Genomic DNA, 55943 nt, shown 5'->3' on the forward strand with positions numbered 1-55943 from the left:
GCGACTGTCTCGCAAATTCAGTCTGGCACCCACCGGGTGCCAAGGTGAGGAGGAGTCCATCCCATTGCTATCGGCCAGAAGCGGACATTCATTATTCAATCAGAAGGCCACGGAAGCGTAGGTTGCCGCAAACGCGATCAGGAAGCCTATCCCTGCAACGACAGCAGGAATGTAGCTGCCTCCAAGCCAGCCGCTCCGAAGAAGCAGGAGGGATGTGAGACATCCAAGCTGCACGGCAACTGGCGCGGACACCGGTTTCACGGTGGCTATTGCAAAGAGTGGGCAGAGCACGCCCAGGCCAAGGAACACAAGCTTGAACTTTTGCGAAAGCGTGAGATCGCGGAAGCTCTTCCTGATCGGCTGCGACATGGTTTCCCTGCCTGTGTCGACGGGTTAGCCCGCAAGGGATCGACGAACGACCGCTTTGGGTCGAAAGCGGACATTAACACCCGTCCTGGCCTCTGCCCTGCCCCAATGTCCGCTATGCTGATTTCCGCCTCGGCGCTCCTGCTGGAGGATTGCTTCAAGAGCGTTTCGATCAAGGCGGCGCGATTGGCAACGCCATATCCGCACCGCAAGAAGGACATACCGAATCTATCCGGAACTGTGCGAGATCGTGTGGAAAGTCGGCCTTGCACTTCACACAGCGAAACGTACTTATGTGGTCCCTGGCACCAGCGGGGACATACCTGATCCCCAGCTCATCGAACTCGACTATCCACCGGCCGTGAGCATGGTCGAACTGTGCGGTTCCGTGGCCTTCGAGGTCTTCGTCTTCATCGGACTCATCGAACGCGACCAGTGGCATGCCCTCACGCAGTATCAGACCCGAATTAGCCAAGTCGCGAATAGAGCCGAAAGTGTCGAGGGCGACACCGGTTCGATCTCGGTTCTTGACGCCGCGGACCAGTCCATTGAAGTCCGCGTAAATCCTTGGCACATGCATCGCAGCAAGACCTCCGTGATGTCCGATCAAGAATATGGCCGCTGGTGGCAGGCAGCAAAAAGGGCTCCTTTCGGAGCCCTCTTTTTCCTGCATTGCCCTCAGCTCAACCGCACTTGCTGTACCCGCAGTTCAAGCACGTCGCGCAGCCATCCATGATGACGACCGCCTTGGTGTTGCACTTGTGGCACATCGTCGCGCTGGGCGGGAAGCTGGCGCCCTCGCCGGTCACTTCGACGTCCTCGCTGCGCGGGGTGTCGCTGATGCGCGGTTCGGGGAACAGTTCGCCGTGGCTTACGTCAGAGTTTTTTTTTGACAGCTGGTTGTACGCAGCGCGCTTCTCGGCGATCAGGGCGCGCTGGGCGTCGCTCATCTCCGGGTCGTGCATCAGGCCGATCGACTTGAGGTGGTCCTCGACGATGCTGCCCAGCTCGGCCACCAGCGACGGCATGTAGACGCCACCGGCCTTGAAGTAGCCGCCCTTCGGGTCGAACACGGCCTTCATCTCGTCGACCAGGAAAGTCACGTCGCCGCCCTTGCGGAACACGGCCGACATGATGCGCGTCAGCGCGACGATCCACTGGAAGTGGTCCATGTTCTTCGAGTTGATGAAGATCTCGAAGGGACGGCGCAGCTCGTGCTCGGTGCCGGCGTTGAGGACGATGTCGTTGATCGTCACGTACAGCGCATGCTCGAACAGCGGCGATTTGATTTTGTAGGTGGAGCCGATCAGGATTTCGGGGCGCTCGATGCGCTCGTGCATCTGGATGACGTCGGCCGTCGGCAGCGACTCGATCGCGGCGACTGGCGCGGGACGCGCAGCCTCGTTCGCCTTGTCTTCCGGGGTGACGACGCTGTAGCCCTTGATTTTCTTGTCGATCTTGACGGCCATGAACCCGCTCCTGGTGCGGTAACGCTGATCTAGTTATGTGTGACGCTTAAGGCGGTCGCCGCGCCGCTGGGACGCGGCGACCAATCGGGGCACTTACTTCCTGGCAGCTTTCTTCGCAACCTTCTTGGCGGGTCGCTTGGCTGCCTTTTTCGCCGCCTTCTTGGCAACGGCCTTCTTGGCCGGTGCCTTCTTCACAGCTTTTTTGGCGGCTGATTTCTTCGCGACCTTCTTCGTCGCAGTCTTCTTCGCGGCCTTCTTGGCGGCCTTCTTGGAGGTCTTCTTCACGGCCTTCCTGGCAACCTTCTTCGTTGCCTTCTTCGCCGTCTTCTTCGCCGCAGCCTTCTTCACCGCCTTCTTCGCGGTCTTCTTGGTGGCGGCCTTCTTCGTGGCCTTCTTGGCCGTCTTCTTGCCGGCCTTCGCCCTCAGCGTCGAAGCTTCCTTCTTGGCCTTGGCGCTGGCAGCGGCGAGCTTCTTCTTGGCGGTGCCTACCGCCTTTTTGGCGGCCTTGCGTGCCTTCTTGGCGGTGGTCTTGACCGACGCCACCGCTTCCTCGGCACGGTGCATCACCGCGCTGGAAATGTTCGATGCAGTTTCTTTCACGTTATCGGCGGCCTGCGACAGGCTTGCCGTCACTCCGTTGCCATTGCTCATGTGCCCTCCTGACGGGCGTCAAAACTGGTTGGCCTGGTGCGGTAATCGGGGTGTTGCAAGGCGATGCTATACCTGCTGCAGCTGCACGGCACGATGAATGCGTCGCGCATATGGGCCGCGTACATGAACGCGGAACCGGCCCGGTTTCCGCGTGGAGGCGTCGACGCCGCCCCTGCCTGTTGCCGCTGCTACTTCCGCTACTGTCGACTCGAAGTGCGAGGGGAACCTGCTTCCCCCGGGTGCCATGTTTCCTTGACGCCTGAAAGCAGGCCCCTCGCAGCGCTCGATGCCAGCGCTTAGAACTTGCCGTAATACCCTTCCTTCAAGGCATCGAACAGGTTGGCGGCGGTGTGCATCTCGCCGTCATACTCGATCTGTTCGTTGCCCTTGACCTCCAGCACGCTGCCGTCTTCCAGCTCGAAACGGTAGGTCGTGTTCTCCAGGTCGGCTTCCTTGACCAGCACGCCCTGGAAGGCGGCCGGGTTGAAGCGGAACGTGGTGCAGCCCTTCAAGCCCTGCTGGTGGGCGTAACGGTAGATGTCCTTGAACTGCTCGTACGGGTAGTCGGTCGGGACGTTGGCGGTCTTGGAGATCGAGCTGTCCACCCACTTCTGCGCCGCGGCCTGCACGTCGACGTGCTCCTTGGGGGAGATGTCGTCGGCGGAGATGAAGTACTCCGGCAGCCTGGCGTGCTCCTCATCGGAGAACGGCATGGCCTTGGCGTTGACCAGCTCGCGGTAGGCCAGCAGCTCGTAGGAGTAGACGTCGACCTTTTCCTTCGACTTCTTGCCTTCGCGGATCACGTTGCGGCTGTAGTGGTGCGCGAACGACGGCTCGATGCCGTTGGAGGCGTTGTTGGCCAGGCTCAGCGAGATCGTGCCGGTGGGCGCGATCGAGCTGTGGTGGGTGAAGCGCGCGCCGGTCTCGGCCAGCTCGTCCACCAGCTCCGGCGCCACCGAGGCGACGCGCTGCATGTAGCGGCTGTAGCGGGCGTGCAGCACGCGGCCGGGGATGTCCTGGCCGATCTTCCAGCCGTCCTTCACCATCTCCGGACGCTTGCGCAGCATCTCGGCATCGACGGCGAACAACTCGTCCATGATCGGCGCGGCGCCCTTTTCCTTCGCCAGCGCCAGGCCCATTTCCCAGCCGGCCACGGCCATCTCGCGGGAGATGCGCTCGGTGAACTCGCACGACTCCTTGCTGCCGTACTTCATGCGCAGCATGGTCACGGTGCTGCCCAGGCCGAGGAAGCCCATGCCGTGGCGGCGCTTGCGCATGATCTCGTTGCGCTGCTGCTCCAGCGGCAGGCCGTTGACCTCGACCACGTTGTCGAGCATGCGGGTGAACACGCGCACGACTTCCTTGTATTCCTCCCAGTCGAAGGAGGCCTGGTCGGTGAACGGGTCGCGCACGAACTTGGTCAGGTTGACCGAGCCCAGCAGGCAGGCGCCGTAGGCCGGCAGCGGCTGCTCGCCGCAGGGGTTGGTCGCGCGGATGTTCTCGCACCACCAGTTGTTGTTCATCTCGTTGACGCGGTCGATGAGGATGAAACCCGGCTCGGCGTAGTCATACGTCGAAACCATGATCATGTCCCACAGGTGGCGGGCACGGATGTGGCCGTAGATCTTGCAGGCCACCAGGCCGTCGTCGCGGACGATGTAGTTGCGATGGGTCGGCCACTCGCGCCACACGACCTGGGTCGCGTCGTCGAGGTTGATGTCGCCCTTTTCCTTCATGTTGACCGGGAACACCAGCGGCCAGTCGGCGTCGGTGTCGACGGCCTCCATGAAGCCATCGGTGATCAGCAGCGACAGGTTGAACTGGCGCAGGCGGCCGTCTTCGCGCTTGGCGCGGATGAAGTCCTTCACGTCCGGATGGGAGACGTCGAACGTGCCCATCTGCGCGCCGCGACGGCCACCGGCCGAGGACACGGTGAAGCACATCTTGTCGTAGATATCCATGAAGGACATCGGGCCGGAGGTGTAGGCGCCGGCGCCCGCGACGAACGCGCCGCGCGGACGCAGCGTCGAGAACTCATAGCCGATGCCGCAGCCGGCCTTGAGGGTCAGGCCCGCTTCGTGGACCTTCTCCAGGATGCCGTCCATCGAATCCTCGATGGTGCCCGAGACGGTGCAGTTGATGGTCGAGGTGGCCGGCTTGTGCTCCAGGGCACCGGCGTTGGAGGTGATGCGGCCGGCGGGAATGGCCCCGCGGCGCAGCGCCCACACGAAACGCTCGTTCCAGTACTGCTGCTTCTCGGCGTTGGGCTCGGCTTCGGCCAGGGCCTTGGCAACGCGCTGGTAGGTGGCGTCGATGTCGGAATCGACGGCCTTCCCCGTCTTGGTCTTCAGCCGGTACTTCTTGTCCCAGATGTCCTGGGAAGCGGGCTGCATGGGGATGTCCCTATCAAGGTCCCCCCTGTCAGCCGCGGCCGCCTTGACCGCCTCGAGGCGCACTGTGCTCATGCCTGTCCTTTCTCCTCGTTCTGGCAACGGATCGGGACCGCTGCCGGTGGATTCTTATATTGGTTGCCGCTCTGCCACTGGCACCTGAAAAGCCGCCGACGGCGATGCCCGCGACCGGTCTTGCACGTCCGCGAAGCATTGGTTTTGGTTCGAATCAGGGCTCATCTTGCTCCCGTTTCGCGCCATCCCCCGAGGACGCTCACAGTACTGCAACTCTAAGCCGGAAAACCCTGACTTTGGGCTCCCGTCGCCTGCAAACCACTACATGTAGTGGCTCAGGCGAGGGTTCAAGCTAAACCCGGTCCTGGATTTAGTCAACGCTTTTTTGATCGCAGTCTCAATTCGTGACGACGGTCGGCAGCGCACTGCGGCAGGTGCACTTGCACAGCCCGCCGCGTGCGCGATCGCCGCTGCAGGGGGCTGCACGGACCGCGCCAATTGCGGACACTGGCCCGGAAACTTCATGGCCTATTTAGTGGTCTTGCCAGACACTGGCGCCGTTCAGCTGCACTTGCGGCGGACGCCACCCTCCCTCCAGCCAGAACGACGCGATGCGCCCGCTGCCGACCCTGCTTACCCTGTCCCTGGCCGCCGCCTTCGGCGGTTTTGCCGCCACCGCGATCCGCGACGGCCTGGAAGCGCCTGCCCAGGCCGCTCCCGCCGCCGCCGCGACCGTTCCGGCGATCGCCGCGCTGCCGACCGTGGTCAGCGGCCAGCCGCTGCCGTCGCTGGCGCCGATGCTGGCCAAGGTCACCCCGGCCGTGGTCAGCGTCCACACCAAGCAGCGGGTGAAGGTCAGCCCGTTCGGTGGCGATCCGATGTTCCGGCGCATGTTCCCGGAGCTGACCCAGGAGCGGATCAACGAGTCGCTCGGCTCGGGCGTGATCGTCGACGCCCAGCGCGGCTACGTGCTGACCAACCACCACGTGATCGAAGGTGCCGACGAAGTCTCGGTGACGCTTGCCGACGGCCGCACGCTCAAGGCCGAGTTCCTGGGGTCCGATCCCGATACCGACGTGGCGCTGATGCGCATCACCGCGCCGAACCTGGTCGCGCTGCCGCTGGCCAATTCCGATGCGTTGCGCGTGGGCGATTTCGTGGTCGCGGTCGGCAACCCGTTCGGCATCGGCCAGACGGTGACCTCGGGCATCGTCTCGGCCGTGGGCCGCACCGGTCTGCGCGGCCTGGGCTTCCAGAACTTCATCCAGACCGACGCCTCGATCAATCCCGGCAACTCCGGCGGCGCACTGGTCAACCTCAATGGCGAACTGGTCGGCATCAACACCGCCAGCTTCAATCCGCGCGGCTCGATGGCCGGCAACATCGGCCTGGGCTTCGCCATTCCCACCAGCCTGGCGCGCAACATCATGGGCCAGCTGATCGCCAACAACGGCGTGGTCATCCGCGGCACGCTCGGACTGGAATCGCAGCTGGTCGATGCGCGACTGGCGCAGGGCCTTGGCCTGGACGAAGCGCGCGGCGCGCTGGTGACGCAGGTCTACTCCGGCGGCGGTGCCGCCGCGGCCGGAATCAAGCCCGGCGACGTGATCATCGCCGCCAATGGCGAACGCATCGACGACCCGGATGCACTGCGCAACTTCGAAGGCCTGCAGGCGGTGGGCAGCCGCGTTGCGCTCGACGTGCGTCGTGACGGCAAGGTGATCCAGCTGAACACTTCGTTGCGCGAACAACCCAAGTCGTCGCAGGGCGCGGAGATCGATCCGCGCCTCGCCGGTGCGGTGTTCGCCGAGCTGCCCGAGCGCCTGCGCCAGTCGGGTTATTCGGGCGTGCTGGTCGAATCGGTCGCGCGCGGCAGCCGCGCCGCGCAGAACGGCCTGCAGAAGGACGACATCATCACCGCCGCTACGTCCGGCACGTTCGAGGATCTTTCAGGTTTCCGCGCCAGCTTCACGCAGGCTCCTGCACAGTTGATCCTGCGCGTCGTACGCGGCGGCGGCCGGCAGGGCAACTTGCCGATGCAGTGACGTTGGGTCACCCTGATCCGAGGTCATGTTGGGCAGGATCGACCTGCACCCTTACGGAGGAGCACCTGATGAATTCCACACCCAGCGATGGCATGAAGGCACACCTCGGCGAAGCCGGCGGCCATCTGAAGCAGGCAGCGAGCGATGCTGGCGAAGCACTGCGCGGCGCGGCTACCGCGGCCGGCGATGAGCTGCGTGTCGGCAAGGCGAACGTGAAAGCCGATCTGGCCGACACCGCGCTGTCGGGAATCGCGGCTGCCGAACAGGCAGGCGGCGTTGCCCGCGAGCAGGTGGATGCACTGATGGACAAGGGACGCGACCTGATCGACAGCGCCGCCGAACTGATCCGCGAGCGTCCGCTGGCGTCCTTCGGCGTGGCGTTCGCCGCCGGCTGGATCATCGCCAAGCTCGCCCGCAGCGGCGACAAGTAAGCACACGTGAGCCAGGCCGGGGACGAGCGCGAGCCTGACGGCTCCGAGCCTATTGGCCCCGAGCCCAATGGCTCCGCGCCCGACGGACCGCGGATCGAGATACCGGGTTCGCCACCGGACCTGGGCGAGACGCTGGGTGCACTGGGCGCCACCGCGCGCGCCAGCCTCGGCGCCGCGGGCGAATCGGCGAAAGCACTGCGCAGCCTCGTCGCCGCCGACCTGTCACTGGCCCGCAGCGCACTCGGTCGCGCCCTCGCCTTCACCGGCATGGCGATCGTGTTCGGTGCCTCGGCGTGGTTGTTCCTGATGGGCAGCCTGGTGGCGTTGCTGACCAGCCTGGGTTTGTCGTGGTTGCTGGCGATGCTCATCGCCGCAGTGCTCAGCCTGGCCGTCACCGGCTACGCCTGCTGGCGCGCGATGCATTACTTCGACCACACCCGCCTGCAGGCGACGCGCCGGCAGTTGGCGCGACTGGGCATCGGCGAGCTGTCCGACCTCATGCCCAGCCCGGGTTCGACCGAGTCGGCGCGCGAGGTGCACAAGCGCCACGCACAAACGCCGTCGGGCGAACCGAAAAAAGACCGGCAAGGCATCGATGTCGCACCGCCATGACTTCATCGCTCACGACCATGCGCCCACGGGATCGCCATGCGCTTTGAACAGCTGATCCAGAAGGTGGACCAGGCCGAGGACGTGCTCGAGGAGAGCGAGCGTCGCGTCGCCACGCAATTGGGCGGGCTGCGCGATTCCTGGCGCGAGGCCTGGACGCCGGGACGGATCGTCATCGCCGGCCTCGTCGCCGGATTCGTCGTCGGCCGCGCCGAACCGCTGCGCACCATCGGCAAGAGTGGCGGACTGATGCAGCTGGTCACGATGGTGTCGGGCCTGTTCGCCGGCGGCAGTGCCCAGGTCGCGGCCGAGGGCGCCGAGCAGGCCGCGGCCAGTGCCGAGCAGGCGGTGGCCGCACCCACGGAAACGGCTTTGGCCAGCGCGGCCCGTGATGACGAAACAGCGACGCTGGCGCGCGCCGAGGCAACTGTGCAAGCTGCACGCGGCGTCGTCGTCGATCCGGTCGAACCTTGAGCATCCCAGAACCCGAGACACCCTCCGAGACGGGACTGCCCGAGAACGGAGAAGTTGCGCCCGGCCCACCGCAGCCGCGACCACGGTCGTCCAGCGCGGCGGTCGTGCTGGCCACGCTCGCGGTCGGCTACACGCTATGGGCGGCACAGGAACTGATCCTGCCGGTCCTGCTGGCGATGTTCTTCGCACTGGTCGGTAATCCGATCATCCGCGGCCTGCAGAGGCTCTTCATCCCGCGCTTCCTTGGCGCGGTGCTGGTGCTGGTGGGCGGCCTTGCGGCAGCGGGCGCACTGGGCAACCAGCTGATCGAACCGGCCGGCGAATGGGTGCGGCAGGTGCCGCGCGAGATGAAGTCGATCGCGCCCAAGCTGCGCGACCTGACCAAGCCGATGCTCGATGCAAACAAGGCCGCGCAGAACATCGCCCGCGCCGCCGGCGGCGAGAGCACCGGCAAGCCGGTGCAGGTGATCCGCACCGAACTCAACGAACCCTACAAGGCGCTGACCGCAACGCCGCGACGCGTGGCCTCGGTGCTGGCGGTGGTGCTGCTGACGTTCTTCTTCATGGTTTATGGCGACAGCCTGCAGCGCAACGCAATCGCGCTGCTGCCCACGCGCCAGCAGAAGAAGCTCACGGTCGACATCCTGCATTCGATCGAGCGCGAGATCTCGCGCTACGTGCTGACCATCACCCTGATCAACATCGCCGTGGGCCTGGCTCTGGCCGGCGCGCTGTATTGGCTCGGCGTGCCACTGCAGGAAGCGCTGCTGTGGGGCACGATGGCGGCGATCCTCAACTTCGCGCCGTACGTGGGCCCGCTGATCGGCATCGTGATCATGCTGCTGATGGGCTTCGTCGCCTTCGACAACCTGCTGCCGTCGCTGTTGCCGGCGGGCATCTACCTGGTGCTGCACACCATCGAAGGGCAGATCGTCACCCCGATCATCCTGGGCCGGCGCATGCGCCTGTCGCCGCTGGTGCTGATCCTGGCGCTGATGGTGTTCGGCTGGCTGTGGGGAATCATCGGCCTGCTGCTGGCGGTGCCGCTGCTGGTGTGCGTGAAGCTGGTGCTGGACCGGATCGAGGGGATGGGGGGCTGGGCGCGGCTGCTGGAGTGACGGCCGTCGTCCAATTCCTCACCGTCATCCCACCCGTACCGTCATCCCACCCGTACCGTCATCCCACCCGTACCGTCATCCCGGCGAACGCCGGGATCCAGGCCCGTAACCCCATGGGGCAATGCCCGGCCCTTCACCTGAAGCCCTGAGCCTCCGAACTGGATCCCGGCGTTCGCCGGGATGACGGTGAGTCGTGGAGGACGGAACGGGTTGATTGGCCGTACGGCGGAGCGGCAGCAGCAAGGATCACGGGCGATAACAGGCTAAAATATCGCCATGCATTTCCCCGTCCGCGCCATCACCCTCGACCTCGATGACACCCTGTGGCCGTTCGCGCCGATCGGGGCGCGGGTCGAGCAGGTGCTGCACGAGTGGCTGCTGCAGCATTGCCCCGGCACCGCGCAGCGCTTCCCGATCGCCGCCATGCGCGAGTTGCGCGAGCGCGTGTTCATCGAGCGTCCCGACCTCGCCCACGACTTCAGCCAGCTGCGCAAGCTGAGCCTGGTGCGCGCGATGGAACTCAGCGGCGACGATCCGATACACGCCGACGCCGCGTTCGAAACGTTCTACGCCGAGCGCAACCGCGTCGAGTTCTACCCCGATTCGCTTGCCGCGCTTGAACGCCTGGCCGCACGCGTGCCGCTGGCGGCGATCAGCAACGGCAATGCCGACCTCGCACGCGTCGGTGTGTCTGCGCATTTCGTCTTCCAGCTGGGCGCGCGCGAACACGGCACGGCCAAGCCTGCGGCGAGCATTTTCCACGCCGCATGCCGCCAGCTGGATCTGGCGCCGGGCGAGGTGCTCCATGTCGGCGACGACATCGAGATGGACGTCGTCGGCGCCCATCGCGCCGGCCTGCGCAGCTGCTGGATCAATCGCGAAGGCGCACGCTGGCCGCACGCCGACCTCCACCCCGACCTCGAATTCACCACACTGTCCGCGCTGGCCGACTGGCTGGACATGGCACAACAACCGGAACTCCTTACCGCATGAGCATCCCGCACGGTTTCGCCGACGCGAGCATCGCCAGCCTGCCGCTGCACGTCGTCAGCCGCGACACGATCGGCCAGTGGCGCGCGACTCAGGAGGCTTCGGTACTGGCCTGGCTCGATGCGCAGGCATTCGACGGTTCGCCGTGGACGGCGATCACCCTGCCCGCCGCCAACGGTGGCATTGCCGCCGCGGTGATCGGTGTTGCCGACCCGCTCGACCCCTACTCGTACGGCCACGCGCCTTACGCGCTGCCGCTGCGGGCCTGGTCGCTGGCGACCGACCTCGCACCCGAGGCACGCTCGGCCCTGCACCTGGGCTGGGGCCTGGGCAGCTACCGCTTCAACCGCTACAAGCAGCCGCTGCGCCAGCCGGCGCAGTTGCAGACCGGCGGCGACGACGAAGCCTTCGCCCAGCTCGCCGCCTGCATCCGCGTGCGCGACCTGGTCAACACGCCGACCGAGGACATGGGCCCGGACCAGCTCGAGCAGGTAGCCTGCGAACTGGCCGAGCGCTTCGGCGCGCAGATCGAAGTCATCAGCGGCGACGACCTGCTTACCCGCAATTTCCCGGCGATCCATGCGGTCGGCCGTGCCAGCCACCGCGCACCGCGACTGATCTCGCTGCGCTGGGGTGATGAAAGCCACCCGCACGTGGCCATCGTCGGCAAGGGCGTGTGCTTCGACACCGGCGGCCTCGACCTCAAGCCGGCCGACGGCATGCGCAACATGAAGAAGGACATGGGCGGTGCCGCCCATGCCATCGCCCTTGCCGAGCTGGTGATGACGCGCAAGCTGCCGCTGCGCATGACCCTGCTGGTGCCGGCGGTCGAGAATGCAGTCGGCCCCAATGCGTTCCGCCCGGGCGAAGTGCTCGCCACGCGCCAGGGCATGTCGGTGGAGATCGACAACACCGATGCCGAGGGCCGCGTGATCCTGTGCGATGCCCTCACCTATGCCGGCGAAATGAAGCCGGCGCTGCTGCTCGACTTCGCCACGCTTACCGGCGCGGCACGCATCGCATTGGGCCCGGACCTTCCGGCGCTTTACAGCAACGACGAAGACGTCGCGCGACTGTGGCTGGAGTCCGGCATCGAGCAGCGCGATCCGTTGTGGCGCATGCCGCTGTGGCGGCCGTACCTGCGCTACCTGACCAGCACCGTCGCCGACATCGCCAACGGTGGCCCGTCGAAGATGGCCGGCAGCATCACCGCAGCGATTTACCTGGAGCGCTTCGTCCCGGCCGCGCAGAAGTGGGCGCACCTGGACGTCTACAGCTGGAATGACAGCGACCGTCCGGGCCGTCCGGCCGGCGGTGAAGCGCAAGGTCTGCGCGGCGCCTATGGGCTGCTCAGGAAGCTGTCCTCGACGTAGTGGTAGCGATATCCCGGCCCGGGCTCCGTGCCGGCTCCAGCACAAACTGACTTCCGGCAGGTTGGCGCAATCGGTCCCGTGACGGCACACTAGGCGCCGTCTTGCGTCTGGTGTGCATATGACTGCCTCGTCCGACCTGCTCAAGGAATTGCGCATAGACCGTAGCGCGCCACCGCCGCCGGCTTCACGCCGCGGCCTGTGGATCGCGCTCGCCGTCGCTGCGGGTGTACTCGTTTTGTTGCTTGCCGCATGGGCCGTGTTCGGTCGCGATCGCGCGATCGAGGTCCAGACCGCGACCGTCACTGCCATCGGCAACGGCGGCAATGCATCCGTGCTCGATGCCACCGGTTATGTCGTCGCCCGCCGCATGGCGACGGTGTCGGCGAAGATCACCGGCAAGGTACGCGAGGTGATGATCGAGGAAGGCCAGAAGGTCGAGGAAGGCCAGGTCATGGCCACGCTCGATCCGATTGACGCCGATGCCGAACGCACGCTCGCCAACGCCCAGGTCGGCGCCTCGCGCAGCCAGGTCGAGAGCGTGCGTGCACGCGTGGCCGAGGCCGACGCCAACGCCCGTCGCCTGTCGACGCTGGTCAACCAGCAGCTGGTGTCGAAGGCGCAGTACGACGAGGCCATCGCCGCGCGCGATTCGCTGCGCGCCGAGCTGACCACCGCCGAACGCAACGCCAAGGTCGCAGGCGATCGCCTGCACATCGCCGACCTGGGCGTGGACAACACCATCGTGCGTGCGCCGTTCGCCGGCGTGGTCACGGCCAAGGCCGCGCAGCCGGGCGAGATCGTTTCGCCGCTGGCGACCGGCGGCTTCACCCGCACCGGCATCGGCACCATCGTCGACATGGATTCGCTGGAGATCGAGGTCGAGGTCGGCGAGGCCTTCATCGGCCGCGTGCAGCCGAAGATGCCGGTCGAGGCGACGCTCAATGCCTACCAGGACTGGAAGATCCCGGCCGAGGTGATCGCGATCATCCCCGCCGCCGACCGCGGCAAGGCCACCGTCAAGGTGCGCGTCGCGCTCAAGGTCAAGGACCCGCGCATCGTTCCCGACATGGGCGTGCGCGTGAGCTTCCTGGAAGCCGGCAAGCCCGATGCGCCAAAGCAGAAGCCAGGCGTGCTCGTGCCGGCCGCGGCCATCGCCTCGCGCGACGGCAAGCAGCTGGCGTTCGTGGTTGCAGACGAAAAGGCCGTGCAGCGCGAGGTCACTGTCGGCCGCAGCCTCGGCGAGGACCGCGAAGTGACCCAGGGACTCTCAGGCGGTGAGACGGTCGTTCTCGATCCTCCCGCCGACCTTGCCGATGGCGACAAGGTCAAGGTCGCCGCCGCAGGTGGTGAAGCCGAGAGCGACTCGGCGAGCGAATAAGCGCCAGGCAGTCCAACGCAGGAAATCAACGCAGTTCCTCCTTCTACCGTTTCGAGGACGTCGCAATGTCTACGCTGGTTTCGATCCGCAATCTCAGGAAGACCTATCAACGCGGTCCGGAAAAGGTGGAGGTGCTGCACGGCATCGACCTGGACATCCCCAAGGGTGACTTCGTCGCACTGATGGGCCCGTCCGGTTCCGGCAAGACCACCCTGCTCAACCTCATCGGCGGCCTCGACTCGCCCAGCGGCGGCGAGATCCAGGTGGAAGGCCAGCGCATCGACACGCTGAGCGGCGGCCAGCTGTCGCAATGGCGCAGCCACAACGTCGGCTTCGTGTTCCAGTTCTACAACCTGATGCCGACGCTCAACGCGCAGAAGAACGTCGAGCTGCCGCTTCTGCTGACCAAGCTGTCGTCGGCGCAGCGCAAGCGCAACGCCGAGATCGCCCTGCAGCTGGTCGGCCTGGCCGACCGCGGCAAGCACCGCCCGAACGAGCTGTCCGGTGGCCAGCAGCAGCGCGTCGCGATCGCCCGCGCGATCGTGTCCGACCCTACCCTGCTGATCTGCGACGAACCGACCGGCGACCTCGATCGCCAGTCCGCCGAGGAGATCCTGGCGCTGCTGCAGTCGCTCAATCGCGACCACGGCAAGACCATCATCATGGTCACGCACGATCCCAAGGCCGCCGATCACGCCCAGCGCACGATCCACCTCGACAAGGGCACCCTGGTCGAGCGTGAGCTGGCATTGGAGCACTGACACCCAATCGGGAGGCATCATGAAATACCTGCACCTGATCTGGGCCGCGCTGTTCCGCAGCAAGACCCGCACGTTCCTGACGTTGTTGTCGGTGATCACCGCATTCCTGCTGTTCGGGATGCTCGACTCGGTGCGCGTGGCCTTCAACTCCAGCGCCAACGTCGCCGGCTACGACCGCCTGATCGTCACCTCCAAGCTGTCGATCACCCAGTCGCTGCCGTACCGCCTGCAGACGCAGATCGAACAGGTTCCCGGCGTGGCCAAGGCCTCGTACGCGACCTGGTTCGGTGGCATCTACCAGGACCCGAAGAACTTCTTCCCCAACTTCTCCGTTGGCCCGGGCTACATCGAGCTGTACCCGGAGTACATCATCCCGCCCGACCAGCTGAAGGCGTTCTACGCCACGCGCAACGGCGCCATCGTCGGCGAGGCGCTGGCCAAGCTGCACGGCTGGAAGATCGGCGACACCATCCCGCTGCAGGCGACGATCTTCCCGACCAAGGGCAGCAACAACTGGGAGTTCAAGCTGGTCGGCATCTTCAAGCTCGCCGACAACAGCCGCAAGGGTGAAGAAAAGCAGCTGATGTTCAACTGGAAGTACTTCGACGAGGCCAACGACTTCAGCAAGGGCCAGGTGCACTGGTACGTGGTCGACCTGGCCAACGCCAACCAGTCCACGCAGGTCGCGCGTGCGATCGATGCGCTGTCGGACAACTCCGACCACGAAACCAAGACCCAGACCGAGCAGGCGTTCAACCAGGCCTTGTTCAAGCAGATCGGCGACATCGGACTGATCGTCACCTCGATCATGGGCGCGGTGTTCTTCACCCTCGTGCTGCTGACCGGCAACACCATGGCGCAGGCGGTGCGTGAGCGCATCCCGGAACTGGCGGTGCTCAAGACGATCGGTTTCTCCAACCGCAGCGTGCTGTGGCTGGTGCTGGCCGAGGCGACGCTGCTGGTGGTGCTCGGCGGCCTGATCGGCCTGGGCATCGCGGCGATCGTGATGCCGGCGGTGAGCGCGGCCAGCATGGGGCTGATCCAGCTGCCGCACATGCCCAGCGCTACCTGGCTGCTCGGTATCGGCCTGATGCTGGCGATCGGCATTGGCGTCGGCCTGCTGCCGGCCCTGCGCGCGATGCGCCTCAACATTGTCGACGCCCTCGCGGGCCGATAAGGGAGACCACACATGAGCCGCATGAAGAAATGGCTGGGCAATCTGGGTGTGGTGCTGGCACTGATCGCAGGCCTGGTGGCCTGGACGATGCTGCCCTGGTACGGCGTGCTGGCGGTGCTGGTGGCGCTGGTGCTGTGGCTGCTGCTGACGCGCACCGGTCGACTGGCGCTGGAGGCGGCGAAGATCGGCATTGCCAGCCTGCCGCAGCGCTGGGGTCCGTCGGCGGTGATCGTGGTCGGCATCGCCGGCGTGGTCGGCGTGCTGGTGGCGATGCTGGCGATGGGCGCCGGCTTCGAGGCCACGCTCAAGCAGACCGGCAACGACCAGACCGCGATCATCCTGCGCGGTGGTTCGCAGGCCGAGACCAACTCGGTGATCACCCGCGACCAGGTGCCGCTGATCAGCTCGCTGGCCGGCATCGCCAAGGGACCCGATGGTCGCCCGGCGCTGTCGCCGGAACTGTCGCAAGTGGTGAACATGGTGACCAAGGCCGACCACACCGATGCCAACGCGCAGCTGCGTGGTGTCGGCGAGGCGGCATGGACGCTGCGGCCGCAGGTGAAGATCATCGAAGGCCGCAAGTTCAACCCCGGCATGCGTGAGCTGGTCGTCGGCCAGGGCGCGAAGAAGCAGTACGTCAACCTCGACGTCGGCAAGCAGCTTGAGCTCGCCAACCAGGTGTGGACGGTGGTCGGCGTGTTCGCCTCCGGCGACTCGCACGATTCGGAACTGTGGGCCGATGCCGACACGCTCGGCGCGACCTATCGCCGCAACGCGTTCCAGTCGGTGACCGCCAAGCTCGACGGCAAGGATGGCTTCAAGAAGCTCAAGGCCGCCATGGCCGCCGATCCGCGCCTGAAGCTCGACGTCGACACCACGCGCCACTACTACGCCAAGCAGTCCGAAGGCCTGAGCAAGTTCCTCAAGATCCTCGGCACGATCATCGGCGGCATCATGGCGGTGGGCGCGGTGTTCGGCGCGTTGAACACCATGTACGCGGCGGTGGCCGGTCGTGCGCGCGAGATCGCGACGATGCGGGCGATTGGCTTCCGCGGCCTGCCGGTGGTGGTGGCGGTGATGCTGGAGACGATGCTGCTGGCGCTGCTGGGCGGCCTGGTCGGCGGCGCGATCGCGTGGCTGATCTTCAACGGCTACAGCGTGTCCACACTGGGCAACAACTTCAGCCAGGTGATGTTCCAGTTCAAGGTTTCGCCCGAGCTACTGTGGAACGGCCTGAAGTGGGCGCTCGGCATCGGCCTGGTCGGCGGCCTGTTCCCGGCACTGCGCGCGGCGCGGTTGCCGGTGACCGAGGCGTTGCGCGCGGCGTAAGGCGGCAATGCACCGAGACGAAAAAGGCAGGGGCGCTTCGGCGCCCCTGTTCTCTTTGGGGCTTGCTTCTGCGGAAGGGCGTCCGGGACCGAGCTCACCGAGCAGACGTGCGAATGAGCGAGGCACGGACCCCGTCCAGGGCCGGCATAGTGCGAGTCCGACCGTTGCAAATGCATCACGCGGTCTCTGCGCTCTCGCCAACAGCCCACGTCAATAAAACAGCAGAAGCTTCCGGAAGGAGGGGGTGGGGTGTATTTCGCGAACAGTAAACGGAGCGAAGCGGAGGTTCGCGGAATACACCCCACCCCCTCCCTACACTAGCCACCGCAAAAAAGAGAACGGGCCGGATAGCGCGGCCCGTGTGATTCCCTCGCTGTGTCAGGCGGCAGCCGCCGCCAAGGTCGCACGTCTCGCCCGCAGCATTCCATCGATCGCGAAGATCGCCAGCGCCACCCAGATGAAGATGAAGCCGGTGGCGCGATCGCGGTCGAATGCTTCACCGAAGACCAGCACGCCGAGCAGGAACTGGATGGTCGGGGCGATGTACTGCATGAGGCCGACCACCGACAGCGGCACGCGCCGCACCGCGAAGGCGAAACCTATCAATGGCAGCGCGGTCAGCACGCCGCAGAAGACCAGCAGCGCATCCACGCCCAGGCCCCAGCCGCTGGCGAAGTGGCCGGTGCCGTGCGTCTCGCTCCACAGCAGCACCAGCAGCGCCGGCACGAACAGGTACACGCTCTCCACGCCCAGTCCGTTGACCGAATCCACCGCGACCAGCTTGCGGATCAGCCCGTACAACGCGAATGACAGTGCCAGGCCAATGGCGATCCACGGCGGCTGGCCGTACTGCCAGGTCAGCCACGCCACGCCGGTCGCCGCCAGCGCCACCGACAGCCATTGCACGCGGTTGAGCCGCTCGTGCAGGAACACCACGCCGAACAGCACGCTGACCAGCGGGTTGATGAAGTAGCCCAGGCTGCTCTCGACCACGTGGCCGGCATTGACCGCCCACACGTACAGGCCCCAGTTGAACGCGATCAGCGTGCCGCTGAGCGCCAGCATCCACGCTGCGCGCGGCCGCGCCAGGGTCGCGCGCAACCAGCCGCGGCCCTGCTTCCAGACCAGCCACGCCGCCACCAGCAGCGCGCTCCAGACGATGCGATGCATGACGATCTGCAGCGACGGCACCACCTTGAGCAGATGCCAGTACAGCGGCATCAGGCCCCAGAGGACGAATGACGCAGCAGCGACCCAGAGGCCGCCGCGCACGGAAGCGTGGTCGCTCATGCCGCCGGCTCGGTCGGAGCCGCCACGGCCGGTTGCACTTGCTTGCCAGCGCGCGCCTTTGCCAGCGTGATGATCACCACGCCGACCAGGATCACCGCCATCGCGCCCAGGTCATGCGCGGTGAAGTGCTCGCCGCCGATCAGCGCGCCGAACAGCACCGCGATCGGCGGATTGACGTAGGCATAGCTGGTCGCCAACGCCGGCCGCACGTGGTGCAGCAGCCAGATGTAGGCGGTGAAGCCGAAGATCGAACCCGCGACGACCAGGTATAGCAGCGCAGTGGTCGCGCTGGCGCTGGGCATCGCGGTCATGCGTTCGCCATGCAGCACCGCGGCGATCAGCATCCACACGCTGCCGGTGAGCATCTGCCCGGCGGCCGACATGAACGGTTGCGGCAGGTCCTGGTCGCGGCTCCAGATCGAACCCCAGGCCCACGCGATCGGCGCGATCACCAGGCACACCAGGCCGAGCGTCGACGACGACAGCTCTCCGCCGGCATTGAGCCAGAGCACGCCGAGGAAGCCGATGATCAGGCCGACCCATTCGATCTTCGAGGGATGGCGACCGCGCAGCATCGCGAACACGCCCGCGAACAGCGGCATCGATGCCACTGCGATGGCTGCCAGGCCGGAGCCGACTTCGGTCTCGGCCAGGTTCACCAGGCCGTTGGACAGCAGCACCATCCAGATCGACAGCACCCACAGCGTGCGCCACTGCTTGCCGGTCGGCTTGGGCACGCCGCGCCAGCGCAGCACGGCGAACATGATCGCGCCGGCCAGGAACATGCGCCCGGCGCCGAGCAGGAACGGCGGGTAGCTTTCCAGCGCAAAACGAATTGCGAGGTAAGTCGAGCCCCAGAGGATGTAGACCGAGGCCAGGGCAAAGGCGACGGCCAGCCCGCCGGGAGCGGCGCGGTCGGCGGTGGGTGCAGCGGTGCTCATGCGGATTCCACGTGGGGTGGGGAATGGGGCGTGCTTGACGTGCTGCGGGGTCAATGTTCTGGCGGCCGACCCGGCCGACGCCGCCGGCACCGCGCGGGCGGCGCTCCGGGTCGTCATCGACGGCCGGGACGCCGCACCACCGGTGCTGGAAACGTTCGGATAGCTGGAATCGTAACGGCAGCGGCCGCCATCGGATTGATATATCGTGCGCAGAAACGCAAAAATTTTGCGAGGCACCGATGCTGGACGAATTCGACCATCGCCTGCTGGAGCTGCTGCAGCGCGATGCCTCGGTGACGCTGACCGCGCTTGGCGAAGCGGTGGGGCTGTCGGCCAGCGCCGTGCAGCGGCGGCTCACCCGCTATCGCAAGAGCGGCCTGCTGCGGCAGATCGCGGTGCTCGACCCCAGGCAGCTCGGGACGACGCTGGCGACCGTGCTGGTCGCGATGGAGCGCGAGTCGGCAAAGCTGCACGCCGCGTTCCATGCCCGCATGCGCGCCGCACCGGAAGTGCAGCAGTGCTACACGCTGGCGGGCGAATGGGACTACCTGGTGATCCTGTCGACCACGGGCGTGGCGCATTGCCGCGAGGTGGCGGACCGCTTGTTCATGGACGAGGGCAACATCAAGCGCTACGAGACGCGGATGGTGTTCGACGTGGTGAAGTCTGGGCTGCATGTGCCGACGCGGGCGCCGGTACGACGGCGCAAGTAGATCAAGAGCGTCCCCTCTTCCGGCCCTTCGGGCCACCTTCTCCCACAAGGGGAGAAGGGTCCCCTCTCCCCTTGTGGGAGAGGGACAGGCCGCGCATGCGGCCAGGGAGAGGGGGCGCAGCTACGCGGCCTTCTCGCGCGCCAGCACCTTCTGCTTCATCGGCAAGCCCCAGCGATAGCCGCCCAGCGATCCATCGCCGCGAATCACGCGATGGCACGGCACCACGATCGCCAGGTGATTGCCGGCGCAGGCACTGGCAACCGCGCGCGTGGCACTGGGTTGTCCGATCGCAAGCGCGACCTCTGCATAGCTGCGAGTCTCGCCGCGCGGGATCTTCATCAGCGCGTCCCACACCTTCTTCTGGAACGCGGTGCCGATCAGGTCGACCGGCACCTGCGCCTGCTTGCCGGCCAACGCGTCGGCGACCGAGTGCAGCCGCGGCGCGAGGAACTCGTCGCGGCCGGCATCGACGCGCTCGAGCTGCGCCTGCGGAAACTCCTCGTGCAGGCGGGCTTCCAGGGCGCCGGCATCCTCGCCCAGTTCGATCATGCACACGCCGCGTTCGGTGGTCGCCACCAGGGCCTGCCCGAGCGCTGTCGCGGCGATGCTCCAGCGGATCTGCTCGCCGGCGCCGCCTGCGCGGTAGCGAGCGGGTGTCATGCCCAGCTTCGCGGCACCACCTTCGTACACGCGCGACGGTGAGCCGTAGCCTGCGTCGTACAGAGCGGCACTGACGTCGTTGCCTTCGCGCAGTGCCACCTTGAGCGTGCCGAGCTTGCGCTGCGCCAGGTATTCGGCCGGACTGAGGCCGAAGCGCGCGCCGAACTGGCGCTGCAGGTGCGAGGCGCTCAGGCCGACGGTGGCAGCCAGGTCGGTCAGCGTCGGTTCGCCGGCGTCGAGCAGTTGCCGGGCGTGGTCGAGCTTGTCGCGGAGTTGGCGGGCTGTGTTCATGGGCCAAAGCGTAACGGGCGCCTTGAGGCGCCCGCTATCCGATTCTTGCAGGCTGCGCGGCTTCGCCGCGCCCCTCTTCCGGCCCTCCGGGCCACCCTCTCCCACGAGGGGAGAAGGAAACCCTCTCCCCTTGTGGGAGAGGGACAGGCCGCGAATGCGGCCAGGAAGAGGGGACGGACGTCAGTCCGCCCAGTGCCCCGCCGTCGTCGCCGTCGGCAGCACCAGCGCGGAGAGCTGGCGGTCGTTGTTGAGCAGGTGCACCGCGTCGGCCAGGATCGCCGCCGATTCACGCAGCAGCGGGTCCGGACGGTTCTCGGCAAGCTTCTCGCGCTCGGCATCCTTGGCGATGTCGCGCTCGTTCGCCGACAGGCCGTCGTCGTTGTAATCGTCGGCCAGCGGATCCAGGTCCAGGCCCAGCGCCTTGCGCTCTTCCTGGCGCTGCTTGCGCTTGTTGTCGTCGCGGTCACGCTCGCTGCGGCGCTCGGCCTCGTTGAGGCTCACCCACTTCTTGGCGCGCTCCTCGCGGAACTCGTTGACGTCGTCGGACCACCACTGGAACTCCTTGTCCTTGGCGATGCGCGAGCCATGCAGCGTTTCAAGCTTGGGCAGGAGCGGCGCGAAGTTGCCGTACGCGGTGTGCGGCACCGCCGAGATGCGGGTCCACGGCAGCGCGTTGTCGTAGGTGCTTTCGCCGTACTCGCTGGCGTCGACCGACACCGGGAACGAGATGTCCGGCACCACGCCCTTGTTCTGCGTCGAACCGCCGCTGACGCGGAAGAACTGGGCGATGGTCAGCTTGACCTGGCCAAAGCGCGCTTCTTCATTGGCCGGCCAGCGGTCAAGGTCGACCAGGTTCTGCACCGTGCCCTTGCCGAAGCTGGTTTCACCGATGACCAGGCCACGACCGTAGTCCTGGATCGCGCCGGCGAAGATCTCCGACGCCGAGGCCGAGCCACGGTTGATCAGTACCGCGAGCGGACCTTCCCAGGCAATGCCGCTGTCGCTGTCGCCTTCGACGCTGACGCGGCCGCCGGACTCGCGCACCTGCACGACCGGGCCACGGTCGATGAACAGTCCGGTCAGTTCGATGGCTTCGTTGAGCGAGCCGCCACCGTTGTTGCGCAGGTCGAGCACGACGCCTTCGACCTTCTCCTCGCGCAGCTTGGTCAGCAGCTTGGCGACGTCACGCGTGGCCGAAGCGTAGTCGGCGCTGTTCTTGCGACGGCCTTCGAAGTCCTGGTAGAAGCCCGGCAGCTCGATCACGCCGATACGCTGCTGCGGCGCGCCGTTGACGGCGGGAATGGTGATGACCTTGGACTTGGCGGCCTGGTCTTCCAGGCGCACCTTGTCGCGCACCAGCACGATGCGCTGCGGCTGGCTGTCGAGGGTGGATTCGGCCGGGATGACATCCAGGCGCACCTTGGTGCCCTTGGCGCCGCGGATCTTGGCGACGACATCGTCGATGCGCCAGCCGATCACGTCCTCCATCGCCCCGCTTTCGCCCTGGCCGACGCCGACGACGCGGTCACCGGGCTTGAGCTTGTTGGACTTGCCGGCCGGACCGCCGGGCACGATCTCGCGGATCGCGACCACGTCGTCCTGCTTCTGCAGCACCGCGCCGATGCCTTCAAGCGAGAGCGACATCGACACGTTGAAGTTGTCGGCGGTCTTCGGGGTGAAGTAGTCGGTGTGCGGATCGACCGAATTGGCGTAGCTGTTGAGGAAGGTCTGGAAGACGTCCTCACCCTTGAGCTCGGCGATCGACTTGCCCATGTTGGCGTAGCGCTTGTCGAGCGTCTTGCGGATGTCGTCGGGCTTCTTGCCGGCCAGCTTCAGGCGCAGGTAGTCATTGCGCACCGACTGCTTCCACAACGTGTCGAGCGCGGCGGCATCGGTGGCCCACGGTGCGTCCTCGCGGTCGTACTCGTAGCGGTCGTTGCCGGTGAAGTCGAACATGTCCTGCTTGAGCAGGTTGCGCGCGTAAGTCACGCGCTGGTCGACGCGCTGCTTGTAGGTGGCGAAGATCGCGTAGGCCGGATCGAGGTCGCCACTCTTGATGGCGTCGTCGAACTTCAGCTTGTAGACGTCGAACCTTGCGACGTCCTGCGCGGTCAGGAACTGCTTGCCGCCGTCGAGCGACTCCAGGTAGCGCTTGTAGATGTCGGCCGACAGCGTGTCGTCAAGCGCCACCGGGCGATAGGCGTAGCGGCTGTCGGACAGCAGGCCGTACACAAGCTTGGCGGCGGTGGTCTGGTCGGCGGTCGGCGCGCGCGGCAGCGGCGACGGTTCCATCGACTTGATCAGGCTCGGCTTCTCGTGCTGCGGCAATTCGACCTGGGTGGTCTTCTTGTCGACGCCATCGGAGGACTGCGCGAGCAATGCCAGCGGTGTGGTCAGCAGGAAAGCGAATAACGTGGTCTTGGCATTCATCGCGGGACTCGCGGCCGCTGGCGGCCTGATCTTTGGTGCGGGGGGTGTCGGACGCAGGACAGCATATGAACCGACAGCATGGACCGGTGTTCGACAGCCCCACAGTGCCGAAAGTTGCAGCGGCTGTCACCCCACCGCGGGTGGGAAAAACCGTGCCATGGCATGCACAAACGCCCGTTCATCCAGAAACGTTCAGCTGGGCGACGGGTGGCGTTACACGGGCGTTGGGCAAGCCGGCACCCACCCACGCTGCAGGTTTGCCGGTCAAAGACAGGTGACGCCGACGAGGCGGCGCGGGGGCTCGATCGGATTGCTCAGTTGGCCGCGACGACGCCGGCTTCGATCGCCGAACGGTCGGCGTGATAGGACGAGCGCACCAGCGGGCCGGAGGCGACGTGGGTGAAACCCAGCGCCATGCCGAAGACCTCGAGTTCCTTGAACTCTTCCGGCGTCCAGTAGCGCAGCACCGGGTGGTGGTGGGCACTGGGCTGCAGGTACTGGCCGATGGTGATCATGTCGACGTCATGCGCGCGCAGGTCGCGTAGGGTGGCCTGCACCTGCTCCATGGTCTCGCCCAGGCCGAGCATGATGCCGCTCTTGGTGGCCACGTTCGGGTGCTGCGCCTTGAACTTCTGCAGCAACGTCAGCGACCACTGGTAGTCGGCACCGGGGCGGACGTTGCGGTACAGGTCCGGCACGGTCTCGACGTTGTGGTTGAACACGTCCGGCGGATTGGTGGCCAGGATCTCCAGCGCGCGCTCCATGCGGCCCTTGCCGCGGAAGTCGGGCGTGAGGACCTCGATGCGGGTCTTGGGGCTGTGGTCGCGGATGGCCGCGATGCAGTCGACGAAGTGCTGGGCACCGCCGTCGCGCAGGTCGTCGCGGTCGACACTGGTGACCACCACGTACTTCAGTCCCATGTCGGCGACGGTGGTGGCCAGGCTCAGCGGCTCGCCGGCATCGGGCGGCTTGGGCCGGCCGTGGGCGACGTCGCAGAAGCTGCAGCGGCGGGTGCAGACCTCGCCGAGGATCATGAAGGTCGCGGTGCCGTGGCTGAAGCACTCGTGGATGTTCGGGCAGCTGGCTTCCTCGCACACCGTGACCAGGCGGTTCTCGCGCAGCTTGGCCTTGAGCTGCTGCACCGAGTTGCCCGACGGGATGCGCACGCGGATCCACGACGGCTTGCGCAGCACCGGCGCATCGGCGAACTGCACCGGCGAGCGCGCGATCTTGTCGCCCGCCACCTGCTTCACTCCCGGTTGCAGGGTCTCGGGCACGGCAGTGCCGCCGACCATGGCGAGCGGGATGGACTTGGCAGTGGAGTCGGTCATGGGGGCGGGCAAATCACGGTGATGGAGCGGCGGGCTCGACCTGCAGGCCGAACTGGCGGGCGACGTGGCCGATGAGCACCGGCTTGACTGCGTCCAGCCCCGAAGGGCCGCCCAAGTCTAGCATCGAGGTCACTTTCAGCCCCTGGTAGCCGCACGGGTTGATGCGCGCGAAGGGTTCCAAGTCCATGGCGATGTTGAAGGCCAGGCCGTGGAAGGTGCAGCCGCGGCGCACGCGGATGCCGAGCGCGCCGATCTTGGCCCCGTTCACGTACACCCCCGGGGCGCCTTCGCGGCGCTCGGCGTGGATGTTCCAGTCGGCCAGGGTGTCGATCATCGCCTGCTCGATGCGGTGGACGTATTCCTTGACGCCGACCTTGAGCCGCTTCAGGTCCAGCAGCGGGTACAGGACGATCTGGCCGGGGCCGTGGTAGGTCACCTGGCCGCCGCGATCGACGTGCAGCACCGGGATGTCGCCGGCAAACAGCACGTGCTCGTCCTTGCCGGCCTGGCCGAGGGTGAACACCGGATCGTGCTCGACCAGCCACAACTCGTCGGGCGTGTCGGCGGTGCGCTCGTCGGTGAAGGCCTGCATGGCCCGCCAGACGGGCTCATAGGCACGCCGCCCCAGATCCCTCAAAACAGCCGAAGACATAGCCCCCTCCCCTTCAAGGGGAGGGCCGGGGAGGGGATGGGTTCCAGCCGCCGGAACGTCCACGTCGCTCAGAGCGTCCACTTCACTTCCGGATGCTCCCGCAGCACCGCATGCGCCAGGTCGTACTGCTCGCGACTCTCGGCACGGAAGCTGATGCGCACCGACACGAAGCGGCCGTTGCTGGAGTGCTTCCAGCTGACCGATTCGTTGACGACTTCGATGCCGGCGTCCAGCAGCAACGTCGGCAGCACCGTCTCCAGGTCCTTCTCGGCCGCGCCCATGGCGCTGAGCTCGAAGGTGCCGGGGAACTGGAAGCCGTGGTCGGGGTTGTCGGATTTGATTTCCATGGGGGCGATTATGGGTCCGGGGATCGGCGAACCCAAGTCTGAGCGTGCAACGCTGCGGTCCTTGACCACGGTACGGAGGCCTTCCGCCCCTCCCCGTCATCCCCGCGAAGGCGGGGATCCAGGGACGTTGGTTTTGGCGCTGGGGGCAGGAGCAAATGGATCCCGGCATTCGCCGGGATGACGTTGGCATGGCGGATGGGGCGAGGGCCTGGATCCCGGCGTTCGCCGCGATGACGGTGATCAAGGCGAGTCGAAAACGAAGAAGCCGGCTTTCGCCGGCTTCTCATGCTGTGGTCAGGCCGTTTGAATCCGGCGTCGGATCACTCCGACTCCCACCACATCCACAACTCGTCCCACAGGCGCTTGAAGAAGCCGCCCTGCTCGACGGCGTTGATCGCCACCAGCGGACGCTGCGAGATCACCTTGCCGTCCAGCATCACCTTCACGGTGCCAATCTTCTGGCCCTTGGCGATCGGTGCGACCAGGGTCTTGGGCACGTCCATCATCGGCTTGAGCTGGTTGTACTTGCCGCGCGGCACGGTCACCAGCAGCGGCTCGGCGACGCCGAGCTGGACTTCGTCGGCGGCGCCCTTCCACACCTTCTGCTTGGCGATCTGCTTGCCGACGTCGTAGAGCTTGTGCGTTTCGAAGAAGCGGAAGCCCCAGTTCAACAGCGCCTGCGAATCGACGGCACGCTGGTTCTCGCTGCTCGAACCCATCACCACCGAGATCAGGCGCTGGTCGCCACGCATGGCCGAGGCCATCAGGCAGTAGCCGGCGCCGGAATGGTGGCCGGTCTTGATGCCGTCGACCGAGGGATCACGCCACAACAGCAGGTTGCGGTTGGGCTGGGTGATCGGGCCGACCGTGAATTCCTTGATCTTGTTGTACGAGTACGCGACCGGGTAATCGTGGATCAGGGCGCGGCCGAGCAGGGCCAGGTCGTGCGCGGTCGAGTAATGGCCTTCGGCCGACAGGCCGTGCGGATTGACGAAGTGCGAGCCCTTCATGCCGATGCGCGCGGCGTACTGGTTCATCAGCGCGGCGAAGGCGTCGGTAGAGCCGGCAACGTGTTCGGCCAGGGCGATCGCGGCATCGTTGCCGGACTGCACCACCATGCCCTTTTCCATCTGCACCAGCGGCGCGGTCTTGTTGACCTCGAAGCCGGAGTAGCTGCCGTCGGTGCCGGCGCCGCCGGTGCGCCAGGCGTTTTCGCTCATCATCACCTGGTCGGTGTCCTTGACCTTGCCGGCGGCGAGTTCGGCGGCAATGACATAGCTGGTCATGACCTTGGTGATGCTGGCCGGCTCGACGCGCTGGTCGTAGTTCTCGCCGGCCAGGATGTTGCCGCTGGCGGCGTCCATCAGCACCCACGCGCTGGCGGTGATCTGAGGCGGCGGCGGCACCGGCAGCGAATCACTGGCGGCCGGCAGCGCGGGCGCGGCAGGCTGCGGCGTCGGCGCCTGGGCGATGGCGAGGCCGGTCACCAGCGTGGTGACCGCGGCCAGTGCGGCGGCTCTGGCAAGAGCGGGTACTTTCATTGTCTCAACTGCTCCGGAGGCCGGCGACGTGCCGGCCAGTGTCTGAGGGGTGGAATTCTAGTTCGCGCACGCTTCAGTCGCGGACGCGCTGGGGCTGGCCGAAGCCAAGACCGGCGATGCGGGCCGCAAGTTCCGGTGCCTGCGCGGCCTGGAGCGGGCCCACGCGCAGGCGCCAGATGGTCTGGCCATTGGCGCTGGCGTCGCTGATCTGTGCGGTGTCGATGCCGGCCTGGCGCAGCGTCGTCAGCGCGCGGTCGGCATTGGCACGGGCGGTGAAACTGGCGACCTGCAGGACCACGCCGTCGCCATTGGCGGCAGGCGTCGGTGCGGCAGGCTGCGGGGCGGCCTCGCCACGGGCGGCGGCAAAGGCGCCGGCCAGCGTGGTCGGCTTGCCGGTGGCGATGCGCACGCCCGGCGGCAGCGCGCCCGGCGGAAGCACGCCGGCGCTGGCATTGGCGACGGGCATGGCGGCAATCAGGCGGTCGATCGGCGTGGGCTTCGCGTCCGCGGCCGGCCGGGACGGCGCGGGGGCGGGTGTCGATGCGAGCACGGGCCGGTCGTCGTCACCCGGCTGCAGTGCGCGGACTTCGACGCGGCCGGTGCCGCGCGCCGTGATGCCCAGCTTGACCGCAGCGGCGTAACTCAGGTCGATGACCCGCCCTTCGTGGAACGGGCCGCGGTCGTTGACCCGCACCACCACCGACTTGCCGTTGTCGAGGTTGGTGACGCGGGCGAAGCTCGGCAGCGGCAGCGTCTTGTGCGCGGCGGTGAAGGCGTACATGTCGTACACCTCCATGTTGGAGGTGCGACGGCCGTGGAATTTCTGGCCGTAGTAGGACGCTGTGCCCTTCTCGACGTAGCCCTTGGTGCTATTGAGCACTTTGTACTGCTTGCCCAGCACCGTATACGTCGCACGGTTGCCGACCGCCGAGCGCGGCTCGCTGGTCACTTCCGGCTCGGGTATCGCATCGACATCGGGCACGTGGTCAGGCGTGCTGTCGGACACGCCCGGCTTGTACAGGCCGCCGGCCGTGTAGTTGCCACGCGTGCGCGGATCTTCCTGCGCCGGCGCGTACGGCGACTTCTTCTTGCCCTTTCCGTCAGGCAGCTTGCTGTGCTGAACGCCGCCCTTGTCGGGGATGCCCGCGGGCTGGGAAACGGACTTCTTCGGCGCGCTGGCACAGGCAACCAGGCCCAACGCCAGCATGGCGCCGAGCGTTGAACGGACAAGGCTGCGATGCATGGCCGTGGACCTCATGGCGAGGGCGGGACGACGACAGCGGCAGTGGTGGCGACGGATTCGTTGGCGCGGCCGGCGATGAGCTCGCTCAGCTGGTACACCGCCATCGCGTAATGCTTGGAGATGTTGTAGCGGGTGATTGCGTAGTAGTTGCGGAAGCCGAACCAGTACTCCGGCCCGTCCACACCGTCGAGCCTGACGACCGTGGCGGTCTGGCCCGGCGGCACCGGCGTCATCGGACGAAAACCGCGCACGGCCAGGTCGTCCATCGAATAGACCGGATCGAGGTTCTCCGGCTCGATGGGCTTGGCATCGACGGCGGCATTGGCGCGCACCGTGACCGGCCCGCCGCGCACCCAGCCGCCCTTCTTGGCGAAGTAGTTGGCGATCGAGGCGAAGACGTCGTCGAGGTCGTTGAACAGGTCGCGCTTGCCGTCACCGTTGCCGTCGACGGCAAACTCGCGATAGCTCGACGGCATGAACTGCCCCCACCCCATCGCGCCGGCATAGCTGCCCTTGAGCGCGGTGATATCGAAGCCGGTTTCCTTGCCAAGCGCGAACAGCTGGCCCAGTTCGCCGCGGAAGAAGGCCTCGCGCCGATTCTCGCGGTCGGCCTTGGCCGGATCGCCGGTGCGGGGATAGGCAAAGGCCAGCGTGTAAAGCGCATCGAGCACCGGATAGCTGCCGGTGTTCCTGCCGAAGTTGGTTTCCACGCCAATGATCGACACGATCACTTCCGCCGGCACGCCGTACTGCGCCTGGGCGCGTTCGAGTTCAGCGCGGTGCTCGGCGAGGAAGGCACGGCCGCCGTCGATGCGCGACTGGACGATGAAGATCGGCCGGTAGTCGCGCCACGGCTTGGCTTCGGCCGGCCTGGACATCGCGGCGATGATGCTGTCGCGGATCTCGGCGCGGTCCAGGACCGACTCGATGTAGGCCGGGTCGATGCCGTACTGGGCGGCGGTGTCGCGCACGAAGGCGGCACGCGCCTCCGGCAGGGCCTTGCGCTCGTGCGGCTCGGGCAACGCCGGCGTACCCGGGACCGAAGTGGCCGGGGCAGCGGGTTTGGCGGGAGTTTGTTGGGGAGCTGGCGCCGAAGCTTGGGTGGCGCAGCCGGCCAACGCGAACAGGAGCGCGCTGATCACGGCGCTACGGAGAGTGTGGCGTCGGGTCATCGCCGCGAGGGTAGCACGCACTTAAGAAGGTCAAAACCGTGTGTTCAGGGGTCACTGAACCGGGAGTCAGGTTCAGGCCCCTGAATGGGAAAGAGGGCTCAGCGCGCGTACACCGGCCGATGCGCCCGCACCGCCATCACCACCCCCAGCCCCGCCAGCAGCGACACCGCCGATGTGCCGCCATAGCTCAGCAGCGGCATCGGCACGCCCACCACCGGCAACAGGCCCGAGATCATGCCGCCGTTGACGATCACGTAGACGCAGAACGCCAGGCCAAGGGCGCCGGCGATCAGGCGCGAGTAGCCATCGCGGGCCTCGGCGGCGATCCACAGGCAGCGGCCGATCACGAACAGGTACAAGGCCAGCACGGTGGCCACGCCGACCCAGCCGAACTCCTCGCTGAGCACGGCGAAGATGAAGTCGGTGGTGTGCTCGGGCAGGTAGTTCAGGTGCGACTGCGAGCCCTGCCCCCAGCCCTTGCCGGTGAGGCCGCCGGCACCGATGGCGATCTTCGACTGGATGATGTTCCAGCCGGTGCCCAGCGGGTCGGACTCGGGATTGAGGAAGGTCAGGATGCGGTTCTGCTGGTACGGCCGCAGCAACCAGAACCACGCCACCGGTGCGATCGCCGCGACCGCGCCGAAGGCCATGCCGAACCACCACCACGGCAGCCCGGCCAGGTACAGCGCAAACGCGCCACTGACGGCGACCAGCATCGCCGTGCCGAAGTCCGGCTGCATCAGGATCAGGCCGGTCGGCACCGCGATCAGCACGCCGGCGATCAGCACGGTGCGGAACCGCGGCGGCAGCGACTGCCGGTCGAGGTACCAGGCCACCATCATCGGCAGGCTCAGCTTGAGCAGCTCCGCCGGTTGCACGTAGACCACGCCCAGGTTGATCCAGTGGCGTCCGTGCTTGCCGGTGCCGATCAGCAGCACCAGCATCAGCGGTATCAGCGACAGCCCGAAGACCATCGGCGTCCAGTTGCGCAGCTGGTTCGGCGGAATGCGCGACAGCACCCACATCATGCCCAGGCCGGCGACGAAGAAAGCGCCCTGGCGGACGACCAGGCCGATGGCGTGGTCGGCGGCGCTGTAGAGCACGGCCAGGCCGATCACCATCAGGGCGAGGATGGCGCCGAGCAACGGCAGGTCGAGCGTGCGCATGAAGCGCACGAGCAGGTCGAACAAGAGGCGCAGGATCTGTCTCATCGGATCGGACCTGCGTCCCTCTTGGCGGTTGCCGGGGTGGAAGTTGGCGGCACCGGGACGGGCACTGCGGCGGGCACCGCGCCCTGGGGCGCTGCCGCCGTGGGCATTACTGCCACGGGCACGGCCGCCGTCGCGCCGATGGTGTCGGCCGGCAGTTCCGCGACCGGTTGCGGCGGACGCAGGTGCTTGGGATCGGTCGGCACCGGCTCGGGCATCTTGCCCAGCAGCCAGGCATCGAAGATCTTGCGCGCGATCGGCGCGGCCGTGCTGCCGCCGAAGCCGCCGTGCTCGACCGAGATCGCCACGACAATGGTCGGGTTGTCAGCCGGCGCGTAGCCGACGAACAGCGCCTGGTGGCGCAGGTGGTACGGCAACGAATGCGGATCGAAGCTGATGTTGCCCTTGCGGCTTATCTTCTGCGCCGTGCCGGTCTTGCCGGCCATCAGGTAAGGCGCGCCCACGGCCATCGCGCGGCCGGTGCCGCCGGGGCCCATCGTTGCCATCATTCCTTCCTGCACCGCGCGCAGGTTGCTGGCGTTGTCGGTGATGCGCGCAGGCTTGGGCTGCTGCAGCGGCGCCCACGGCGCCAGGTAGCCGTCGCGGCGGTCGGCGACGATGTGCGGGCGGACCAGGTCGCCGCCATTGGCGATGGCCGCGGTGCCGCGCGCGAGCTGCAGCACCGTGGCGATCCAGTAGCCCTGGCCGATGCCGGCGTTGACGGTCTCGCCGGCGTACCACGGCTCCTTGCTGCGCTTGCGCTTCCATTCCGGCGACGGCACCACGCCCGACTTCTCGCCGAGCAGGTCGATGCCGGTCGGTTCGCCGAATCCATACTTGCGCATGTACTGGTCGAAGCGCTCGATGCCCATGTCGTAGGCGAGCTTGTAGTAGTAGAAGTTCACCGACGCGGCGATCGACTTGCGCAGGTCGGTCCAGCCGGCGCCGCCGTGGGCATCGCGCCATCCTCGGCGCTGGCCGGGGATATAGAACGTGCCGGTCGAGAACACCTTGTCCTCGGGGCGGCGCAGGCCACTGTCGAGGCCGGCCAGTGCGATCAGCGGCTTCACCGTCGAACCCGGCGGGCCGCCGCCGAGCACGTTGCGGTTGAACATCGGCCGCGACGGGTTGTCCATCAGCGCGCGGTAGTCGACGTTGGAGATGCCGTTGACGAACAGGTTGGGGTCGTAGCCCGGCAGGCTGACCATGCCCAGCACCGCGCCGGTGCGCGGATCGAGCGCAACGGCCGAACCGTCCATGTCGCCGAAGGCGGTGACCATCGCCTGCTGCAGGTCCAGGTCGATGCTCAGGCGCAGGTCCGCGCCGGGCGTCGCTGGCACGTGGCCAACCTGGCGCATCGGCCGGCCGTCGACGTTGGTCTCGATCTGCTCGTAGCCGACCTTGCCGCGCAACGCTTCTTCGTAATAGCGCTCCAGCCCGGTCTTGCCGATGTGGGTCAGCGCCGCGCCGCCCTCGCCAAGGGCCTTGAGGTCGTCGGCGTCGATGCGCGCGACGTAGCCGATCACGTGCGAGAACAGGTCGCCGTACATGTAACGGCGATTGAGGTAGGACACCAGGTCGATGCCGGGATAACGCCAGCGGTCGACGGCGAAGCGCGCGGCCTCTTCCTCGCTGACGCGCAGCTTCAGCGTGATCGGCTTGAAGCCGCGGGTGGCACGGCGCTCGTCCTCGAAGCGGGCGATGTCCTCGGGCGTCAGCGCGATGACCTTGGCCAGCTCTGGCATCCAGGTTTCGGTCTTGCCAGCTTCGAACGGCGTCACTTCGATGCGGTACGCCGGCACGTTGTCGGCCAGCACGCGGCCCTTGCGGTCGAGGATCAGCCCGCGGCCGGGCACCACCGGCCGCAGCTTGATGCGGTTGGCTTCCGAGCGCGTCGCATAGTCGGCGTGCTGCCACACCTGCAGGCGGAAGTACCACAGCCCCAGGCCGGCCAGCGCCAGCAACACGCAGGTGAAGGCGATGGCGGAGCGCAGACGGAACTGGTTGGCTTCGGCTGCGGCGTTCTTGAGGACGCGACGACGCGGACCCATCGTCAACGCCCCCGCCAGCGGCCCAGTCGCAGCGAGTCCAGGCCCACGAACAACAGCGGCCACAGCAGCATGCCGGCCAGCGGCGCCAGCCAGGACGAGGCCGGCATCGTCGGCTCGCCGACCGCGATGTGGATCGCGGCGGTGACGATGCGGTCGTTGAGCAGCAGGCCGCCGATGGCGAGGGCCTGCTGCGACATCGGGAAGAAGCGCAGGCGCGCACGGAAGCGCTGCAGGATGTAGGCCATGACCACCAGCCGCAGCGCCTGTTCGCCGAACAGGCCGCCGTAGACCAGGTCACCGGCCAGGCCGATGAGGAAGGCCACGCCCAGGCCGATGTGGTCGGGATCCTCGATCACCCAGTAGGCCAGCACCAGCGCCAGCCAGTAGGGACGCAGCGGCTGCAGGGTAGGCGGCAGCGGCAGCAGGCCCAGGATCAGTGCCACGACCAGGCTCAGCGGCAATACCCATTGCGGACGGACGCGGGTCATCGGCGCGGCTCCGTCGGTGCGGCGGGTTGCGCGGGCGGCTTGGTGGCAGCCGGCGCCTGCGCGTTGGGCTTGGCTGGCGTCGATGCCGGCGCTTGCGTGCCGGGCTTGGCCGGCGTCGTTGCCGGCGCGGCTTGCGGGGTGGCGGCTGCGCCCGGCAATGCGGTAGTGCCCTGCCCGATCGCGATGGCGGCACCCGAGGGCGCGCTCATCGCCGGCGAGGTAGTCGCGTTGAATGCGGTCGCGCCGGGAAGCGGGCTGGGCTGGTTCAGCAGCACCAGCACTTCGCGGCCGCGGTCGAGCTGCGCGGCGGGAGTGACTTCACCGATCAGGAAGGCGCGGCTGTCGTCGGGACGCAGCGAGGCGATCGTGCCGACCGGGAAGCCCGGGGCGAAACGTCCGCCCAGGCCGGAGGTCACCAGTACATCGCCGACCTTGATGTCGCTCGACAACGGCACGCTCGGCACGCGCAACAGGTCGCTGCGGCCTTCGCCGTAGACCACCAGGCGCACGCCGTTGCGCGCCACCGCCACCGGGACGGCATGCGAAGGATCGGTCAACAGCAGCACATTGGCGTACATCGGCGTTACCGCAATGATCTGCCCAAGCAGGCCGCCTGCGTCGATCACGCTCTGTCCGACCTGGACGCCGTCGCGGCTGCCGGCGTCGAGCACCAGGCGCTGGCGGGTCGGGTCGAGGTCGATGTCGAGCACCGGCGACAGCACCACGTCGAGTTTGCCGCGCTCGGCGGCGTCGAGCAGGCCGCGCAGGCGGGCATTGTCGGCCGCCAGCGTCTGCAGCCGTGCCATCCGCGCCTGGTTCAGCATCAGGTCGTTGCGCAGGCGGCGGTTCTCGGCAGTCAGCTGGCTGAGCGTGCCGGCGTCGTCGCTGATGCGTTCGACCATCTGCCCGGGCCAGCCGGCGACCATCCACAGCGGCTGCACCAGCAGCGTCGCCTGGCGACGCACCTGACTCAGCCAGCCACCGCGGTGGTCGAGCATGATCAGGATCACCGCCAGGGCCAGATAGGCCAGCAACTTCAACGTACCGGCGACATCACCCGTGCGGGCAGCGGTGGGAGGACCGGCGTAGGAAGGCACAGGAGGGCTGGGTCGACAGAAGTGGGAATGGGAGGGTGGAGCACTGTTTTACCCGTTTCCCGCATGCCCCTGGGCGAGAACCGGTCAAGAAACCTGAAATGCGCGGGCCGGATGCCGCGTAAACCGCAGCCATCCGGCCTCGTTGTTTCCCCATTCGCGCCGTGCTTACTCCGGCGCGAAGAACTCATTGCCATGCATGTCGACCAGCTCCAGCGCGCGGCCACCGCCACGGGCGACGCAGGTCAGCGGATCGTCGGCGACCTGCACGTGCAGGCCCGTCTCCTCGCTGATCAGGCGGTCCAGGTCGCGCAGCAGGGCGCCGCCACCGGTCAGCACGATGCCGCGCTCGGCGACGTCGGCGCACAGTTCCGGCGGGGTCTGCTCCAGCGCCAGCTTGATCGCCGAGACGATGCCGGCCAGCGGCTCGCGCAGGGCCTCGAGGACCTCGTTGGAGTTGATCGTGATCATCTTCGGCACGCCCTCGGCGAGGTTGCGGCCGGAGACCTCGATCGAGGCCGCCTTGGTCTGCGGGTAGGCGCAGCCGATCTCGATCTTGATGCGCTCGGAGGTGGCTTCGCCGATCAGCGTGCCGTAGGTGCGGCGCACGTAGCTGATGATCGACTCGTCGAAACGGTCGCCGCCGATGCGGACCGAAGCCGAGTAGACGATGCCGTTCAGGGCGATGACTGCGACCTCGGTGGTGCCGCCGCCGATGTCGACGACCATCGAGCCGCGTGCCTCGGTGACCGGCATGCCGGCGCCGATCGCGGCCGCCATGGGCTCTTCGATCAGGTAAACCTCACGCGCACCGGCCTCTTCGGCCGATTCCTTGATGGCGCGGCGCTCGACCTGGGTCGAGCCGCAGGGCACGCACACCAGCACGCGCGGGCTCGGGCGCAGGAAGCGCGACTTGTGCACCTTGCGGATGAAATGCTTGAGCATTTCCTCGGTGTAGGTGAAGTCGGCGATGACGCCGTCCTTCATCGGGCGGATCGTGGTGATGTGCCCCGGGGTGCGCCCGAGCATCATCTTGGCCTCGCTGCCGACCGCCGCGACCGTGCGGTTGCCGCCGATCAGGCGGTCCTGGCGGACTGCTACCACCGATGGTTCGTTCAGGACGATGCCCTGGCCGCGGACGTAGATGAGAGTGTTGGCCGTGCCCAGGTCGATGGACAGGTCGTTGGAAAACATGCCGCGAAACTTCTTGAACATCGAGGGATAGGCCGTCAAATGGGGGCGCGAGGGGTTCGCTAGCCTAGCAACCGCCCCCCTTGCGAGCAAGGAAAAAACCTGCAATTCCCGGCACTTCGTGCCGCCGGTGGTCACCCCGGGGGTCGCGGTCACGGAAGCGGACGCAATGGGGAGCCGGGACAGGGTCAAACGCGCCAAACGCAGGCGGCCGACCGGGCTGCTGGCCGTTCGGGCGCCCAGCGGCTACCCTAGCGCCCGCGCGGCGCTCCGGCCGCTTTTTTTCTTTGGGGTACGACCGATGTCTGCGCTGATCTGCGGCTCTCTGGCCTACGACACGATCATGGTGTTTCCGGACCAGTTCAAGAACCACATCCTGCCGGACAAGGTTCACATCCTGAACGTCTCGTTCCTGGTGCCGCGCATGCGCCGCGAGTTCGGCGGCTGCGCCGGCAACATCGCCTACAACCTCAAGCTGCTCGGCGGCGATCCGATTCCGATGGCCACCGTCGGCCAGGACTTCGGCCCGTACCGCGAGCACTTCGAGCAGCAGGGCATCAACCTGGCGCAGGTGAAGGAGATCGAGGAGCTGTTCACGCCGCAGGCCTTCATCACCACCGACCACGACAACAACCAGATCACCGCGTTCCATCCAGGCGCGATGATGCGCAGCTACGAGAACCACGTGCGCGACGTCAAGGGCGTGAGCTTCGGCATCGTCAGCCCCGACGGTCGCGAAGGCATGCTGCAGAACGCCACCGAGTTCGCCGAGCTGGGCATTCCCTTCATCTTCGATCCGGGCCAGGCGATGCCGCTGTTCAACGGCGAAGAGCTGCGCCACTTCATCGAGCAGGCCGACTACGTCACCGTCAACGACTACGAGTCCAACCTGCTGCAGGAACGCACCGGCTGGAGCGAGAACGACATCGTCAAGCGGGTGAAGGCATACATCACCACGCGCGGCCCGCACGGCTCGCAGATCCACACGCCGGAAAAGACCTACGACATTCCGCCGGCGCACGAGCGTCGCGTGACCGACCCGACCGGCTGCGGCGATGCATTCCGCGCCGGCCTGATCTTCGGCATCGAGAAGGGCTACGACTGGCTGACCATCGGCCGCATGGGCAACCTGATGGGCGCGCTCAAGGTCGAACACCCGGGCACGCAGAACCAGCGCTTCGACTACGACGAGTTCAACGAACAGTTCAAGCAGCAGTTCGGCTACTCGCTGTAATCAAGCACCGGCAGCAGCGTCACATCATGTGCGCGAGCCACAGCAGTTCGGGCGCCGCGAGGCGTTCGAACTCCTTGTAGGGCATCCGCACCACTTCGGTGTGGTTGCCTGCGTTGAATGCGATCTCGTCCTGGTGCGCCAGGCGCGAATCGACATACACCGGCATGCCGTATAGATGCCCGAACGGTGGCATCGCCCCGGGTTCGCAATCGGGGAACGCGCCGCGGAACTCGGTCTCCTCGGCCAGCTCGACCGTCGCACCGCCCAGGGCCAGGCCCAGTCGATACAGGTCTGCGCGGTACGTCGACGGCATCACCACCATCGCCAGCCGTCCGTCGGCCTTGATCATCACCGTCTTGGCGAAATGCACCGGCTCGATGTGTGCGATCGACGCGGTGTCGTGCGCGGTGATCGTGCGCGGGTGGTTGAGCGTGGTGTAGGGCGCGTGCCCCTGGTCGAGCAGGTTGTGCAGGCGTGGTGAGAGCATGGCGGCCTCCGCCTGGCTCGGCTGCGCTCCAGTCACGGCCGTGCCGCTGGGGATGGACCGGCGCGCGCATCCGGGCGGGCGCCGCAGCAACAGGACCGTCTGTCCTGTCGAATCTGGACTTTACTCCACGCTTGTAATGACCACGTAAGCGTCGCCGCGGCCATGAACCACGTTGCCTTCATGCCAACCGATCAAGTGCCGGGTATCGCCCCCAGCGCGGCGACGCGGTCGGCGACTAGCCGGGTCACTCGCACCAAGGCGTCGACCAGGGCCTCATCGATGTCCATGTCGCCCTCGTATTCAGCCAGGTTGCGCTTGCGATGGGCCTGGTCAAGAACTCGCCACTGGAGATTGTCCAGCGACAACGTGTGCTGGAGCGTCTGGAAAACCAGATAGCGGCTCTCCGAGCGGTAGCCATGCCAGCGCAACGCCGCCAACGACAGTGCGTGCGCGGCGTTGTAGGCCAGATCGAAACGGCTCTCCAGGCTCAGTGTCGTATTGCCGGCATCGGCAAGGCGCACGCGGCCGGAACGGAGCAGTCCTTCGATTTCGATCTTCGCGGGAGACTCGGCCTTGAGCTGACCGATGCGCAGCAGATTATCCAGCGGCGGCGAACTCATCCTTGTTCCCGATCAATGCCACGGTTTCCCCTGCCAGCAGTTTTAGCAGGAAGGCACTGCGCTGCGCGTGTCTGCGACGAAACTCCGCGAGCGTGTAAAGCGTCGGGTTGATTGGCCGTCCAAGGCGCTTCTCGGCGGACATCAGGGCAGTCAACACCTGCTCCAAGGTCAGACTGTCCGAAACGAGCAGCACGTCGATGTCGCTCAGCGCGGTATCGCGTCGGCCCGCAACGGAACCGTAGAGGAGACCGAGTCGTATCTCATCGGCTAGTGGCGCCAAGGCTTCCTGCAGCACCTGTGCCGGTCCGAGCATCTTGCTGACGATCCCGCGCAGCTCGCAATAGATCGGAGCGTCGACGTTGGCCTGGTAGTGCTTTTGATTACCGACCAGGGTCTGCTTGATCAGGCCGCTGTGCTGCAATCGGCCCAACTCGCGCTGCACCGCGCCGGAACCGCCACCGGCGAGCCCGATCAACTCCTTGGTGAAGAAGCTTCGCTCCGGCTGGCCGAACAACAGCGCAAGCACGCGCTGCTGGGTCGTGGTGAACAGGGCATCGGCGACGCTGACGCGCGCCGGAATGTCGACGCGAGGGGCGCGCTTCCGAACCTTCGAAGCCGAACTGGCGGTGGCCTTGGTACCCATTACGGGTAATTAGATACCCATTTTGTGTAACTGTGCAAATCAGTTCCACTTGGGCAGCTTCGTCGGATCCAGGCCGCCAACCTCGAATACCGCCGTGCGCGTTCCGCCGGCCTTGACCGGGAACTCGATGGCGATGCGCCTGGCCGACTTCACCGTCTTCCACAGCGCGCGCTCGTCCTCGATGAACATCGCGATCGCCTGGTCGGTCTTGGGCCGGCTCGCGGCCACGGCCTTGGGCGCGGCATCGTCGACCGACAGCTTCACCTTGCAGCCGCCGTAGCAATCGAAGTCGCCGGCTTCCAGCACCAGGTAGCTGCTGCGGCCCCAGTCGGGGTGGTCGCGGAAGATCAGCTGCACCGGACGCGCGCCGCTGCCGTCGGTGTCGACGTAGTCCTTGCCGTAGATCGATGCCGACAGCTGCTCGCCACCCTTCACCGGTTGCGTCTGGTAGGTCCACAACGCGGCAGTGCGCCGTTGCTCGCGGGCCTTGTCCGCCTTGTCCTTCACTTCCCGGTGGCGCTCCTCGATGCGTGCCGCGGCGGCACTGGTCGGGTACTTGGCCATCAGCACGTCACCATGGGCGCGGGCCAGTTCCCAGTTCTGCTTGCCGTACTCGGCCTCGAACGCGGCGGCCATGGCATCGGCCTCCTGCTCGCGCGCAGCCGCCTGTTGCGCCTCGGCGACCTTAGGGTCCTGCGCCGGCTCGCACGCGGCCAGCGCCAGGGTCGCGGCGAGCACGACGGCGGCGGTCAGTGAACTGATGTTGCGCTGGATCATTGCGACTGCCCTCGTTCGATCAGCATCTCGATCGCCTGCGCGACCATCTGGGGTTGTTCGACCAGCGACATGTGCCCGCAGCCATCGAGCAACACGCGATTTGCCTGCGGGATGCGCTCGGCGTACAGCGCCATCGCGCTGAAATCGATCACCGCGTCCTGCCGGCACCACAGCAGCAGTGCCGGCTGGCGAATCGCGACTGCGGCCTTGCCGGGCAGGAAGCTCTCGTCGCCGCGACCGATGCGTTCGAGCACCTGCTGCTCGAACGCCGCATCGCCACGACGGCGATTGATGTAGATGCTGCTGGCCGGCCACGGCGCCCACGGTCGTGCCTTGGCATCGTGGAAAACGGTATCGAGATAGCGCTTGAGCGATGCCTCGTCCTCGACCGCGAACGGGTTCTTGCCGGCCAGTACCTGCTCGCCGAAACGGTTGTCGGCGAAGCGCACACCGGCGGCGTCGATCAGGCCGACGCGCGCGACCTGCTGCGGATAGCGCGCGGCCACCACTGCGGCGATGCCACCGCCCATGGAGTGTCCGAGCAGGACGACACCGCGCGTGTCGGCGGCGACCTTTGCGATGAAGTGATCGACACGCTCGCTCTGGGCGAGGAAGCCATAGTCGGCGCCGTCGACGCGCTGGCTTTCGCCCCAGCCCGGCAGGTCGGGGATCAGCAGGCGGTAGTGCCCGCGCAGGAGCTTCGCGACCGGGTACCAGTTTTCCTTGCTGCCGGTGAAGCCATGCAGCATCACCACGGTGGGTGCGTCCTTCGGTGCATCGTCGCTGTAGGCGTAGACCCAGCGGTGGCCATCGATCACGGCGCTGTCGCGCGACAGGCCGGCGGCGATGCGCTGGCGGGCGAAGTCGGCCCGCACGACGCTGTAGGGATCGCGCCAGAGGACGACAGCGACGACCAGCACGAGCAGCAGCGGAATGACGATCGCCAGGAGCCTGAGGCTGCGGTGCGTCACGGATGGATCCCCTGGATTTGCCTTTGGGAGCGACGCCCTGCCCTCCCCTTCGCCGCGCGAAAGGGAGGGCACGGAGCGGTTACTGCTTGGCGGTCGCCTGCTGCGCCTTGGCGATCGCCGCTTCAACCGACTCGGTGGTGATCGGGTGGTAGCCCGGTCGCGCCTTGGCGAAGGTGTCCTGCGCCAGCTTCAGGCCTGCAGGCGTTTTCACCAGTTCGCTGTAGGTCGGCATGATCAGCTTGCGGCGGCCGATACGTTCCAGGAACGCGGCGATCGCGTCGTTGGCCTGCGTGTAGCCACTGCGCACGGCGAGCGGATACCAGCGCTGGGCGATCTCGCCGTTCGGCGTGCCGGTGAAGTGGTAAGCGGCATCGAGCGCAGCCAGCTGCTCGGGCTTGAGCGTTTCGGGCATGCCGTCGATGAAGTGCACCCATTCCTGCGTGCTCCACTTCGCGGTCGCGTCCTTGGCAGGCAGCGTGCCGGCGTCAAGCCATGCCTTGCGCGCGGCATCGACCGCATCGAAACGCGGCGAGACCGTCTTGGGTGCATCGGCCGGGACGCCCGGCTGGTAGATCCATTCGTCGAGTTCGGCTTCGCTCACCTTGCCCGGGTTCTTGGCGAGCAGGTTGGCCTTGGCGTACTCGATGAACGTGGTGGTCGGGATGCTCTGGAAGGCGAAGTGGTCGAAGTAGCCCTTCAGGAACGGATCGAACACATCGCGGCCGTAGCGCTCCTCGAGGAACTGCAGGAACCAGGCGCCCTTGGTGTAGACGGTCGAGCTGCTGGAGTCATCGGGGTCGCTCACCGTGCCCGGGCGCTGTGCCAGCACCTGCAGCTTCGGATCGATTTCCTTGTACTCGGCGGCGAGCTCGTTGCGCGAGATCACCTTCTCCATGTCGGCTGCTTCCTTGCCGTACAGGTCTTCGACGATGCGGTTCTCGACGTAGCTGGTGAAGCCTTCGTTGAGCCAGCTGTCCTTGGGCGTGGAGAACGTCACCAGGTTGCCCGACCAGCTGTGCGCCAGCTCGTGCGCGACCAGCGACACCAGCGACTTGTCGCCGACGATCACGGTCGGCGTGGCGAAGGTCATGCGCGGGTTTTCCATGCCGCCATACGGGAACGACGGCGGCAGCACGAGGATGTCGTAACGCTCCCAGCGGTACGGGCCGTACAGGCGCTCGGCCGTCTGCATCATCTTCTCGGTGTCGTCGAATTCCTTCGCCGCCTTCTTCACCATCGCCGGCTCCGCCCAGACGCCGGCGCGGCCGCTGATCGGCTGGAACACCAGGTCGCCGGCGGCGATCGCCAGCAGGTACGACGGGATCTTCTGCGGCATGGTGAAGGTGTAGTCGCCGTCACGCACCGCCGCGCCCTTATCTACCGCGTCATCGATGGCGGCGCTCATCAGCACCATCGCGTCCTTGGGCGAGGTCACGTGCGCGGTGTAGGTGAAGCGCACCTGCGGCGTGTCCTGCAACGGCACCCACGAGCGTGCGTGGATCTGCTGCGACTGGCTGAACATGAAGGGCGTCTTCTTGCCTTCGGTCATCGCCGGCGTCAGCCACTGCAGGCCCGATGCGTCGGGCGAGGTGTGGTAGGTGACGCGGATGCGCTTGTTGCGTGCCGGTGCATCGATCACGAACTTGTTGCCGAGGGTCTTGGCCTTGTCGCCGACCTTCCACGTCAGGTCGTCCCACTTGCCGTCGGCGCGCTCGCCGACGACTTTCTCGACAGTGATGTCGCGCGAGTCCAGCACCAGCTGCGTCGCCTTCGGGTCGGTCCAGTCCAGGGTGTAGGTCGCGCTGCCACTGAGCTGCTTCTTGTCGAAGTCGACGTTGAGCATCAGGGCGAGGTCGTTGATGCGGACCTTGGACGGTTCGGCGTAGGAGAACTCGTCGACGATGGCGGTGGACTTCTGGTCGGATGCGGCCACGGCGGCGGCCTCCAGGGAAGCGGTGGCGGCCGGGGGCGCGGCATCGCGCGAGCAACCGGCGGCAAGGGCGGCGACGAGGCAGAGGGACAGGATCGAATGACGCATGTGGGCCCACGACGGACAGGGTGAGCGGTCGAGTTTAGCGCCTCGCCGGGCGGTGGGCACCGGGCGCGGCGGGGCCTCCAGCGTGAACTGGAGCACAGTCAAGATGGGTCCCGGCGTTCGCCGGGATGACGGTGCGGGGGCTGGGGGCGTGAGGGCCTGGGTCCCGGCGTTCGCCGGGACGACGGTTACAGGTCCTAGACCTTGTAGCCGGTGTGGATCGCGACGATGCCGCCCGACAGGTTGCGGTAGTCGCAACGTGCGAAGCCGGCCGCCTGCATCATCGCCTTCAGCTCGTCCTGCGGCGGGTGCTTGCGGATGCTTTCGGCCAGATACTGGTAACTGTCGGAATCGTTGGCAAAGAGCTTGCCAAGCTGCGGCAGCACCTTGAAGGAATGGAAGTCGTAGATCGGCTTGAACCAGTCGGCCTTCACTTCCGAGAATTCCAGCACGCGCGCCTGGCCGCCGACCTTCAGCACGCGGTGCATCTCGCGCAGCGCCGCGTCCTTGTCGGTGACGTTGCGCAGACCGAAGGCAATGGTGACCAGGTCGAAGCTGGCATCCGGGAACGGCAGCTTCTCGGCGTTCATCTGCACGTATTCGAAGCCGGCGACCTTGCCCATGTCGGTCATGCGGTCGCGGCCGACGCGCAGCATCTCGCCGTTGATATCGCCCAGAACAATGCAACCTTCGTACCGGCCATCCTGAGCCTGTCGAAGGACGCGGTCGCGCAGCAGCAGGGCGATGTCGCCGGTGCCGCCGGCCAGGTCGAGGACGCGGTCCCCGCGCTTGACCTGGGCGGTGCCGACGAAATAGCGCTTCCACACGCGGTGCACGCCCAACGACATAAGGTCGTTCATCAGGTCGTACTTGCTGGCGACCGAGGAGAAGACCTGGCCGACCAGCTTCTGCTTCTCGCCGGTGGGTACGTCGCGGAAGCCGAAGTGCGTGGTGCCGGGCTTGTCGCCGGGCTTGTCGGAGCCTGGCTTGTCGGAGCTTGACTGGTTCATCCGGCGATTATCGCATCAAGTGCAATTCCCGGGCCCGCCCCCTAGGCCTGCCCGGGTCCCGAGGAGCCACGCTGCCATGAGCCAGGTTGCTCCCCGTGAATGGTTGCCGCACGAGCGGCCACTGTTTCCGGGCTCGCCCTCGACGCCGCACCACCCCACCTGGCTGCGCTGGGCGTTCGGGCTGACCGGCGCGCTGGTGGCGATCACCGGCAGCCTCGGCAATGCCATGGTCACCACCAACCTGCTCCAGTTGCAGGGGTCGCTCGGGGTGACGGCCACGGAGATCGCCTGGCTTCCGGCGGCCTACGTGATGACCAACGTCTCGGCCAACCTCATCCTGATCAAGTTCCGACAGCAGTTCGGCCTGCGCCTGTTCACCGAGATCAGCCTGGTGCTGTATGCGCTGGTCACGTTCGGGCACCTGTTCGTGCACGGACCGGGCTCGGCCATCGCGGTGCGCGCAGCGCACGGCATCGTCGGCGCGGCGCTGACCACGCTGGGCGTGTTCTACATGATCCAAGCGCTGCCGGCGCAGCACCGCCTGCGCGCGCTGGCCATCGGCATCGGTGTGAGCCAGATCGGCGCGCCCATCGCGAGGGTGATCTCCCCCGACCTGCTCGAGTTCGGAGAGTGGCGCGGCCTGTATCTGTTCGAGCTGGGCCTGGCCCTGCTGTCGCTGGGCGCGGTGCTGTTGCTGCGACTGCCGCCGGGCGATCGCTACAAGGTGTTCGAACGGCTTGATGCACTGTCCATCACCCTGCTGTCGGTCGGCATGGCCCTGCTCTGCGCGGTGCTGTCGCTGGGACGGATCGTCTGGTGGCGCGAGGCGTCATGGATCGGCTGGTGCCTGGCCGGCTCGATCGTGCTGGTGGCCGCCGGCGTCGCGGTCGAGCACTTCCGCGCCAACCCGCTGATCAACACGCGCTGGCTCAGCAGCGGGCTGATGCTGCGCCTTGGCATCGCGATCATCCTGCTGCGCATGGCGCTGTCGGAGCAGAGCGTCGGTGCGGTGGGATTCCTGCAGGCGATGGGCCTGACCAACGAGCAGATGCGCGGCCTGTTCGCGGTGGTGCTGCTGGGCTGCATCATCGGCATCGCCACCAGCGCGATGACGGTCAGGCCGGTGCTGACGCGCGTGCCGGCGCTGATTGCGTTGACGTGCATCCTCATCGGCGCGCTGATGGATGCGTATTCGAACAATCTGACGCGGCCGCCGCAGTTGATGGTCAGCCAGTTCCTGATCGGCTTCGGCAGCACATTCTTCCTTGCGCCTGCGCTGATCGCCGGCGTCGGCAGCGTGATCGCGCAGCCGCGCAACCTGATCAGCTTCTTCGTGATGTTCTCGATCACCCAGAACGTCGGCGCGCTGTTCGGCTCGGCATTCCTCAGCACCTTCCAGGTGATCCGCGAGAAGTACCACTCCAGCCAGCTGGTCGAGCCGTTGACCCTGCTCGACCCGCTGGTGGTCGCGCGCATCCAGTCCGGCGCCAACGTTTATGGACAGGCGGTGACCGACCCGGCGCTGCGCAATGCACAGGGGCTGAGGCAACTGGCCGCCGCGGCTTCACGCGAAGCCAATGTGCTTGCCTATAACGATGTCTACTTCGCCATCGCCGCCATCGCCGTGATGACCATGATCTGGCTCACGATCGTCGCCACCCGGGCGCGCCTGCAGGCCCGGCGCGAACGTCGGATCGCCGCCCACGCAGCCGCAGCCTCCACGCCATGAGCACACCCACCCCCACCGCGCCCTCGGCACCGCCGCAACCGGCACCCGCAGCCCCGCCGACGCCGCCGCCGCGCCCGCGCTGGCAGATCGCGATCTTCGCCGCAGTGGCGATAGGCGGCGCGCTGGTGGTGCTGTATGCCTGGCACCTGCCCCCCTTCCGCACGCCGATCCAGAGCACCGAGAACGCCTACGTTCGCGGCCAGGTCACGGTGATCAGCCCGCAGGTCAGCGGCTACGTCACCCGCGTGCCGGTGCGCGATTTCCAGCACGTGCGCAAGGGGCAACTGCTCGTGCAGATCGACGACCGCCTGTACCGCCAGCAGGTCGACCAGGCCAGCGCGCAGCTGCAGGCCGCGCGCGCCAATCTCGCCAACTGGACCCAGCAGCTGCGAAGCGCCCAGGCGAACGTGGCGCAGACCCGTGCCACGGTCGCCAGCAACAATGCACTGCACGTGCGCACCGCGGCGACCTTGAAACGCACCGACCGCCTGGCCGGACAGCAGTTGCTGTCGGCGCAGGACCTCGACAACGCCTTTGCCGCCAACGCCCAGGCCGTCGCTGGCCTCAACCAGTCGCGGGCAGCCGTCGAAGCGGCCGAACAGACCGTGCGCAGCGTCAGCGTAAATCGCGACGCGCTGGAGGCGGCGGTGGCCGGTGCCGAGGCCGCGGTCAAGCTGGCCCAGATCAACCTCGACCACACCCACATCGAAGCACCGCGCGACGGCCAGCTCGGCCAGGTGACGGTGCGCGAGGGCGCGTACGTCACCAACGGCACCCAGCTGATGGCGCTCGTGCCGGGCACGTTGTGGGTAGTGGCCAACTACAAGGAAACGCAGATGGAGGACATGCGCATCGGCCAGCCGGCGCGTTTCACCGTCGATGCGCTGGGCGGCAAGCGGTTGAACGGCCGCGTCCAGGAGATCTCGCCCGCGGCCGGTTCCGAGTTCAGCGTGCTGCCGGCCGACAACGCCACCGGCAACTTCGTCAAGATCGCCCAGCGCATCCCGGTCAAGGTCTCGATCGATGGCGGCCAGGAAGCCGCGGCGCGGCTGCGCCCGGGCATGTCGGTGGTGGCCGAGATCGACACGTCCGCCGAAGGCGACTGAGATTGCCGGCCGTCGCTGGCATCATGGCGGCATGAGCGAGACCCCATCGATCCGCTGGCAGGCGCTGCACTTCCGCGAGCTCGACATCGACACGCTGTACGCGCTGCTGATGCTGCGCTCGGAAGTGTTCGTGGTCGAACAGAACTGCGTGTACCTCGACCCGGACGGCAAGGACCGGCATCCGCAGACCCTCCACCTGATCGGACGTGCCGACAACGGTGAGCTGGCCGCTTACCTGCGCATCCTGCCGCCCGGACTGAGCTTCCCGCAGGTCAGTTTCGGCCGCGTGCTGACCGCGCCGGCCTACCGTGGCCGCGGCCTCGGCGACCCGATGCTGCATGCGGCGCTGGAGCAGATCGAGGCGCGCTGGCCCGGCGCCGACATCCAGATCGGCGCGCAGGAGCACCTGCAGGCTTATTACGGCAAGCACGGCTTCGTGCCGTCATCGGAGCCTTATCTGGACGACGGTGTGCCGCACATCGACATGCTCCGCCGCGCTCCCCGATAGACTCAGCGCAAAAGCACAGGTGCCTCCATGATCGCCACGCCCGACTACCGCGCACTGCTCGCCACCGCCGTCGCCGAAGCCCGCCAGGGCCTGGCCGAAGGTGGCATCCCGATTGGCGCGGCGCTGTACCACCGCGACGGCAACCTGCTCGGTTGCGGCCACAACCGCCGCATCCAGGAAGGCGATCCGTCGGTGCACGGCGAAACCGATGCCTTCCGCAAGGCCGGCCGCCAGCGCCGCTACCGCGACACGATCATGGTCACCACGCTGGCGCCGTGCTGGTACTGCAGCGGACTGGTGCGGCAGTTCAACATCGGCACGGTGGTGGTCGGCGAATCGGTCAACTTCCGCGGCGGCATCGACTGGCTGCGCGAGAACGACGTCGAGGTCATCGACCTCAACGACGGCGAGTGCATCGACATGCTGGGCGACTACATCGCCGCGCACCCGGACGTGTGGAACGAGGACATCGGCGAGGACTGACCGGCCGCTTCAACGGTTGCCGCGGTCGCGGCATCCAACCCGGGTGCGCGGATGAACGAGACGATCGTGACTTCCGCCCGATGCCCCCACCGCCGCCGTCGCGCAGGATGCCGCCATGCCCGCCCATGAGTACGAGACCCGCCACGACGCCGGGGACACGCTGCGCACGCATCGCCACGACGGCGCCTATGCGGCGCTGGTGCTGGACGGCAGCTACGTGGAAGCCAGCGCCGACGGCCCGGTCGAATGCACCCCGGGCACGCTGGTGCTGCATCCACGCTGGCACGCCCACGGCAACCGCTTCGGCCGCAACGGCGCCAAGGTGATCAACCTGGACCTGGACGAAGCGTTTCCGGTGGATACCGGCGGCCTGGCATTGCGGGTCCTCCGGGTGGCGAACCTGGCCGACGCTGGCGCCGTGTTCGCACGCGCGCATCACCATCTCGATGACCTGCTGCGGGCCTGCACCCCCGCCGATGACCCTGCCCTGCACGACTGGCAGCCCGCCTTCCTGCACGAGCTGCAGCACGGCGATCTGCCGGTGTCGCTGCTGGCGCGCCGCGCAGGCGTGTCCCTGGCCCATGCCTCGCGCAGCTTCCTGCGTTCGCACGGCATGCCGCCGCAACTGCTGCGGCGCGAACTGCGTTGCCGGCAGGCGCTGGCGATGCTCGGCGGCGACGCGGCCCTGGCCGAGGTCGCCGCGGCCAGCGGCTTCAGCGACCAGAGCCACCTGAACCGGACGCTGCGGCTCGCCACCGGCGCCACGCCGAGGCAGTTGCGCCACCAGATCAAATGCGTTCAAGACCGGTCGGTCGCCCTTCGACTGCAATAGGGGCGAAGGCGGCACCCCGACCGCCACCCCCGAATGGAATCCAGATGAAGTCCAAGGCCACCGTGTTCCTGTCGTCTGCCCTGCTGTGCACGGCGTTCGCCGCGACCGCCGCCGACGAACCGACCAGCAGCAAGACCGCGATAGCTGCCATCGCCGAATCCACCAGCGCCATCCTGCAGGGCGACAGCGCCCGCGCCGTGGCGGCACTGGAAGCGACTCCGGCGACCGGGTTCCTGGGCAAGGACGCCGACTACCGCGCCTGCATGCTCGAGCGCTACCACGCCCGCAAGCCGGTGCTGACCACGTCCACGATCGAGGACAAGTTCCTGCGCGGCGTGCTCGACGACTACCAGGACTACTGGTGGCGCTCGTTGGCGGCACCCGCGCAGCGCGACACACAGGAAGCGGCGCTGCTGGCGAAGCTGCACAAGCGCCTGGGCGCAAGCTCCGCCAAGGCGACCAGCATGGACGAGATCGAACCGGTGCTGCAGACGCAGTTGGAACAGCACGGCTACCACGCCCAGCTCGGCCGCACGCCGCCGCTGCGCGAATTGATGGTGTGGCGCAAACAGGACACGCGCATGTACGACGTGCAACTGCCGGAGGGCCCGTACACGGTTCGCGTCGAACTGCTCGACGATTTCGTCAGCCGCGGCTGGATGGCCTACGGTCGCTGCGAGCGCGGCTCTGCCGGTGGCTGGGCGACGGACAAGGCCCTGTATGCCGTCGTCGGCAGGTACACGCAGGGCCTCGACAGCGAAGAGTTCCGGGTCGTGTTCCTCGGCCACGAAACGCAGCACTTCGCCGACCAGAACGCGTTTCCGGGCATGGCACCGTGGGAGCTGGAGTACCGCGCCAAACTGGTCGAGCTGGCGCAGGGCCGCGAAGTCAGCGCCAAGCGGCTGGACTACATGTTGACCGCGCAGAGCGACGACATGAACTCGCCGCACACCTATGCCAACAAGCGCGTCGTCGCTGACCTGACCGCCCGCCTGGGCAAGTCGCCGGAAGCGGTCAGCATCGACGAGTTGCAGGTGGCCGCACGCGACCAGCTGCTGGAGGACACGCGCGAGCGCAAGGCCAAGTCGGCCACCGCAAACGCGAAGTAGACACGGCTGTGGCATCGTGGCGGCTCCCCCAACGCAGGAGCCGCCCATGTCCGAGCATCGCGCTTCAATCCACTGGCTTCGCAATGACGGCCAGTTCGATTCAGATGGTTATTCGCGCGACCACGAGTGGGCGTTCGAGGGCGGCCAGCGCATCACCGGTTCGGCCGCGCCGGAATACCTGGGCAACGCCGCTGGCGTGGATCCGGAGCAAGCCCTGGTGGTCGCCCTGTCGTCGTGCCACATGCTGACGCTGCTGGCGATCGCGGTGAAGAAAGGCTGGGTGGTCGATGACTACCTCGACGAGGCGGTCGGCACGCTGGAGAAGAACAGCGAAGGACGCCTGGCGGTGACGCGGGTGGTGTTGCGGCCGCGCATCGTGTTCGCGGCGGGCAAGGGGCCGGATGCGGAGGCGCTGGTGAAGCTGCATGAGTCGGCGCACCGAAACTGCTTCATTGCCAATTCGGTGAAGACGCAGGTGACGGTCGAAGCGCGCTGAGGCGCGCTTCCCCTCTCCCTGGCTGCTTCGCAGCCTGTCCCTCTCCCACAAGGGGAGAGGGTTAAGGCACTTCCCTTCTCCCCTTGTGGGAGAAGGTGCCCGAAGGGCGGAAGAGGGGCGCTTTTGCCTTAGAGGATGTACCGGCTCAAATCCGGATCCTTCACCAGTTCGCCCAGGTGCGACTCCACGTACGCCCGGTCGATGGTGATCGCCTGGCCACCGCGATCGGGCGCTTCATAGCTCAGCGTATCGAGCAGGCGCTCGAGCACCGTGTGCAGTCGCCGCGCGCCGATGTTCTCCTGGCGCTCGTTCACCTGCGCGGCGATCTCGGCCAGTCGTTCCACCGCGTCGGCACCGAACTGCACGGCGACGCCTTCGGTCTTGAGCAGCTCGACGTACTGCGTGACCAGCGCCGCCTTCGGCTCGGTCAGGATGCGGACGAAATCGTCCTTGCTCAGCGCGGTCAGTTCGACGCGGATCGGGAAGCGGCCCTGCAGCTCCGGGATCAGGTCGCTCGGCTTGGCCAGGTGGAACGCGCCCGACGCAATGAACAGGATGTGGTCGGTCTTGACCGGGCCGTACTTGGTGCTCACGGTCGAACCTTCCACCAGCGGCAGCAGGTCGCGCTGCACGCCCTCGCGGCTGACATCGCCGCCGCCCACGTTTTCACCACGCTTGGCGACCTTGTCGATCTCGTCGATGAAGACGATGCCGTGCTGCTCGCAGGCTTCGATCGCGGCCTCGCGAACGTCATCTTCGTTGACCAGCTTGCCGGCCTCGTCCTCGGTCAGCTGCTGGCGCGCGGTGCGGATCGCCATGGTCTTCTTGTGGGTCTTGGCACCGGCGACCTGCGAGAACATCTGCCGCAGCTGCTGGCCCATCTCTTCCATGCCGGGCGGCGCCATGATGTCGACGCCGACGTTGACCGCGGTTTCGATCTCGATCTCGCGGTCGTCGAGCGCGCCGCTGCGCAGTTGCTTGCGCAGCTTGGCGCGGGTCTCGTTGTCCTGCGACGAGGGTTCGTCCTTGGCGGCTTCGGCGGCGTTGAATCCGAACACGGTGCTGGTGGCGCCGGCGCGACGCGGCAGCAGTGCATCGAGGATGCGCTCCTCGGCGCGTTCCTCGGCCTGTGTGCGCACCTTCTGCTTGGCCTGCTCGCGGTACAGCTTGACCGCGGTGTCGGCCAGGTCGCGGACGATCTGCTCGACGTCCTTGCCGACGTAGCCCACTTCGGTGAAACGCGTGGCTTCGACCTTCACGAACGGCGCGTTGGCGAGCGTCGCCAGGCGGCGCGCGATCTCGGTCTTGCCGACGCCGGTGGGGCCGATCATCAGGATGTTCTTCGGCATCACTTCATTGCGCAGATCGTCGTCGAGCTGCATGCGGCGCCAGCGGTTGCGCAGCGCGATGGCGACCGCGCGCTTGGCCGCGTGCTGGCCGACGATGTGGCGGTCGAGCTCCTGCACGATCTCGCGCGGAGTCATGGTGGCGTGACTGGTATCGGGCTTGATGGGCATGGGGGATCAGAGCTCTTCGATGACGACGTTGCGGTTCGTGTAGATGCACACGTCGCCGGCGATGTTGATGGCCTCGGTGGCAATGGTGCGGGCGTCGAGCTGGGTGTGCGCGATCAGCGCGCGCGCGGCCGACAGCGCGTACATGCCGCCCGAACCAATGGCGATGATGCCGTCCTCCGGCTCGATCACGTCGCCGGTGCCGCTGATGATCAGCGAGGTGTCGCGGTCGGCGACCGCGAGCAGCGCTTCGAGCTTGCCCAGGCGGCGCTCGGTGCGCCAATCCTTGGCCAGTTCGACGGCGGCGCGGGCAAGCTGCCCGTGCTTCTCGAGCTTGGCCTCGAACAGTTCGAACAGGGTGAACGCATCGGCGGCAGCGCCGGCGAAGCCGGCCAGCACCTGACCGTCGCGGCCGAGGCGGCGGACCTTGCGGGCGTTGGCTTTCATCACGGTGTGGCCAAGGGTGACCTGGCCGTCGCCGGCGACGGCGACGCGGCCGTCGCGGCGCACCGACACGATGGTGGTGGCGTGGAAGACGTTGGGGTTCTGGCTCGGGTCCATGGGGACCTCCGGGGGGGACCGGAACGAGATGGGGTCTGGCGGGGCGGCTTTTCAAGGCGGCCCGGGAGAGGGGACGCCCTTACGGCTTCCGCTTCGCCCGCGGATGCGCCGCGTCATACACCTTCGCCAGGTGCTGGTAATCCAGGTGCGTGTAGATCTGCGTCGTGGCGATGTCGGCATGGCCAAGCAGTTCCTGCACGCCGCGCAGGTCGCCGGACGATTCCAGGATGTGGCTGGCGAACGAGTGCCGCAGCAGATGCGGGTGCACGCGCTTGAACAACCCCTGGCGCTGCGCGAGCTGGCGCAGACGCAGCTGCACCGCGCGCGGCGTGATCGGTCCACCGCCGCGCCCCGGGAATACCGCAGCGTCATTTGCGGCGCCGGTCGACGCGTGCCATTCCTGCAGCGCGGCGCGCGCATGCCGGCCGACCGGCACGCTGCGCTGCTTGCTGCCCTTGCCGAGCACGTTCACCAGCGCGTCGGCCAGGTCGATGTCGCGCCAGCGCAGGCCGCACAACTCCGACAAACGCAGGCCGGACGAATAGAACAGTTCGAGCAGTGCGCGATCGCGCAGCCCGAGCGGTGCATCGGTCGGCACTTCGACCAAGGCCTTGGCTTCGTCCGGATCGAGCACCTGCGGCAACTTGCGCGGCGCCTTCGGCGAGCGGATCGCGGCGGCCGGACTCGCGCTCAAGCGGCCCTGGCGGACCAGCCAGGCGTAGAAACTGCGGCAGGCCGAGAGCCGGCGCTGCAGGCTTTTTGGCGACAGACCGCGGCGGTGTTCGGATGCGACGAAAGCGCGCACCTGTTCGGCGTGCAAGGCAGTGACGTCGACGGACTGCGTCCGCGCCCACTGCACCAGCGCCAGCAGATCGCGGCGATACGCATCGAGCGTATGCGCCGACATGCGCCGCTCGACCTGCAGGTGGGCAAGGTATTGCTCGACGGTCGGATCGGCACCCACCCCGTCTTCCCCGCGCAGGCGGGGATCGGGGGACTTTGCCTTCGCCTTCATCGACTCAGCCGTCGAACCGCTTCAATGCCGTCACCAGCGACTCGCCCATCATGCGCAGGAACAGCGTGCCCATGCCCGGGAAGAAGCGGTTCGCATCGCGGCTGCCCACCGCGACCATGCCCACGCCCGGCAGCGGCAGCAGCGCGGTCGACTGCACTTCCTCGGCGCGCACGCCGTACAGCACTGCGTGCTTCTCCGGCTGCAGGCGGCCGCACAGCGGTTCGCCATCGCCCAGGCAATCGCGGAACGGTTGCAGGCGCGCATCGTCCTGCGCGATCACCTGCATCCAGTCGACGTCGGCGATGCCGTCGACCGGCTTGAACACCACCAGCCGCACCAGGTCGCCGTTGAAATCCTCGGCCAGGCTGGCCGCCATCGCACGCAGCGTGTCGGCCGCGCTGTCCTGGCGCATCAGCGCCAGCGTGAGCTGGTGCGTGCGAACGGACAGGCGTTCGTTCTCCTGCGCGTTGCCGAACAGTTCCTGCAGGCGCCGCGACAGTTCGCGGTTCTTGTCGCGCAGCACTTCCAGCTGATAGCTGGCCAGCGACGCCGCCGAGCCTTCCTCGCGCGGCACCACCAGGGTGACGGCCAGGTCGGGGAACTGCTGCAGGAACCGCGGGTGCCGGCGCAGCCAGGCCGCGATTTCGTGCGCGCCAAGCTTTTCCTGGGTCTCGTTCATTGGTTCCACTCCCCTTCGAACACGAATGCGGTCGGTCCGGACATCGTCAATGGCACGTCGTCGGCCGGCCAGGAAATCTGCAGGTCGCCACCGGGCAAGGCCACGGTGACGTCACGATCGACGAGGCCACGCCGCATCAGCACCGCCGCGGCGGCGCAGGCGCCACTGCCACAGGCCAGCGTCTCGCCGACACCGCGCTCGTACACGCGCAGGCGGATGCGCTGGCGCGACTCCACCTGGGCAAAACCGACGTTGACTGATTCCGGGAATGCGGTGTGCGACTGCAGCACCGGCGCGACGGTCTCCACCGGCGCGGCATCGACGTCCTCGACTTCGATCACCGCGTGCGGGTTGCCCATCGATACCGCGCCGAAGGTGAACACCGAATCGTTGCGCTCGACGACGTACTCGTCCTGGGCGCCGGCGAAGCCGTGCAGCGGGATGCTGGCCGGGGCGAAACGCGGCGTGCCCATGACGATGCGGTAGCGGCCCTCGCCGAGCTGCGTCACCGCGTGCGTGCCGACCGGGCTGTCGAGCAGGAAGTCCCTGGCCAGTTCGCGGCCATTGCCCTGCGCGTCGCGCACCAGCCAGGCGGCGATGCAGCGCGCGCCATTGCCGCACTGCTGCGACGAGGAGCCGTCGGCATTCCAGATGCGGTAGCGGGCGACGGCGTCGCTGCCCTGGGCATCCTCGACTGTCAGGATCTGGTCGCAGCCGACACCGACATGGCGATCGCCGAGCACGCGGCACAGTTCCGGCGAAGGTGCGGCGGCGGCGCCACGCAGATCCAGCACGACGAAGTCGTTGCCGGCGCCGTGCATCTTGCTGAACCGTACGGGCTTGCGCGCGTGCACGGGCTCAGCCATCGGTTTCGTCGGCCTGCTTGGGAAGCGTGCCGGGAACCGTGGTCGGCTCGGCGGTGCCCTTCTTCTTGCCGTCGATGTCGTCGGCATCCGTGGCGGGCACGGAAGTGGCCGGCTCTTCGCTCGTCGGCTCGTCGCTGGTGGGCGCCGGCTCGGCCGGCGGCGTCATCGGCGGCAGGGTCGACGGGTCGACCGGGATCGACTTGGGCGCCAGGATCAGCGGACCCTTGTTGCCGCAGCCGGCCAGGACCAGCGGCAGCGCGACCAGGGACAGCGCGATGAGGATCTGTCGTGGGGCGGGAGTTGCGTTCATGGCCGCAGTGTAGCCCGCGGCGATGAACGATTCGACGTGCGCCTGCGAGACGGTCAGCGCGGCGGCCGCGGCGGCTCCGGCCGTGCCCACAGCCAGACTGCGACCACGATCATGATCGCGGTCCCGGCAGCCGCCATCCACCAGCGTGGCGCGGTCAGGAACATGATCAGCGCGCAGGCGGACATCGTCGACACGGCCAGCCATTTGGCGCGACGGCTGACCGCGCCGTGTGCCTGCCAGTCGCGGATCATCGGGCCGAATTGCCGGTGCGCCAGCAGCCAGCCATGCAGCCGCTGCGAACCACGCGCAGCGGCAAAGGCCGACAGCAGCACGAAGGGCACCGTCGGCAGCCCGGGGATCACGATCCCGATCACCCCCAGGCCCAGGCTGACGTAGGCCAGCAGCCACCAGGCCCAACGCCAGCGGCCTGGCGTCGGCATCACTTGGCGGCGGTGGCCGTCGTGCCCGCGCCGGCCAGGCCCAGCTGGTCGAGCATGAATGCGTACATCTCCGACAACTCGCGGTAGCGGCGGAAGCGTCCCGACTTGCCGCCGTGGCCGGCGTCCATGTTGGTGCGGAACACGATCGGCTGCGTGCCGGCATCGAGGTCGCGCAGGCGCGCGATGTACTTCGCCGGCTCCCAGTACTGCACCTGCGAATCCCACAGGCCGGTGCCAACGAACATCGCCGGATAGGCCTGCTTCGACAGGTTGTCGTAGGGCGAGTACGACAGCATGTAGTCGTAGTACTCCTTCTTCTCCGGGTTGCCCCACTCGTCGTATTCGTTGGTGGTCAGCGGGATGCTCGGATCGAGCATGGTCGTGACCACGTCGACGAACGGCACCTGCGACAGGATCACCCGGTAGTCGCCGGGCGCCATGTTGCTGATCGCCCCCATCAGCAGGCCGCCGGCGCTGCCACCGTAGGCCGCGACGCGATCCTTGGCGGCATAGCCCTGCTTGACCAGGTCGTCGGTGACGTCGATGAAGTCGGTGAAGGTGTTCTTCTTGTGGAACAGCTTGCCGTCGTCGTACCACTTGCGGCCCATTTCCTGGCCGCCGCGGATGTGCGCGATGGCGTAGACCATGCCGCGGTCGAGCAGGCTCACCACCGGACCGTTGAAGCGCGGATCGGTCGAACTGCCGTAGCTGCCATAGGCGTACTGCAGCATCGCTGCCTTGCCGTTCTTCTCGAAGCCCTTCTTGTAGACCAGCGACACGGGCACCTTGACGCCGTCGCGGGCGGTCGCCCAGACGCGCTCGGTGACGTACCTCGTAGGGTCGTAGCCCAGCACCGGATCGCGCTTGAGCAGCTTGCGCTCGCCGGTGTCGACATTGACCTCGTAGGTGGTGCCCGGCGTGGTCAGCGAGGTGTAGCTGTAGCGCAACCACGGCGTGTCGTGCTCGGAGTTGACCGACAGGCCCATCGCGTAGGCCGGTTCGTCGGCCTTGACGAACTCTTCCTTGCCGTCCTTCTTGAGCAGGCGCAGGCGCTCGAGGCCGTCGGAACGCTCGGCCACGGCGGTGAAGCCGTCGAACAGCTCGAAGCCTTCGACGAAGACGTCCTCGCGGTGCGGCACCCAGTCCTTCCACTGCTTGCGCGAGGTCGCATCGCTGGGCGCGGTCACGAGCTTGAAGTTGGCGGCACCGTCGGCATTGGTGCGGATGACCCAGCGGCCGTCGAGGTGGTCGGCCTGGTACTCGACGTCGCGCTCGCGCGGCGCCAGCACCACGAACTTG

53 protein-coding genes and 2 pseudogenes (1 of these 55 running past the window's edge) are annotated in these 55943 nt (G+C 67.1%); 21 read left to right on the forward strand and 34 right to left on the reverse strand.

Features of this window, described 5'->3' with window-relative positions:
- Positions 1-99: 99 nt before the first annotated feature.
- Positions 100-369 (reverse strand): hypothetical protein, encoded by a 270-nt coding sequence (locus tag AC3A3Q_RS03540; protein ID WP_487584924.1) that lies wholly within the window; start codon positions 367-369, stop codon positions 100-102.
- A 358-nt stretch (positions 370-727) separates the two neighbouring features.
- Between AC3A3Q_RS03540 and AC3A3Q_RS03545 the strand changes: the two genes are divergently transcribed.
- Positions 728-1102, forward strand: a complete 375-nt coding sequence (locus AC3A3Q_RS03545) for a hypothetical protein (RefSeq protein WP_487584925.1) — start codon at positions 728-730, stop codon at positions 1100-1102.
- On the opposite strand, the gene AC3A3Q_RS03550 is transcribed toward AC3A3Q_RS03545, so the two are convergent.
- From AC3A3Q_RS03550 to AC3A3Q_RS03560, 3 genes are all read right to left on the reverse strand, one after another.
- A complete protein-coding gene (locus AC3A3Q_RS03550) occupies positions 1050-1835 on the reverse strand; it encodes a TSCPD domain-containing protein (protein WP_487584926.1) in 786 nt (261 codons plus the stop codon). The genes AC3A3Q_RS03545 and AC3A3Q_RS03550 overlap by 53 nt on opposite strands.
- A gap of 93 nt (positions 1836-1928) precedes the next feature.
- Positions 1929-2486 (reverse strand): hypothetical protein, encoded by a 558-nt coding sequence (locus AC3A3Q_RS03555; RefSeq protein WP_487584927.1) that lies wholly within the window; start codon positions 2484-2486, stop codon positions 1929-1931.
- A 296-nt stretch (positions 2487-2782) separates the two neighbouring features.
- The gene (locus tag AC3A3Q_RS03560; RefSeq protein ID WP_487584928.1) at positions 2783-4951 is read right to left on the reverse strand and encodes an adenosylcobalamin-dependent ribonucleoside-diphosphate reductase; all 2169 of its coding nucleotides are present in this window, start codon (positions 4949-4951) and stop codon (positions 2783-2785) included.
- 551 nt (positions 4952-5502) lie between these two features.
- On the opposite strand from AC3A3Q_RS03560, the gene AC3A3Q_RS03565 reads away from it, so the two are divergent.
- The 11 genes and pseudogenes from AC3A3Q_RS03565 (at position 5503) to AC3A3Q_RS03615 (ending at position 16576) form a co-directional block, all read left to right on the forward strand.
- The gene (locus tag AC3A3Q_RS03565) at positions 5503-6936 is read left to right on the forward strand and encodes a trypsin-like peptidase domain-containing protein (RefSeq protein WP_487584929.1); all 1434 of its coding nucleotides are present in this window, start codon (positions 5503-5505) and stop codon (positions 6934-6936) included.
- A 68-nt stretch (positions 6937-7004) separates the two neighbouring features.
- Positions 7005-7367 carry a hypothetical protein gene (locus tag AC3A3Q_RS03570; RefSeq protein ID WP_487584930.1) on the forward strand — a complete coding sequence of 121 codons (363 nt, stop codon included), beginning with the start codon at positions 7005-7007 and terminating at the stop codon, positions 7365-7367.
- Positions 7368-7418: 51 nt separating this feature from the next.
- Positions 7419-7847, forward strand: a pseudogene (locus AC3A3Q_RS03575) (phage holin family protein); the annotation flags it as partial.
- A 168-nt stretch (positions 7848-8015) separates the two neighbouring features.
- A complete protein-coding gene (locus AC3A3Q_RS03580; protein ID WP_487584931.1) occupies positions 8016-8450 on the forward strand; it encodes a hypothetical protein in 435 nt (144 codons plus the stop codon).
- Positions 8451-8452: 2 nt separating this feature from the next.
- The gene (locus tag AC3A3Q_RS03585) at positions 8453-9568 is read left to right on the forward strand and encodes an AI-2E family transporter (RefSeq protein WP_487585488.1); all 1116 of its coding nucleotides are present in this window, start codon (positions 8453-8455) and stop codon (positions 9566-9568) included.
- Positions 9569-9844: 276 nt separating this feature from the next.
- Positions 9845-10561 carry an HAD-IA family hydrolase gene (locus AC3A3Q_RS03590; RefSeq protein ID WP_487584932.1) on the forward strand — a complete coding sequence of 239 codons (717 nt, stop codon included), beginning with the start codon at positions 9845-9847 and terminating at the stop codon, positions 10559-10561.
- Complete coding sequence (locus AC3A3Q_RS03595; RefSeq protein ID WP_487584933.1) at positions 10558-11931, forward strand: leucyl aminopeptidase family protein; 1374 nt, start codon at positions 10558-10560, stop codon at positions 11929-11931. Before AC3A3Q_RS03590 ends, AC3A3Q_RS03595 begins: the two co-directional genes overlap by 4 nt.
- A gap of 118 nt (positions 11932-12049) precedes the next feature.
- Entirely contained in the window at positions 12050-13309 is a 1260-nt protein-coding gene (locus AC3A3Q_RS03600; RefSeq protein WP_487584934.1) for an efflux RND transporter periplasmic adaptor subunit, read from the forward strand.
- Positions 13310-13374: 65 nt separating this feature from the next.
- Positions 13375-14070 carry an ABC transporter ATP-binding protein gene (locus tag AC3A3Q_RS03605; protein ID WP_487584935.1) on the forward strand — a complete coding sequence of 232 codons (696 nt, stop codon included), beginning with the start codon at positions 13375-13377 and terminating at the stop codon, positions 14068-14070.
- A gap of 19 nt (positions 14071-14089) precedes the next feature.
- Positions 14090-15247 carry an ABC transporter permease gene (locus AC3A3Q_RS03610; protein WP_487584936.1) on the forward strand — a complete coding sequence of 386 codons (1158 nt, stop codon included), beginning with the start codon at positions 14090-14092 and terminating at the stop codon, positions 15245-15247.
- A 12-nt stretch (positions 15248-15259) separates the two neighbouring features.
- Positions 15260-16576, forward strand: coding sequence for an ABC transporter permease (locus tag AC3A3Q_RS03615; RefSeq protein WP_487584937.1), 1317 nt, complete (start codon positions 15260-15262; stop codon positions 16574-16576).
- A gap of 378 nt (positions 16577-16954) precedes the next feature.
- Here the strand turns inward: AC3A3Q_RS03615 and rarD are convergent, their stop codons facing one another.
- Both rarD and yedA read right to left on the reverse strand, forming a co-directional pair.
- Positions 16955-17866 carry an EamA family transporter RarD gene (rarD, locus tag AC3A3Q_RS03620; RefSeq protein WP_487584938.1) on the reverse strand — a complete coding sequence of 304 codons (912 nt, stop codon included), beginning with the start codon at positions 17864-17866 and terminating at the stop codon, positions 16955-16957.
- Positions 17863-18807, reverse strand: a complete 945-nt coding sequence (yedA, locus tag AC3A3Q_RS03625) for a drug/metabolite exporter YedA (protein ID WP_487584939.1) — start codon at positions 18805-18807, stop codon at positions 17863-17865. Before yedA ends, rarD begins: the two co-directional genes overlap by 4 nt.
- 239 nt (positions 18808-19046) lie before the next feature.
- On the opposite strand from yedA, the gene AC3A3Q_RS03630 reads away from it, so the two are divergent.
- Positions 19047-19520, forward strand: coding sequence for an Lrp/AsnC family transcriptional regulator (locus AC3A3Q_RS03630; protein ID WP_199253186.1), 474 nt, complete (start codon positions 19047-19049; stop codon positions 19518-19520).
- 120 nt (positions 19521-19640) lie between these two features.
- Here the strand turns inward: AC3A3Q_RS03630 and AC3A3Q_RS03635 are convergent, their stop codons facing one another.
- The 13 genes from AC3A3Q_RS03635 to AC3A3Q_RS03695 all read right to left on the reverse strand — a co-directional run bounded on the left by AC3A3Q_RS03635 (position 19641) and on the right by AC3A3Q_RS03695 (position 35243).
- Positions 19641-20471: a methylated-DNA--[protein]-cysteine S-methyltransferase gene (locus AC3A3Q_RS03635; protein ID WP_487584940.1), complete on the reverse strand. Its 831-nt coding sequence runs from the start codon at positions 20469-20471 to the stop codon at positions 19641-19643.
- A 180-nt stretch (positions 20472-20651) separates the two neighbouring features.
- The gene (locus tag AC3A3Q_RS03640; RefSeq protein ID WP_487584941.1) at positions 20652-22901 is read right to left on the reverse strand and encodes a carboxy terminal-processing peptidase; all 2250 of its coding nucleotides are present in this window, start codon (positions 22899-22901) and stop codon (positions 20652-20654) included.
- A gap of 314 nt (positions 22902-23215) precedes the next feature.
- Entirely contained in the window at positions 23216-24232 is a 1017-nt protein-coding gene (gene lipA / locus AC3A3Q_RS03645) for a lipoyl synthase (protein ID WP_487584942.1), read from the reverse strand.
- 13 nt (positions 24233-24245) lie between these two features.
- On the reverse strand, positions 24246-24884 hold the full coding sequence (gene lipB, locus AC3A3Q_RS03650) for a lipoyl(octanoyl) transferase LipB (protein WP_487584943.1): 639 nt from the start codon (positions 24882-24884) through the stop codon (positions 24246-24248).
- A 68-nt stretch (positions 24885-24952) separates the two neighbouring features.
- Positions 24953-25231: a DUF493 family protein gene (locus AC3A3Q_RS03655; protein WP_200607315.1), complete on the reverse strand. Its 279-nt coding sequence runs from the start codon at positions 25229-25231 to the stop codon at positions 24953-24955.
- A 320-nt stretch (positions 25232-25551) separates the two neighbouring features.
- On the reverse strand, positions 25552-26772 hold the full coding sequence (locus AC3A3Q_RS03660; protein ID WP_487584944.1) for a D-alanyl-D-alanine carboxypeptidase family protein: 1221 nt from the start codon (positions 26770-26772) through the stop codon (positions 25552-25554).
- Positions 26773-26845: 73 nt separating this feature from the next.
- On the reverse strand, positions 26846-28015 hold the full coding sequence (locus AC3A3Q_RS03665; protein ID WP_487584945.1) for a septal ring lytic transglycosylase RlpA family protein: 1170 nt from the start codon (positions 28013-28015) through the stop codon (positions 26846-26848).
- Positions 28016-28026: 11 nt separating this feature from the next.
- Positions 28027-29187: a lytic murein transglycosylase B gene (mltB, locus tag AC3A3Q_RS03670; RefSeq protein ID WP_487584946.1), complete on the reverse strand. Its 1161-nt coding sequence runs from the start codon at positions 29185-29187 to the stop codon at positions 28027-28029.
- A gap of 98 nt (positions 29188-29285) precedes the next feature.
- Positions 29286-30398 carry a rod shape-determining protein RodA gene (gene rodA, locus AC3A3Q_RS03675; protein WP_487584947.1) on the reverse strand — a complete coding sequence of 371 codons (1113 nt, stop codon included), beginning with the start codon at positions 30396-30398 and terminating at the stop codon, positions 29286-29288.
- Positions 30395-32446, reverse strand: a complete 2052-nt coding sequence (gene mrdA / locus AC3A3Q_RS03680; RefSeq protein WP_487584948.1) for a penicillin-binding protein 2 — start codon at positions 32444-32446, stop codon at positions 30395-30397. Before mrdA ends, rodA begins: the two co-directional genes overlap by 4 nt.
- Before the next feature lie 2 nt (positions 32447-32448).
- Positions 32449-32934: a rod shape-determining protein MreD gene (gene mreD, locus AC3A3Q_RS03685; protein ID WP_200607324.1), complete on the reverse strand. Its 486-nt coding sequence runs from the start codon at positions 32932-32934 to the stop codon at positions 32449-32451.
- Positions 32931-34031 (reverse strand): rod shape-determining protein MreC, encoded by a 1101-nt coding sequence (mreC, locus tag AC3A3Q_RS03690; protein WP_487584949.1) that lies wholly within the window; start codon positions 34029-34031, stop codon positions 32931-32933. Before mreC ends, mreD begins: the two co-directional genes overlap by 4 nt.
- 165 nt (positions 34032-34196) lie before the next feature.
- Positions 34197-35243: a rod shape-determining protein gene (locus AC3A3Q_RS03695; RefSeq protein WP_158732703.1), complete on the reverse strand. Its 1047-nt coding sequence runs from the start codon at positions 35241-35243 to the stop codon at positions 34197-34199.
- A gap of 277 nt (positions 35244-35520) precedes the next feature.
- Here AC3A3Q_RS03695 and AC3A3Q_RS03700 point away from each other — a divergent pair, with 277 nt between their 5' ends.
- A complete protein-coding gene (locus AC3A3Q_RS03700) occupies positions 35521-36453 on the forward strand; it encodes a carbohydrate kinase family protein (protein WP_487584950.1) in 933 nt (310 codons plus the stop codon).
- A gap of 19 nt (positions 36454-36472) precedes the next feature.
- On the opposite strand, the gene AC3A3Q_RS03705 is transcribed toward AC3A3Q_RS03700, so the two are convergent.
- The 7 genes from AC3A3Q_RS03705 to ubiE all read right to left on the reverse strand — a co-directional run bounded on the left by AC3A3Q_RS03705 (position 36473) and on the right by ubiE (position 42996).
- Positions 36473-36940, reverse strand: a complete 468-nt coding sequence (locus AC3A3Q_RS03705) for an aminoacyl-tRNA deacylase (RefSeq protein ID WP_386702847.1) — start codon at positions 36938-36940, stop codon at positions 36473-36475.
- A gap of 191 nt (positions 36941-37131) precedes the next feature.
- Positions 37132-37560, reverse strand: coding sequence for a hypothetical protein (locus AC3A3Q_RS03710; protein ID WP_487584951.1), 429 nt, complete (start codon positions 37558-37560; stop codon positions 37132-37134).
- Positions 37538-38203, reverse strand: coding sequence for a nucleotidyltransferase domain-containing protein (locus AC3A3Q_RS03715; RefSeq protein ID WP_487584952.1), 666 nt, complete (start codon positions 38201-38203; stop codon positions 37538-37540). Before AC3A3Q_RS03715 ends, AC3A3Q_RS03710 begins: the two co-directional genes overlap by 23 nt.
- A 39-nt stretch (positions 38204-38242) precedes the next feature.
- Complete coding sequence (locus tag AC3A3Q_RS03720; RefSeq protein WP_487584953.1) at positions 38243-38980, reverse strand: hypothetical protein; 738 nt, start codon at positions 38978-38980, stop codon at positions 38243-38245.
- Positions 38977-39951 carry an alpha/beta fold hydrolase gene (locus AC3A3Q_RS03725; RefSeq protein ID WP_487584954.1) on the reverse strand — a complete coding sequence of 325 codons (975 nt, stop codon included), beginning with the start codon at positions 39949-39951 and terminating at the stop codon, positions 38977-38979. The genes AC3A3Q_RS03720 and AC3A3Q_RS03725 overlap by 4 nt, the downstream gene beginning before the upstream one ends.
- A 79-nt stretch (positions 39952-40030) precedes the next feature.
- Complete coding sequence (locus tag AC3A3Q_RS03730; protein ID WP_487584955.1) at positions 40031-41989, reverse strand: M1 family metallopeptidase; 1959 nt, start codon at positions 41987-41989, stop codon at positions 40031-40033.
- Between the two features lie 194 nt (positions 41990-42183).
- Entirely contained in the window at positions 42184-42996 is an 813-nt protein-coding gene (gene ubiE, locus AC3A3Q_RS03735; RefSeq protein WP_487584956.1) for a bifunctional demethylmenaquinone methyltransferase/2-methoxy-6-polyprenyl-1,4-benzoquinol methylase UbiE, read from the reverse strand.
- A 76-nt stretch (positions 42997-43072) separates the two neighbouring features.
- Here ubiE and AC3A3Q_RS03740 point away from each other — a divergent pair.
- From AC3A3Q_RS03740 to AC3A3Q_RS03770, 7 genes and pseudogenes are all read left to right on the forward strand, one after another.
- Positions 43073-44650 (forward strand): annotated as a pseudogene (locus AC3A3Q_RS03740) (MFS transporter); the annotation flags it as partial.
- A 71-nt stretch (positions 44651-44721) separates the two neighbouring features.
- Complete coding sequence (locus AC3A3Q_RS03745; protein ID WP_487584957.1) at positions 44722-45831, forward strand: HlyD family secretion protein; 1110 nt, start codon at positions 44722-44724, stop codon at positions 45829-45831.
- 31 nt (positions 45832-45862) lie between these two features.
- Entirely contained in the window at positions 45863-46339 is a 477-nt protein-coding gene (locus AC3A3Q_RS03750) for a GNAT family N-acetyltransferase (protein WP_487584958.1), read from the forward strand.
- 27 nt (positions 46340-46366) lie between these two features.
- Positions 46367-46822 (forward strand): nucleoside deaminase, encoded by a 456-nt coding sequence (locus AC3A3Q_RS03755; RefSeq protein ID WP_487584959.1) that lies wholly within the window; start codon positions 46367-46369, stop codon positions 46820-46822.
- A gap of 115 nt (positions 46823-46937) precedes the next feature.
- Positions 46938-47654, forward strand: a complete 717-nt coding sequence (locus AC3A3Q_RS03760) for an AraC family transcriptional regulator (RefSeq protein ID WP_487584960.1) — start codon at positions 46938-46940, stop codon at positions 47652-47654.
- A 44-nt stretch (positions 47655-47698) separates the two neighbouring features.
- Positions 47699-48763, forward strand: a complete 1065-nt coding sequence (locus tag AC3A3Q_RS03765; RefSeq protein ID WP_487584961.1) for a hypothetical protein — start codon at positions 47699-47701, stop codon at positions 48761-48763.
- 46 nt (positions 48764-48809) lie between these two features.
- Positions 48810-49259 carry an OsmC family protein gene (locus tag AC3A3Q_RS03770; protein ID WP_487584962.1) on the forward strand — a complete coding sequence of 150 codons (450 nt, stop codon included), beginning with the start codon at positions 48810-48812 and terminating at the stop codon, positions 49257-49259.
- Positions 49260-49387: 128 nt separating this feature from the next.
- Here AC3A3Q_RS03770 and hslU read toward each other — a convergent pair whose 3' ends face one another.
- From hslU to AC3A3Q_RS03810, 8 genes are all read right to left on the reverse strand, one after another.
- The gene (gene hslU / locus AC3A3Q_RS03775) at positions 49388-50776 is read right to left on the reverse strand and encodes an ATP-dependent protease ATPase subunit HslU (protein WP_487584963.1); all 1389 of its coding nucleotides are present in this window, start codon (positions 50774-50776) and stop codon (positions 49388-49390) included.
- 6 nt (positions 50777-50782) lie between these two features.
- Positions 50783-51334 carry an ATP-dependent protease subunit HslV gene (gene hslV, locus AC3A3Q_RS03780; RefSeq protein WP_200607354.1) on the reverse strand — a complete coding sequence of 184 codons (552 nt, stop codon included), beginning with the start codon at positions 51332-51334 and terminating at the stop codon, positions 50783-50785.
- 79 nt (positions 51335-51413) lie between these two features.
- Entirely contained in the window at positions 51414-52349 is a 936-nt protein-coding gene (xerC, locus tag AC3A3Q_RS03785) for a tyrosine recombinase XerC (RefSeq protein WP_487584964.1), read from the reverse strand.
- Between the two features lie 4 nt (positions 52350-52353).
- The gene (locus AC3A3Q_RS03790) at positions 52354-53028 is read right to left on the reverse strand and encodes a DUF484 family protein (protein WP_487584965.1); all 675 of its coding nucleotides are present in this window, start codon (positions 53026-53028) and stop codon (positions 52354-52356) included.
- Positions 53025-53894 (reverse strand): diaminopimelate epimerase, encoded by an 870-nt coding sequence (gene dapF / locus AC3A3Q_RS03795; protein ID WP_487584966.1) that lies wholly within the window; start codon positions 53892-53894, stop codon positions 53025-53027. The genes AC3A3Q_RS03790 and dapF overlap by 4 nt, the downstream gene beginning before the upstream one ends.
- Positions 53887-54204, reverse strand: a complete 318-nt coding sequence (lptM, locus tag AC3A3Q_RS03800; protein WP_487584967.1) for an LPS translocon maturation chaperone LptM — start codon at positions 54202-54204, stop codon at positions 53887-53889. Before lptM ends, dapF begins: the two co-directional genes overlap by 8 nt.
- 53 nt (positions 54205-54257) lie before the next feature.
- Complete coding sequence (locus tag AC3A3Q_RS03805; RefSeq protein WP_487584968.1) at positions 54258-54644, reverse strand: YbaN family protein; 387 nt, start codon at positions 54642-54644, stop codon at positions 54258-54260.
- On the reverse strand, positions 54644-55943 hold the 3' portion of the coding sequence (locus AC3A3Q_RS03810) for a S9 family peptidase (protein ID WP_487584969.1). The gene runs 848 nt beyond the window's last position; the window shows 1300 of its 2148 coding nt (coding positions 849-2148); its start codon lies beyond the right edge, outside the window — the gene reads right to left on this strand; its stop codon occupies positions 54644-54646. Before AC3A3Q_RS03810 ends, AC3A3Q_RS03805 begins: the two co-directional genes overlap by 1 nt.

Source organism: Lysobacter sp. Soil_C_59 (assembly GCF_057656415.1).

Bases quoted from the DNA above. Each gene is read 5' to 3' on its own strand.
- AC3A3Q_RS03540 (WP_487584924.1), bottom strand. From the start codon at position 369: ATGTCGCAGCCGATCAGGAAGAGCTTCCGCGATCTCACGCTTTCGCAA.
- AC3A3Q_RS03550 (WP_487584926.1), bottom strand. From the start codon at position 1,835: ATGGCCGTCAAGATCGACAAGAAAATCAAGGGCTACAGCGTCGTCACC.
- AC3A3Q_RS03555 (WP_487584927.1), bottom strand. From the start codon at position 2,486: ATGAGCAATGGCAACGGAGTGACGGCAAGCCTGTCGCAGGCCGCCGAT.
- AC3A3Q_RS03560 (WP_487584928.1), bottom strand. From the start codon at position 4,951: ATGAGCACAGTGCGCCTCGAGGCGGTCAAGGCGGCCGCGGCTGACAGG.
- AC3A3Q_RS03565 (WP_487584929.1), top strand. From the start codon at position 5,503: ATGCGCCCGCTGCCGACCCTGCTTACCCTGTCCCTGGCCGCCGCCTTC.
- AC3A3Q_RS03570 (WP_487584930.1), top strand. From the start codon at position 7,005: ATGAATTCCACACCCAGCGATGGCATGAAGGCACACCTCGGCGAAGCC.
- AC3A3Q_RS03580 (WP_487584931.1), top strand. From the start codon at position 8,016: ATGCGCTTTGAACAGCTGATCCAGAAGGTGGACCAGGCCGAGGACGTG.
- AC3A3Q_RS03590 (WP_487584932.1), top strand. From the start codon at position 9,845: ATGCATTTCCCCGTCCGCGCCATCACCCTCGACCTCGATGACACCCTG.
- AC3A3Q_RS03595 (WP_487584933.1), top strand. From the start codon at position 10,558: ATGAGCATCCCGCACGGTTTCGCCGACGCGAGCATCGCCAGCCTGCCG.
- AC3A3Q_RS03600 (WP_487584934.1), top strand. From the start codon at position 12,050: ATGACTGCCTCGTCCGACCTGCTCAAGGAATTGCGCATAGACCGTAGC.
- AC3A3Q_RS03605 (WP_487584935.1), top strand. From the start codon at position 13,375: ATGTCTACGCTGGTTTCGATCCGCAATCTCAGGAAGACCTATCAACGC.
- AC3A3Q_RS03610 (WP_487584936.1), top strand. From the start codon at position 14,090: ATGAAATACCTGCACCTGATCTGGGCCGCGCTGTTCCGCAGCAAGACC.
- AC3A3Q_RS03615 (WP_487584937.1), top strand. From the start codon at position 15,260: ATGAGCCGCATGAAGAAATGGCTGGGCAATCTGGGTGTGGTGCTGGCA.
- rarD (WP_487584938.1), bottom strand. From the start codon at position 17,866: ATGAGCGACCACGCTTCCGTGCGCGGCGGCCTCTGGGTCGCTGCTGCG.
- yedA (WP_487584939.1), bottom strand. From the start codon at position 18,807: ATGAGCACCGCTGCACCCACCGCCGACCGCGCCGCTCCCGGCGGGCTG.
- AC3A3Q_RS03630 (WP_199253186.1), top strand. From the start codon at position 19,047: ATGCTGGACGAATTCGACCATCGCCTGCTGGAGCTGCTGCAGCGCGAT.
- AC3A3Q_RS03635 (WP_487584940.1), bottom strand. From the start codon at position 20,471: ATGAACACAGCCCGCCAACTCCGCGACAAGCTCGACCACGCCCGGCAA.
- AC3A3Q_RS03640 (WP_487584941.1), bottom strand. From the start codon at position 22,901: ATGAATGCCAAGACCACGTTATTCGCTTTCCTGCTGACCACACCGCTG.
- lipA (WP_487584942.1), bottom strand. From the start codon at position 24,232: ATGACCGACTCCACTGCCAAGTCCATCCCGCTCGCCATGGTCGGCGGC.
- lipB (WP_487584943.1), bottom strand. From the start codon at position 24,884: ATGTCTTCGGCTGTTTTGAGGGATCTGGGGCGGCGTGCCTATGAGCCC.
- AC3A3Q_RS03655 (WP_200607315.1), bottom strand. From the start codon at position 25,231: ATGGAAATCAAATCCGACAACCCCGACCACGGCTTCCAGTTCCCCGGC.
- AC3A3Q_RS03660 (WP_487584944.1), bottom strand. From the start codon at position 26,772: ATGAAAGTACCCGCTCTTGCCAGAGCCGCCGCACTGGCCGCGGTCACC.
- AC3A3Q_RS03665 (WP_487584945.1), bottom strand. From the start codon at position 28,015: ATGCATCGCAGCCTTGTCCGTTCAACGCTCGGCGCCATGCTGGCGTTG.
- mltB (WP_487584946.1), bottom strand. From the start codon at position 29,187: ATGACCCGACGCCACACTCTCCGTAGCGCCGTGATCAGCGCGCTCCTG.
- rodA (WP_487584947.1), bottom strand. From the start codon at position 30,398: ATGAGACAGATCCTGCGCCTCTTGTTCGACCTGCTCGTGCGCTTCATG.
- mrdA (WP_487584948.1), bottom strand. From the start codon at position 32,446: ATGGGTCCGCGTCGTCGCGTCCTCAAGAACGCCGCAGCCGAAGCCAAC.
- mreD (WP_200607324.1), bottom strand. From the start codon at position 32,934: ATGACCCGCGTCCGTCCGCAATGGGTATTGCCGCTGAGCCTGGTCGTG.
- AC3A3Q_RS03695 (WP_158732703.1), bottom strand. From the start codon at position 35,243: ATGTTCAAGAAGTTTCGCGGCATGTTTTCCAACGACCTGTCCATCGAC.
- AC3A3Q_RS03700 (WP_487584950.1), top strand. From the start codon at position 35,521: ATGTCTGCGCTGATCTGCGGCTCTCTGGCCTACGACACGATCATGGTG.
- AC3A3Q_RS03705 (WP_386702847.1), bottom strand. From the start codon at position 36,940: ATGCTCTCACCACGCCTGCACAACCTGCTCGACCAGGGGCACGCGCCC.
- AC3A3Q_RS03710 (WP_487584951.1), bottom strand. From the start codon at position 37,560: ATGAGTTCGCCGCCGCTGGATAATCTGCTGCGCATCGGTCAGCTCAAG.
- AC3A3Q_RS03715 (WP_487584952.1), bottom strand. From the start codon at position 38,203: ATGGGTACCAAGGCCACCGCCAGTTCGGCTTCGAAGGTTCGGAAGCGC.
- AC3A3Q_RS03720 (WP_487584953.1), bottom strand. From the start codon at position 38,980: ATGATCCAGCGCAACATCAGTTCACTGACCGCCGCCGTCGTGCTCGCC.
- AC3A3Q_RS03730 (WP_487584955.1), bottom strand. From the start codon at position 41,989: ATGCGTCATTCGATCCTGTCCCTCTGCCTCGTCGCCGCCCTTGCCGCC.
- ubiE (WP_487584956.1), bottom strand. From the start codon at position 42,996: ATGAACCAGTCAAGCTCCGACAAGCCAGGCTCCGACAAGCCCGGCGAC.
- AC3A3Q_RS03745 (WP_487584957.1), top strand. From the start codon at position 44,722: ATGAGCACACCCACCCCCACCGCGCCCTCGGCACCGCCGCAACCGGCA.
- AC3A3Q_RS03750 (WP_487584958.1), top strand. From the start codon at position 45,863: ATGAGCGAGACCCCATCGATCCGCTGGCAGGCGCTGCACTTCCGCGAG.
- AC3A3Q_RS03755 (WP_487584959.1), top strand. From the start codon at position 46,367: ATGATCGCCACGCCCGACTACCGCGCACTGCTCGCCACCGCCGTCGCC.
- AC3A3Q_RS03760 (WP_487584960.1), top strand. From the start codon at position 46,938: ATGCCCGCCCATGAGTACGAGACCCGCCACGACGCCGGGGACACGCTG.
- AC3A3Q_RS03765 (WP_487584961.1), top strand. From the start codon at position 47,699: ATGAAGTCCAAGGCCACCGTGTTCCTGTCGTCTGCCCTGCTGTGCACG.
- AC3A3Q_RS03770 (WP_487584962.1), top strand. From the start codon at position 48,810: ATGTCCGAGCATCGCGCTTCAATCCACTGGCTTCGCAATGACGGCCAG.
- hslU (WP_487584963.1), bottom strand. From the start codon at position 50,776: ATGCCCATCAAGCCCGATACCAGTCACGCCACCATGACTCCGCGCGAG.
- hslV (WP_200607354.1), bottom strand. From the start codon at position 51,334: ATGGACCCGAGCCAGAACCCCAACGTCTTCCACGCCACCACCATCGTG.
- xerC (WP_487584964.1), bottom strand. From the start codon at position 52,349: ATGAAGGCGAAGGCAAAGTCCCCCGATCCCCGCCTGCGCGGGGAAGAC.
- AC3A3Q_RS03790 (WP_487584965.1), bottom strand. From the start codon at position 53,028: ATGAACGAGACCCAGGAAAAGCTTGGCGCGCACGAAATCGCGGCCTGG.
- dapF (WP_487584966.1), bottom strand. From the start codon at position 53,894: ATGGCTGAGCCCGTGCACGCGCGCAAGCCCGTACGGTTCAGCAAGATG.
- lptM (WP_487584967.1), bottom strand. From the start codon at position 54,204: ATGAACGCAACTCCCGCCCCACGACAGATCCTCATCGCGCTGTCCCTG.
- AC3A3Q_RS03805 (WP_487584968.1), bottom strand. From the start codon at position 54,644: ATGCCGACGCCAGGCCGCTGGCGTTGGGCCTGGTGGCTGCTGGCCTAC.